We start from the raw sequence: 57,671 nt of genomic DNA, 5'->3' as shown, positions 1-57,671 counted from the left end.
CTTCAGAGAAATCCACCAAATCCATTTTGTTTATCGCCACAACAACGTGCTTAATGCCCAATAACGCAGCAATATAAGAATGACGGCGAGTTTGTGTTTGCACTCCGTAACGGGCATCGATCAAGATAATCGCCAGGTCACAAGTGGACGCGCCGGTTGCCATGTTACGTGTGTATTGCTCGTGCCCTGGTGTGTCCGCAATGATAAATTTGCGCTTCTCAGTAGAGAAATAACGGTACGCCACATCGATGGTAATACCCTGCTCGCGCTCCGCTTGCAGGCCATCAACCAAAAGCGCCAAATCTACGCCTTCGCCTTGAGTACCAGATTTTTTACTGTCACGTTTTACCGCTTCTAAATGATCTTCATAAATCAATTTAGAATCATGCAGCAAACGACCAATAAGGGTGCTTTTGCCATCGTCTACGTTGCCACAAGTAAGCAAACGCAGTAGATCTTTTTCTTCATGTTGTTTCAAATAGCCAAGTATGTCTTGGCTGATCAATTCTGACTGGTGAGACATTCGTTACTCCAAACTTTCTTTACTTCAAACTTAGAAGTAGCCCTGTTTCTTTTTCTCTTCCATTGACCCAGCGGAGTCATGGTCGATCATTCTGCCTTGGCGCTCTGAACTGGTGGTGAGCAACATTTCCTGGATGATTTCAGGCAATGTGTCTGCTTCAGATTCCACCGCACCGGTCAGCGGGTAACAGCCAAGCGTACGGAAACGAACAGACTTCATTTCAGGCGTTTCGCCATTTAACGGCATACGCTCATCATCAACCATGATCAAGGTGCCATCACGCTCAACAACAGGACGTTTAGCAGAGAAGTAAAGTGGAACAATTGGAATACTTTCCAAATAGATGTATTGCCAGATATCCAGCTCCGTCCAGTTAGATAATGGGAAAACACGAATGCTTTCGCCTTTATTTACTTTACCGTTATAGATATTCCATAACTCTGGACGCTGGTTTTTTGGGTCCCAACGGTGTTGCTTATCACGGAAGGAGTAGACGCGCTCTTTGGCACGGGATTTCTCTTCGTCACGACGAGCGCCACCAAAGGCCGCATCAAAACCGTATTTATCTAACGCTTGTTTTAGACCTTGGGTCTTCATTACGTCGGTGTGCGTCGCACTACCGTGAGTAAATGGTCCAATGCCTTGATCAATCCCTTCTTGGTTTTGATGAACAATCAGTTCTAGCCCTAATTTGGCAACCAATTCATCACGGAAAGAGATCATTTCTTTAAATTTCCAACCTGTGTCCACGTGCATCAATGGAAACGGTGGTTTACCAGGATAGAATGCTTTCATGGCAAGGTGCAGCATCACTGCTGAATCTTTACCAATGGAATAAAGCATTACTGGATTGTCAAATTCAGCAGCAACTTCACGAATAATGTGAATGCTTTCAGCTTCTAGCTGTTTTAGGTGAGTCAGTCTTGCCTCTGTCATAATTTCCCATCTCTGTTGTAAGGCTTGAGCATTTTTTTCACTATAACATGCCTTTACGTTATAAAAACCATTACAACTAGACGATGTTGATATATGGATATTAAAAAAGGCTCATAAGCTGAGCCTTTATAGAAAACCAACACACCAGAAAACCCAGACAGGCTAAGGGTTTGGCAAGTTTCTCATCACCAAACCATAATCAACACCCTCAGGTCTTACCGGCATAGGAATGCGCACCACGTACCCAGAACCCGGCGCCACATCCACTCGCACGCCCTTGTTATTCTCCATGTCTGTTAGCTCGATCACCTGACTGCCCGCTGGCGTCATTAGCTCTAAGCTGTCTCCTACCTTAAAACGATTTTTCACATCGATGGTTAACCAGCCGTTATGCCAATCCGACATTTCGCCAACAAATTGCTGCTGTGTAGAGATGGATTTTCCATGTTGATAATTCTGATATTTATCGTGTACATGACGGCGGTAAAAGCCTTCGGTGTAACCCCGATGCGCTAGCCCTTCTAATTTATCCATCAACCCCATATCAAACGCTTTGCCATAGGTTGCATCGTCAATGGCTTGGCGATAAAGCTGGGCGGTGCGAGCGGCATAAAAGTGTGATTTTGTACGCCCTTCAATCTTTAATGAATGCACTCCCATTTCGATCAATTTTTCTACATGCTGAATCGCCCGTAGGTCACGGCTGTTCATAATGTAGGTACCATGCTCGTCTTCAAAGGCGGGCAAAAACTCCCCTTCACGCCCCTGCTCTCGCAGTAGCACCACGTCATCAAAGGGTGTACCAAGACCTAAGGTTGTGTGCTCTTTCGGTTCAAAAATCTGTGCTCCTAAGTGACTATCATCCGCGGGTACTATGTCGCCACTGAGGTCTTCTTTGGCGGCTTTTACATCGTATTGCCAACGACAAGAATTGGTACAAGAGCCTTGGTTCGGGTCACGACGATTAAAATACCCAGACAACAAACAGCGTCCTGAATAGGCAATACACAAGGAGCCATGCACAAAGGTTTCAATTTCCATATCGGGCACCATGGTGCGGATCTCGCCGATTTCTTCAAGCGACAGTTCACGCGACAAAATCACTCGACTCAAACCATAATCACGCCAAAATTTCACCGTTGCCCAGTTCACGGCATTGGCTTGTACCGACAAATGGATTGGCATATGGGGAAACTTCTCTTTGACCAACATCATCATGCCAGGGTCGGACATTATTAACGCATCAGGCCCCATTTCAACAACCGGCTCAATGTCGTTCAGGTAGGTTTTTATTTTCGCATTGTGCGGCGCGATATTGCTGGCCACATAGAAGCGTTTACCTTGTTTGTGCGCTTCTTCGATACCAACGGCCAAGTTCTTCATATCGAAGTCATTATTGCGCACTCGTAAACTATAACGGGGTTGCCCTGCATAAACAGCATCGGACCCATAGGCAAACGCGTAACGCATATTTTTCAGGGTACCAGCAGGGGAAAGTAATTCGGTCATAACAGCACTAACTTTTGATGAAAAAGAATTGCCGCATTCTACCCAAACTCTTCTGTGACGCTATTTACAGGCACAAAAAAGGCCGAGCAAGTCGGCCTTTCCATGATTTACATCAAACTAATTTGCCCCTGAACTCAACTGTTGCTGAAGTAAGAGCTGGTTAATTTGTTTATTTAAACGCAACACTTGAGCGTTCATTTGTGAGCGGAATGCATCAATGGCGTTAATCGCATCCTGTTGCGTGGCTAAGGTGCGTTTTATTTCAGCCAATTCTTCTGCACTCGCCGCATTAGGCTTATTAGCCAATGTGTCGAGTTTTTTCTCCAGTGAGTCGATGTCTTGTGACGCTTGATCTAGGCTTAACGCTTGCGCTTCGCCCTGACCTTTTTGCGCAGCCACTTGCTTTTCTAAGCCGTTCAATTTGGTCGAAACAGACGACCAATCCCGGCTTATTGGCTTAACGGCTTTGTCCAATTCCGCTACCGAAACAATCAACTTGTTATAATTGGCTTCTAATTCGTTAAAAGCATCGCTTTGAATCGCCACTCGTTGGCTTTGCGTCGACACCGCTTCGTTCATAATAGAAAGCTTTTTCTGCATCGCAGCAATGGCATCTGTGTGTGCGGCCAAGGTTTTGCGATTAGTATCATAAGCAACGCCCCATAACTTACGAATTTCACTGTCATGGTTTTTTAAGGTTTGCTCAACCGTCTCACCCTGCTTATTTGCAGAAACATCGGCGGCCAAAAATTGGTGGTCGAGGTTTTCAATTTGACCTTTTGCACTCGACAACTCGGCACGCAACTGCATGTTTTGCTGCCACAACCAATAACCAGCACCACTGGCTGCGGCAAGGATAAGAATAAGTAAAATGTACACTCCCACCAAACTCGGTTTTTTGTAGGCGGTTGCCCCTGCTGGAGGAACGGCGGCCCGAGTAGGTGGCGGATTTAATCGGCGTTTTGGTGTACTGGCGGTCGCCCTTCTCTCACTGACCTCATCTTGGTCTAGCGTTAGGCTTGGAATTTCAACGTTTTCGTCTCTAGGCATAGAAATCTTTCGTCTTCGCTATCAATAAAAATTATGGAATTAATAACCATACAAACTTAATGAATATTATATTCGAAAGTTCAATGGTACTATATAAGCACCATTAACTGCTTGATAACAAGCATTTTTCGTTAATATAAAGCAAGGAGAATTGAAATGGCTTTTGAATTACCCGCTCTTCCTTATGCTAAAGATGCACTAGAGCCACATATGTCTGTAGAGACACTTGAGTATCACTACGGCAAGCACCACAACACGTACGTAGTAAAACTTAATGGCTTGGTTCCTGGTACTGAATACGAAAACAAATCTCTTGAAGAGATCATCACTTCCGCGCCAGCGGGCGGTGTTTTCAATAACGCAGCGCAAATCTGGAACCACACTTTCTTCTGGAACAGCCTAAGTCCAAATGGTGGCGGTGAGCCAACTGGCGCACTTGCTGATGCCATCAACGCAAAATGGGGCTCTTTCGCTCAGTTCCAAGAAGCGTTCAATGACAAAGCGGTTAACAACTTCGGTTCTAGCTGGACTTGGTTGGTTAAAACTGCTGACGGTTCTCTAGACATCGTCAACACAAGCAACGCTGGCACACCAATGACAGATGGCCTAACGGCTATTATCACTGTTGATTTGTGGGAACACGCTTACTACATTGACTACCGCAATGTACGTCCTGACTACCTTAAAGGTTTCTGGGCATTGGCTAACTGGGAATTTGCAGCAGCAAACTTCGCAGCTTAAGCTACTCGACACTGCAGTCAAAAAAACGCGGCTTAGTCCGCGTTTTTTATTGCCTATTAAATGCACATTAAGACTAGTCGCCTTCCAATTCAGCCTTAACCGCCAATTTAGCTTGAATAAACTCAGAGTGCGCAACAAACAGCAACTCACTAATACGACGAATCCGATGATCTTCATAAGCGTCAATCACGCCATCAGCAAACGCCACTCGCCATAAACCCTTAATCAACTCAATTTTTTGCTCGATACTCGCAGACTCATTAATGACTTTGGTAAATTGATAAAAGTCATTGGCATCAGCAATGCCAGCTTTGGCCTCTTCATAAAGCTCTTCGACACTGCTACCAAGGTCGGTTACTTCCCGTAAAAAACGCTTTACTTGCTGTACTTCGCTGTCATCAATCGTGTCGTCTGCCATCACAACTTCCATCATTAACGACGCGACCGCTCTTTGATAACTTATTTGCTCTTCAGGTTCTGCCGACACTTGAAACAAACTCTTTAGGACATGAAACATGCACTCTCCATATTCTGATTATGCATCGACAAACGAAGCTCATCGATCAATACATTAGGAAATTGACGGTAATCCAAATAGGGACACCAAATACGACGACCTGCCATAAACGCTCTATGGCGCTCACCTAAGACATTCGCCTCTGCAGGCACTGGCACTTGCTCACGAAACCCATTGCCAACAAAAAATACTCGAGCACTAAGCGATGCTATTGCGTCGCTCGAAAACACCACCGCCACCTTGGTGTTGAGCATTTCATCACGCCATTGACGCCAATGTGTTAACTCTACTGCGGTGAGCTTTGCCATAATGGTCATGATTTTTCGCCAATGATTGCCATTGGCTTCAATCAAGGCCGCTACGTAACCCTGCCTTTGCACAGCGCCTTCCTCTGGTGCAATCGGCTGGTTTGGTAACACAAACACATACTCAGCCCGCTCTAGCATCTTGCTCATGGATATACCGGACGCGTCAAGATGCGTCATTCTAGTCACCACTTTCTGTTCACCCATACTCGTTTATCAGTGTAATAGAAGCATTCTACCAGACTTAGGATATACAGGTGACTTTGGTCAAGAGTATGTAATAACAAGGCAGATGTTAGCCAATCAAGCCTCTAACAGGATATAATATTAGAATATTCTAATGTATATTAGATTGACACTTTTATAGACCCCCATGGAGCCCATGATGAACCACTTATATAACCCCTTACTGGGCGGACTGCTGATCGGCCTTGCCGCGGCCATTTACCTTATTACATCAGGCCGAGTTGTTGGCATTAGCGGCATGCTCGCCCAAAGCCTGTTCAACAAAAACAAACGACTACCATTGATCTTTTTACTTGGGCTCATCATTGGTGGCAGCGCATATGGAATATTAACCCAGCAGACAACCCCCTTCCCCGAGATAAGAAGCCCATGGCTAATGATTCTTTCAGGCTTACTCGTTGGCTACGGCACGCGCTTAGGTAACGGCTGCACCAGCGGTCACGGGGTATGTGGATTAGCCCGCCTGTCACCACGCTCGATAGTGGCAACCGCGACTTTTATTAGTTGCGCCATCATCACGGTCTTATTAACCCACTGAGGAAATCGTCATGCTTATGTTAATTACTTTAGTTTGTGGCCTCCTGTTTGGCTTTGGTCTCGCCCTGTCAGAAATGACCAACCCTGCGGTGGTGATTGGCTTTTTGGATATTTTTGGCCATTGGAACCCTTCTCTGATCATCGTCATGGCCGCTGCGGTTTCGGTGAGCATGTTGGGCTACAAAATCAGCAAAAAACAAAGCGTACCTTTACTTGCTGACTCCTGGTCGCTGCCTACTACTCGGCTGATCGACCGCAAGCTGCTGACTGGCAGCGCCCTCTTTGGTATCGGCTGGGGACTCAGTGGCTATTGCCCAGGACCTGGATTAACCGCCGTGATAAACAACCCGCAAGAAGGCATTTATTTTGTGCTTGCCTTAGTGGCTGGCAGCGCACTTTACCAATTTCAGAACAAGAAATAATCACCACCTAAGGGCAACCTATTGCGTTGCCCTAAATTTCTGTTTTTTCAGCGTAAAAAACAGAAAAAATACTTGACGCTAACGCCCTAGGGTTTTAAATTGCGCCCGCGTCATTTGCTGAACATAATCCGCACCGCTTCAACTGCTGCGCTAGTCGCTTAAGGCTCTCAAGCCGGATAAGTAACAGCCATAAGTAGGATGGGGGGAGGTAAAGACGTTCCATTACTTAAATCCGGTTTATGTTTAGCCAATAAGGAGCTTTATTCCATGTCTATTGACGTCCATTCTTTCTATACTCCAGAGCGTTTTGCTCGCTTCAAAGCCTTCGCAGAAACAAAAGAAACCCCTTTTGTTGTGATTGATACTGAGATCGTTGATGAAGCCTATACGGAACTGACCACAGGTTTTCCTGCAGCCGATATCTTTTACGCCATCAAAGCCAATCCAGCACCAGAAATTTTGACCTTATTACGCGATCGAGGCTCAAATTTTGACGTTGCCTCACGCTACGAGCTGGACAAATTATTGGCTATTGGTGATGTCGCTCCTGAACGTGTGAGCTATGGCAACACGATCAAAAAAGCACAAGACGTACGCTACTTTTATGAGAAAGGTGTGCGCATGTTCGCCACTGACTCCGAAGCGGATTTGCGCAACATTGCTAAGGCGGCACCAGGCTCTCGAGTTTACGTGCGCATCTTAACCGAAGGCACACAAACGGCTGACTGGCCGTTGTCGCGTAAATTTGGCTGTCGCCCTGATATGGCAATGGATTTATTGGTGCTAGCAAAAGAGCTTGGCTTGATTCCTTACGGTATCTCTTTTCATGTAGGCTCTCAGCAACGTGATATTGGTGCTTGGGATGCCGCCATTGCTAGCGTTAAAGTGATCTTCGAGCGACTAAAAGAAGAAGACAATATTGAGCTTCAGATGATCAACATGGGCGGTGGTTTTCCAGCCAACTACATCACCCGCACCAACGAACTGTCCACTTACGCTGAGGAAATTTCACGTTTCTTAGAGGAAGATTTTGGCACTGATTTACCACGTATCATACTTGAGCCTGGCCGCTCTTTGATTTCTAACGCCGGCGTATTAGTGAGCGAGGTTGTATTAATCGCACGCAAATCCAACACCGCGCTAAACCGTTGGATCTACACAGACGTAGGCAAATTCTCAGGCCTGATTGAAACCTTGGATGAGGCGATCAAGTACCCTATCCATGTGGATAAAAAAGGCGAGCTAGAAGAAGTGATTATTGCCGGACCAACCTGTGACAGTGCCGACATTTTGTACGAAAACTACAAATACGGCTTGCCTTTGAACTTGGCCATTGGCGATCGCATGTATTGGCTGTCCACAGGCGCCTACACGACCACTTACAGTGCGGTTGAGTTTAACGGCTTCCCTCCTCTGGCGTCTTATATTATTTAATCAAAGACTAGACTAGAAAACCTCGCCGGCAGCCACCGAGCGAGGTTTTTTTTATGCGCTATAACTAGCCATGGAAAAGCCCTTGGATACAGGCTTGCAGACACTCGTAAGTTAAGGATAATGAATAGGGTCTTTCATAAGGAGAACATCTTGTCCCACTCTGTTAGCGAGCTTCGCATATATCCAATAAAATCCATTAAAGGCATCTCTCTGCCCACCAGCCAAGTCCATTTAGATGGTTTATTAGGCGATCGACGCTACATGATCATTAAACCTAACGGCGACTTCTTAACCGGTAGAGAACACCCTACACTCACCTTGCTCGCGGCCTCGCCATTGCCTGATGCACGCTGGCAATTCAGCCACCCTAAGGCAGCCTCTCCTTTAGAACTGGATCCAAAAACCTTTTCTAAACAGTACCAAGAGGTGATCATTTGGGACAATCCTGTCAGCGGCCAACTCTGCTCCAGCGCCGCAGACCAGTGGTTAAGCAAGATACTAGAGGAAGAAGTAAAATTGGTGTATTTTGGCGATCAATCAGCACGCACCACCAGCCGTCGCCCAGATAAACCCGTCGCCTTTGCCGATGGCTATCCGTTTCTACTGACCACCAGCGCTTCCCTAGCAGAGCTGAACAAGCATTGCCCTGAAACAATACAAATGGCGCAGTTTCGCCCCAACATTGTTGTCGACGGCGGCCTTCCTTTTGCCGAAGACAGCTGGCAGCGGATCAAGATTGGTGAGGTTATCTTCGAAAATGTTAAACCTTGCGAACGCTGTATTTTTACCACAATTAACCCTGATACTGGCGAGCGCAGCAGGAAAGGCGAGCCGATGAAAACCCTAGGGAAATTTCGTCTAGTTAAGAAAGAAGGCGTGCTATTTGGCATCAATCTGATTGCCGAAAACACTGGCACAATCAGTCAAGGCGATTCGGTTGAGATTTTAAGCTACCAAGAAGCACCAATACTGGATGATAGACGAGTCTAAAACCACAAGTTTAAGTCCCACCCTCGTCTAACAACAGGAGCTGTAACCTTGCCCCATAAGCACAAAAAAAGGGAAGCCATTCGGCTTCCCTTTTTAATTTCGAACGAGAAATCGTTATTAGACTTCTTGTTTCGCCAAATACTCGTCGTAAGTACCGTGGAAATCCACAACACCTTCGCTGGTAACTTCCACAATGCGTGTCGCCAAAGAAGATACGAACTCACGGTCATGGGAAACGAAAATCAAGGTACCTGGGTAGTTTTCTAGCGCCAAGTTCAATGACTCGATAGATTCCATGTCCATGTGGTTTGTCGGCTCATCCATTACCAATACGTTGGGCTTTTGCAGCATCAACTTACCGAACAACATACGACCTTGCTCACCACCAGAAAGTACTTTAACGGACTTTTTAATGTCATTTTGTGAGAACAATAGACGTCCTAGGGTGCCGCGAATAACTTGCTCGTCATCGCCTTCTTGCCCCCATTGTCCCATCCACTCAACCAGATCAACGTCTTTTTCAAACTCGTGAGCATGGTCCTGAGCGTAATAACCGATGTTGGCATTTTCAGACCATTTTACTGTACCGCTGGTCAGCTCTGTGTCACCCACCAAACATTTCAATAGGGTCGTTTTACCAATGCCGTTTGGCCCAATAACCGCAATGCGCTCACCCACTTCAACCATCATATTCAAGCCGCTGAACAATTGCTCATCGTAAGACTTAGCCAGTTTTTCAACTTGAACCGCCATACGGTGCAATTTCTTCTCTTGTTCAAAGCGAATAAACGGGTTTTGACGACTAGACGGCTTAACGTCTTCCAACTGAATTTTATCAATTTGCTTAGCACGAGAAGTCGCTTGCTTGGATTTGGAAGCGTTGGCAGAGAAACGACTAACGAAGGATTTAAGTTCGTTAATTTGCGCTTTTTTCTTCGCGTTATCAGACAACAGACGCTCACGAGCTTGTGTCGCTGCCGTCATGTACTCATCGTAATTACCAGAGAACAGACGCAATTCACCGTAATCCAAGTCCGCCATGTTAGTACACACAGAGTTTAGGAAGTGACGGTCATGGGAAATGATGATCATGGTGCAGTTACGCTCAACCAAAACCCCTTCCAACCAACGAATAGTGTTGATATCCAAGTTGTTGGTAGGCTCGTCTAGTAGCAAGATTTCTGGATCAGAAAACAAGGCCTGCGCCAGCAATACACGCAATTTCAAACCTGGAGCCACTTCGCTCATCAAGCCGTAATGCTGCTCAGTAGGAATACCCACCCCTAGCAACAACTCTCCGGCACGAGCGTCTGCTGTGTAACCGTCCATTTCAGCAAATTCTGCTTCAAGATCACCAGCACGCAGACCATCTTCTTCGGTCATTTCTGGGTTAGCGTAAATCGCGTCTTTTTCAGATTTTACTGCCCACAATTCTGTGTGCCCCATGATCACAGTGTCGATCACAGAATATTCTTCGTAAGCAAATTGATCCTGCTTCAATTTACCTAGGCGCTCGTTCGGGTCTTTGGATACGTTACCTGAACTTGGCTCTAGATCGCCACCTAGGATTTTCATGAAAGTGGATTTACCACATCCATTTGCACCGATAAGGCCGTAGCGCTTGCCTTCAGCAAACTTAACGGAAACATTTTCAAACAAAGGTTTGGCACCAAATTGCATGGTGATATTGGCAGTTATTAACAAGGCAATCTTCCACTATTCATGAAGTAAATTTAGGCGCTTTCTCCAAGCCACCCTTGATGGCGCGTATTATCGCACAAATCCCTCTCACTCTTTAAGCCACAAAATCATTATTGCGCACAATAAAACGAACAAAGGGTTTTCGAGCAATAGGTTTAGAGACAAAATACTGGCTATTTTTGAACGCTTGGTTACAAATACACGCTGAGCGTAACCAGAGAACACAAAAAACGCCTTTTCTTTAATAGGCAAAAAGCTTCACACTATATGTAAAGATAACCGCTTAAGAATCTTTATCGGTAACCGATAATATAAGTAACTAACACCGGCGGGGGAACCAGATGCATACCGTCCAAGCAAATGAAACAGATTATGATATTTCGCCAAAGAAGCTTAAAGAAGGCTCTATTTTCGGCGCATTATCACCTGATGCCATTCAATACCTTCTAGATAACGGCATCATCCACGAAGCTCATCAAGGCGACGAAGTTTTCCATTACAACGACAAAGGAGAAAGCTTTTATGCGGTTCTCCATGGCAGCCTAGACTTCTTTAAGCAACATGACCATAAAGCACTTCATACCAGAGACATTGGCTTTGGTGAGGCTCTTGGCTTTGTCTCCATGATCGCATTACATGACAGAGTAGGCACCGCTTATGCCAAAGAAGACAGCTTGCTACTGGAGGTCTCAAGCACCCTATTTAGCGACTTTCACGACCAATACCCATTTGATTTTGGTATTTTATTGATGAATCTCGCCAGAGACATGGCGCGAAATATACGAGAACTTAGTAACGCATTAGTCTCACATGAGACTGAAAGCACGCTAGAACAAGACTCTTGATACTCTTTCAGTTAGCGAGCCTAAGCACGATCAAGAAAGACTAGATGTGTACTTACGAGGTGATGTTCGGCAGCAAAAAAAAGCAAGCGACAGCGCGCTTGCTTTTCAATATAACAAATGTCTTTACTACTTTTCAGCAGCAACAACAGAAATTTCGACCAGCAACTCAGCTCTTGCCATGCGCGCTTCAACACAAGCCCGAGCTGGTGCATGCCCTTCAGGTACCCAAGCATCCCAAACCGCATTCATTGCCGCAAAGTCTTTCATATCACGAATGTAAATCGTAGCAGACAAGATATGCTCTTTATCTGAGCCCGCTTGCTCTAGCAATTTTTCGACTTTGTCCAACATAGTCGCCGTTTGCTCTGTAATGTCTGCATTGGCATCCGCAGCCACTTGCCCACAAAGGTAAATAGTACCTTGATGTTTAACAATACGGCTCATACGTTGAGCGGTTTCCATACGTGTAATTGACATAAACACATTCCTCTAATGGTGATTTAATCTATGATTGCGCACCATATTAACAAATATAAAAAAGAGAATCTCACCAAAAAAACCAATGAAAACAAAATTTGCTATGCCTATATACTAGAATTCCAGACCTTTCTGAGCCTTTATGCCTCTTTTAAAGGCATGTTTCACTTCTTTTATTTCACTAACGGTATCGGCCAGCTCAATCAACGCCTCAGAAGCCCCTCTTCCAGTCACCACTAAATGCTGCGTATCAGGCCGCTGCATCAGCGCATCCAACACTTTCTCTTCATTAAGGTATTCGTAATGTAATAAATAGGTTAATTCGTCCAACACAACCAGATCAAAACTTGGGTCCGCTAACATGCTAGCGGCCTGTTGCCACGCCTCATTTGACGAAGCTATGTCAGCTTCACGGTTTTGGGTTTCCCAGGTAAAACCCGACGGCATTATTTCCCATTGGACATTTGGCTGAGCTTTAAAAAAGTCAATTTCTCCGGTATTCCATTCGCCTTTTAAAAACTGAACCACGCCGACTTTCATACCATGGCCTAACGCTCGGGCTACCATACCCAACGCCGAACTTGATTTCCCCTTACCATTACCGGTCAGTAATACAAAGGTGCCTTTATCCTCTTGAGCCTGCGCGATTCGCTTATCCACATGTTTTTTTATCGCTTGCATGCGCTTTTGATGCTGCTCTGGATCCTTAATCGTTTTTGCCACCCTACTCTCCTAGAATTTGTTCAAGACAATAAAAAACCTTATCTACCCCTAAGCATAGATAAGGTTTTGATACACCACACTTAGTTTATATACGATCGTCTTCTGGATCATAACCTAAGTTTGGTGCTAGCCAACGCTCGGCATCGTCTTTTGACATACCTTTACGCGCTGCGTAATCATCCACTTGATCTGGGCCTATTTTACCCACCCCAAAGTAACTGCTCTCAGGATGAGCAAAATACCAACCACTGACCGCGGCGGTCGGTAGCATTGCGAAGCTTTCCGTAATTTCCATATCAATTTTATCTTTCACATCCAATAAGGACCAGATCTTGGCTTTCTCCGTGTGATCTGGGCACGCCGGGTAACCTGGCGCAGGACGCATCCCTTGATATTTTTCTTTGATTAACTCTTGATTGGTTAACGCCTCTTCAGCCGCATATCCCCAAAACTCTTTGCGCACTCTTTCGTGTAGGTATTCAGCCGTTGCTTCTGCAAGACGATCCGCCACCGCTTTAATCATAATCGAGTTATAGTCATCATGGTCCACTTCATAAGCAGCCACCAAAGGATCAATACCAAAGCCTGCCGCACATGCAAAGGCACCGATGTAATCTGCCACGCCACTGTCTTTTGGTGCTACGAAATCCGCTAAGCTATGATTGTACTTGCCAGGCGCGGTCAGTTCATTTTGAATGCGCAAGAAAGACAGACGCTCAATAACTTCGCTGCGACTCTCGTCCGCGTAAATCTCCACATCATCATGATTGACCTGATTAGCCGGAAATAACCCCACTACGGCACGAGCTTGCAAGCTCTTAGTGGCGATGACTTTTTCCAGCATTTCCAGGGCATCGTGATAAACACGTGTGGCTTCCACACCAACTACTTCATCCGTCAAGATGCGCGGGTAAGCGCCGGCTAATTCCCAGGTTTGGAAAAACGGCGTCCAATCAATGTAGTTTTTCACCACATCCAGATCAATATCTTGCTCGGTGAGCACTGTCACGCCCAAATTGCGCGGTGTCGTTACATTGCCCTCAAACACCAGTGGTGCTTTATTCTGTCGCGCCTTATCAAGCGACACTCGACGACCCGCCTTAGCTCTGTCTTTATAACGTAAACGGGTTTTCTCGTAGTCAATTTTAATATCATCTACAAATGCCTGACGGCGGTCGATGTCTTTACTTAGTAATGCACTCGCGACACCCACACTACGTGACGCATTGGTCACATGCACCACTTGATTGCGTTTGTAGTTTTGCTCAATTTTCACTGCGGTATGCGCTTTCGATGTGGTGGCACCACCTATCATGACAGGTAAATCAAACCCTTGACGCTCCATTTCTTTCGCCACATGGACCATTTCATCCAATGATGGCGTGATCAAACCTGACAAGCCAATCATGTCCGCCCCTTCTTCTTTCGCCGTGCGAAGAATTTTTTCAGCGGGCACCATGACACCAAGATCGATGACTTCAAAGTTATTACATTGCAGTACCACACCGACAATATTTTTACCTATGTCATGCACATCGCCTTTCACCGTAGCCATGACTATTTTGCCATTACTGGAGGACGCAGTGTCCATATTACGCGCTTTCTCTTCCTCAATATAAGGCATCAAATACGCCACCGCTTTTTTCATCACTCGGGCCGATTTAACCACTTGTGGCAAAAACATCTTACCAGAGCCAAACAAGTCCCCCACAATGCCCATGCCATCCATCAATGGCCCTTCGATCACTTCCAGCGGTCGAGCGAAGGCCAACCGAGCCTCTTCAGTGTCTTCGTCAATAAATTCCGTGATGCCTTTTACCAAGGCATGACTTAAGCGGTCGGCCACAGGCAAACTACGCCATTCTTGGGTTTCTTTTTCTGCCACTTCACCGGTGCCGGCAAATTCCCCAGCAATGGCCAACAAATTGTCCGTCGCATCAGGCGTGCGGTTTAGCACGGCGTCTTCTACCGCGTCACGCAGTTTTACAGGGATATCTTCATACAGAGCTAATTGCCCTGCATTGACAATCCCCATGGTCATACCTTGCTTAATTGCATGGTACAAAAACACAGCGTGAATCGCTTCACGCACCGGGTTATTACCACGAAACGAGAAAGACACATTCGACACACCGCCCGACACTTTCGCATAAGGTAATTCACGAGTAATGTCGCCAGTGGCTTCAATAAAGTCCAATGCGTATCGGTTGTGCTCTTCTATGCCAGTGGCAATGGCGAAAATATTCGGGTCAAAGATGATGTCTTCTGGCGGGAAGCCTACTTCATCCACCAAAATTTTGTAGGATCGACGACAAATTTCAATTTTACGCTGGCGAGTGTCCGCTTGGCCGGTTTCATCAAAGGCCATCACAATCACCGCAGCACCGTATTTCATTAATTTACGCGCTTGCTCTCGAAACTTGTCTTCGCCTTCCTTCATGCTGATGGAGTTAACAACCCCCTTGCCTTGGATCCATTTTAGACCCGCTTCAAGAATTTCCCACTTAGAGGAGTCCAACATGATTGGCACTCGAGAAATATCCGGTTCAGAGGCAATCAGCTTTAGAAAGCGCTCCATAGCTGCTTGCGAGTCCAACATGCCTTCATCCATGTTGATGTCGATAATTTGCGCACCGTTTTCTACCTGCTGACGAGCAACGTCAAGCGCTGTATCAAAATCCCCTTCCTTGATAAGGCGCTTAAACATCGCCGAACCTGTGACATTGGTTCGTTCGCCCACGTTTACAAATAGGCTGTCACCATCAATATTAAAAGGCTCTAACCCAGACAAGCGGCAGGCTTTTTCAATCTCAGGAATAACTCGCGGCTGACTGTTCTGAAATGCCTCAGCAAAGGCCTTAATATGCTCTGGCGCCGTACCACAACAACCACCGATGATGTTAAGAAAGCCAGAATCAACCCAACCTTTTATTTCTTCAAGCATCTCTTCTGGGGTTTCATCGTATTCACCAAAGGCATTCGGCAAGCCTGCATTGGGGTGCGCGGACACGTGGGTATCGGCGATTCTTGATAACTCATCTATGTATTGACGCAAATCCTTAGGCCCTAAAGCACAGTTTAAACCAACTGAAATCGGCTTAGCGTGGGAAATAGAGTTCCAAAATGCCTCTGTGGTTTGACCGGATAAAGTACGTCCTGACGCATCGGTAATAGTGCCCGAGATCATAATCGGGTAACGCACACCAGTTTGCTCAAAATAATCCAGTACGGCGTATATTGCCGCTTTCGCATTTAACGTATCAAAGATGGTTTCAATCAAGATAAGGTCAACACCCCCCTTAATAAGACCGTCTACTGCGACCGAATAAGCTTCAACCAATTCATCAAAATGAATATTACGAAACCCTGGGTCATTAACGTCAGGAGAAATAGTACAAGTACGGCTGGTCGGCCCCACTGCCCCTGCAACAAAGCGTGGTTTATTCGGGTTTTGCTGCGTAAACTCATCCGCTGCTTCGCGCGCCAGTCGCGCAGACGCAAAGTTCAACTCATAGCTCAATGCCTCCATGTGGTAGTCGAGCATGGAAATAGAGTTGGCATTAAAGGTGTTGGTTTCGATGATGTCGGCGCCCGCCGAGAGATACGCAGAATAAATATCTTTAATGATTTTAGGTTGCGTTAATGACAGTAAATCATTGTTTCCTTTCACATCGCTTTGCCACTCTTTAAAGCGCTCGCCACGATAATCCGCTTCTTCCAATTGATAAGATTGGATCATGGTTCCCATCGCACCATCAAGGATCAATACATTTTCTGCTAAACGCTGTTCAATAATGGAATACGATTTGGACTTTACCACTGTCATTACCTCAATATAAATATGCCAAGTCACTATACTGAAATAGCAGACAATGGAAGTTGAAAAATAGTAATGTGAAGTTGAATGATCTAAGGATGGCGTAAACCACCAAGCTTATGGTGGCTTGCCGAGGAGAAAAAGATTAGCTGTTTTTGTCTTTACGATTAATGCGTCCGACTAAGAAGCCGCCCAACAAACCTACCAATATGGCCATACCCCAATAGCCATATTTGTCCAACAAATCGTCGTTGGTTAACGCCAGAGTGTCGCTGTCACGGTAAACTTGACGCATAATTCTCTGTCCTTGGTAGTTCATTTGCTGAGAAATAAACAAATTCAGCCTTGCTTTAGGGCGTTCATTTAAGCCATTAACACGCCAACGCCACTGCAATTGTCCATTTTGCAGCACCGCCTCGGCTTCGCTTGCACTGACCATCTGAATGGCGCTGTCAGTCACCAGCTCAGCCACATAAGTCTGCCCAGCCACGGGGTTATCAACCTTTGCCGTTACTAAAATCTCAAAGTTATTATGCAATGACATTGTTTTGGGAATTTGCCATCTCACATCAGTTAAACCGGAATCGATTTGTGACTGCAGTGCATTCACTTCCGCTTGAAAAGGAATTAAATCATTTACCTGAGACTCTAAGGTTGCACGTTGATTTTCACTGTTTTTGGCGCGCGCCTCGATATCTGCCAATTGTTTTTGCAGCACCACTTGTTGGCTTTTGACGCGCGACAAAGCATCCGCCAAGGCAGATTGCTGTTGTTGACTGGCTAACAATGCTGAGCGACTTTTTGCTAGCTGGCGCTGGGTGGACATATTCATCTTCTGCAGTTTGGCCAAACTCACTTCTAATGCTTGAATTTTATTCTCATTGTCCGCACCGGCCTGCAACGCCGCTTGCTGCTTATTAATCTCATCTTGGTAATCAGCGATTAACGTTTTTTGCGCTTCGATTACACCACTTAATTTAATAATATCAGTGTGCAATTCCCCGGTATTCAAGCCATCTAAATAGCCTTGATCCACCTGACCGAAGGTGCCTTTTTGAAGACCGTCGATGGTGTCACGCTGGGCACGTACCTTTTTCCACAAAATTTGATTTTGTGACCTCGCCGCGGCGATCTGCTCTGCCAAACGCTTATTTTCTTGCTCAAGGAAGGATAAAGATTGTTGGTTAGTTTGATTTTCTTTCGCTAATAGCGCGTATTTATCTTGCCAATCATGCTGCTTTTTCAATAACGCTTGATAGGATTGATTAAGGGCATAATGTGCCGAATCTAAACTCTGAAAGCTGTTGTTCAATGCCAGAAAGCTAGCCTCTGATGGCGCCACTGAAAGATCAGAAAGCAGCTGACTGTCTAACTCATCTAAGGAGGCTTGCCATTTGCTTATTTGATGAACGAGATGGTCATTTGCTACCTTGAGCTCTGCATACTGAGACTCTAAAGTTTCTCGCAAGCGGCGCTCTTTGGTAAGCGCCAAGAGCGCTTCTGGATCAGACTCAGAAGCGGCTAATGTTGCGATACTGGCGTCTTTTTGATCAAGCTTTGTATGCAGCTCTAATAATTGCTGATTGTTACTCACCAAGGCTTTTTTAAGGGCGCTGATTTCTTCGCGCATCTGGCTCATTTGCTGGGTAATCGCTGCACGCTGTGCAGACACATTGGTCTGCGTATCAGTCATGGCCTCCCCTCCAATTACGCCTTGATCCTGGGATTGAGAAGTCGTTGTGGTAGTGCATGCTGACGCCATTAACCCTAAAGCAACAGGAATTAAAATAGTCATGCGCTTAGTCATTATCCGCTCCTTAATAAACCCAAGGTCAACAATAAGTTAGATCACTTATGCCAGATTTCAAGGCGGAATGCAAAAAAGCCGTAAAGTTAGTGTTTTTATTTTGTAGGCAAAGACCTTATTACGCCCAGTCACAACGCATGCCTGAGACAACAAAACAGTTAGCATAAAAAAACCCAAGCCATGGCTTGGGTTTTGAGAAAAACGAGGCTATCGCCTAAATGCTAAACAAGGCTTTTAGAGATCACCTCATAAACATCTTTCGATAACTCTTGCGCCATAATGCGCTCAAGCTCCGCTTTCATTTTCTCGCTTAATGCAGGCTTAAGCTTTTTCCATCTTGTCAGTGGCGTACACAAGCGCGATGCCAATTGTGGGTTGCGCTTATCTAACACTATGATCTGGTCTGCAAGGAAGCGATAACCGGAGCCGTCTGCGTTATGGAAACCTGCCACATTTTGGCCAAAGCCGCCCAGCACTGCGCGTACTTTATTTGGGTTTTTCAGGTCAAATGAAGGATGAGCCATTAACCCCTCAACCACAGCCAGAGCATCGTCAGCATCCTGAGAAGCACTCAACATTAACCATTTATTAACCACTAAGGGCTCATTTTTCCACTGCTGATAAAAAGCGTCTAACATGGTTGCGGCATCTGGGTGACCAGAATGCACCGCAATCGATAGCGCTGCAAACTGATCCGTCATGTTATCGGCACTGGCAAATTGCTGAGCCACTGCCGCCTCACCCTTCTTATCCGCGGTTTCAGACCAGTAAGACAATGCCATGTTTTTCAACGAGCGACGGGCAATATGCTGGGCACTGGCCTGATACTCAGAACGAATAATATTGTTCTGGTAGGTTTGCACAAATTGCTCGGTCAACGCATTGGCTATCTTTTCTTTTAAGAATTGACGCGCTTGCTTAATAGCCAGAGGGTCAATGGTGGTGGCAAGCTCAGACAAATACGCTTGACTTGGTAAAGCCAGAATTAATGCCACCATCGCAGGGTCCAAAGACTCATCCGCCAGTAAAGCAGTAAGGCCGGTGAGCAACTGAGAATCCATTACCAAAGGCTGACCCGCACTAGCCTGTTCGATCAGCTGAGTCAGCTCGTTAACCGCTAATTGCTGAGCCGCACTCCAACGATTAAAACCATCTGTGTCGGCTGACATTAATAGCAATAACTGGTCTGCTGTGTAGTTATAATGAAGTTTTACCGGTGCAGAAAAAGAGCGCAACAAGGATGGCACTGGCTGGCTAGGCACTTCTGTAAATTCAAAAGTTTGCTCTGCTTGCGTCAGCAACAAGGTCACATCATTCGCCACCTCACCTTGATACTGTGCCGCAATCTCTTGCCCTTGTGCTGTTAACAAACCAACTCGAATAGGAATATGAAGCGGCAGTTTTGTTGGTTGCCCAGGCGTTGCCGGTGTTTCTTGCTTGATGGTTAACTGATAGCGTTTTTCTTCCGGAAAATACTGGTCTTCCACGGTAACAATCGGTGTACCTGCCTGTGAATACCAACGCTTAAACAAGGTTAAGTCAATGCCAGAAGCGTCTTGCATGGCAGCAACAAAATCATCACAGGTAACCGCTTGGCCATCATGACGCTCAAAATACAGATCCGACCCTTTGCGGAACAACTCCTCACCTAATAAAGTGTGGATCATACGCACAATTTCAGAGCCTTTTTCATACACAGTAAGGGTATAAAAATTTGAAATCTCAATAAACGAAGAAGGACGCACTGGGTGCGCCATCGGGCCAGCATCCTCAGCAAACTGAGCTGTTTTCAAAAAGGACACGTCTTCTACACGCTTTACTGTGGCAGAATGCATGTCAGCGGAAAAAGACTGATCACGGAACACAGTAAAACCTTCTTTCAGACTGAGCTGAAACCAATCACGGCAAGTAACGCGGTTGCCTGACCAATTATGGAAATACTCGTGCGCCACAACCGCTTCAACACGCAAAAAAGCATCGTCTGTGGTGGTTTTAGGGCTGGCCAACAAACATGAAGAATTAAAGATATTTAACCCTTTGTTTTCCATGGCCCCCATATTGAAATCATCGACGGCGACAATCATAAAAATATCGAGATCGTATTCACGGCCGTATTTTTCTTCATCCCAACGCATTGAGCGCTTTAGCGCTTCCATTGCGTAATCCACTTTGTCGATATTATGGGACTCAGTAAAAATTTGCAGCTTCACATCACGACCACTTTGGGTGGTAAAAAGATCATTTTTTACCGCTAGGTTCCCTGCCACTAGGGCAAACAAGTAGGCAGGTTTAGGGAAAGGGTCATGCCAGACAACCAGGGTTTTGCCTTCCTCAGTTTTGCCGCGTTCAATTTCATTGCCGTTGGACAACATCACAGGATAACGCGCTTCATCAGCAATGATGGTCGTGGTAAACACAGACATCACATCTGGGCGATCTAGGTAATAGGTGATGTGGCGAAAACCTTCTGCCTCACACTGTGTGCAAAACATAGATGAAGAGCGGTATAAACCTTCTAGACGGGTGTTATTTTGCGGTTCAATCAAGGTTTCACAGGTTAATACAAAGCTGTCTGCTGTGGCCGTAATAATCAGCTTATCATCCACCAGCTGATATTCTTCTTCTGGCAACGCGTAACCGTCCATCGCCACACCAATCAACTTAACGTCTTCTCCGCCATCTAGAATAAGCGGCGCATTGGATTTTCCATCTAACGGGTTGCGACGCATATGCAACCTTGAGGTAACTATGGTGGTTGCTTCGTCTAGATCAAACGTCAATTCTGTCTTATCAATCAGAAAAGGAGGAACCTTATAATCTTTTAAATAAATTGCTGAGGGTTGGCTCTCTTTCATTTGTTCTCTCCTAAAATGTCAGTGATGCTTGGTAACCTGTGTATTTACGGATATTAATCACGCCGGTATCGAGTATCCAGTACTGGCCTTTTATTCCCATCAACACCCCTTCTATTTCAGGTGTTTTTTCGGCATTTAGACTGGTGACCTTCGTTGGGTATTCTAAAACGGGATAGATAAATTCGTGGGTTTCGTTTTCATCAGAAAGATCAACAATAGACAGTAGGCCAAACTCGTTTTGTAGGGCATCTAAGCCGTCATAAAGCAAGCCAATCAGCCTTTCTTGTTCATTTTCTAAATTGAGCTCCACGGCCGTGCCCTTTAGCATATTGCGCCAATTGGTTTTGTCCGCCACTTCATTTTTAAACAAGGTTTCGACTAACCCAGACATACGTCGGTTGACGACTCGAAACAAAGCTCGACCTTGCGTCGCGCCTTGATCTAGCCAGCGAGTTGGCAATTGATCACCACGGGTAATGCCCACTTTAAGGCCGGAGGAGTTAGCCAGATACACGTAGTGATCCTGTAGACAGTATTTTTCTGCCCATTCTGGCTCACGACAGGTACCCAGATGGTAATGGCATTTTTCTGGACTCATAATGCAGGAATCACACGCGGCCAACTTCTTAAAACAAGGAAAACAGAAACCTTGGCTGAATGATTTTTTTGTGACTCGACCGCAATGCGTGCAGTTAATGGCACCTTTAAAATGCAGGGCAACTTTTTTGCCGATCAATTCATTCATATTAATGCTGTCATCACCCAAGGTTAAGCTGTATTGAACCTGCCCTTGAGGCGCTGTAGCGGCCATTTTCTTAAGATTGCCTGACAACATTATTGATTTCCCTCAGGGCCATCATCCACCCATTTAATGCTGTCTACTTTGTCTTGATTGTCTTCTTCAAATTTTGCCTGTTTACTGCCTCGATCAATATAACCGACACGGCTTTCTTCTGGCTTGTTATTGAAGTCATAGGTGATGATCGCCTGTAGACATAATTCACTTTGCTCTTGCGTTAAACGCACACCATTGGGCCATTTCCCCAGTTCAACCGCTTGTTTCAGGCTGACATAAACTTCAGGAGACATGTTGTCGATCATTTCTTTAAAATTCATTGGATACTCTCATTAACCGCCGCTTTGCGAAGCTCAGTAACGGTTTACATTTTCTTAAAGGAAGTTACTCGGATGATGAACCAATACACGATACCTAGTACCAAGCCTGCGCCTAGGCCAATCGTATGGGCCGTGTTTGCGATCTGTCCTAAGCCGATCATTTCAGGCAACTGGGTATAGCCTATCGCCAACCAAACCATAAAAAATATCATCAGCGGTTTACTAACAATTGTCGGCCAACGCGGGATAATCACAGGCATTAACCATGCAAAACCAATGATGCCGTATACCACGCCAGACAGACCGCCAAATAACGGGTTGCCAGTAAATTGGAATTGCACAACATTACTGACAATGGCAATAATAGCGACCCCAAACGACCACACCAAAGAGCCCAGCATTTTCTCCAGTCTGCGACCCACATCCCACACCCATAAAGTGTTGAAAACAATATGCATAACACTGAAATGCAAAAACGCAGGCGATAATAAACGCCAATATTCACCACGACTAAGCACTTCTGACAAAGGGTAAAAACGGATCTGATTGCCCACAATATCAAAGGGGCTAATGGTAAAATAACGGAGAGTGGAGAGCTCTGAACCCAATTGAGTTATAAACGCCACCAATAATGCGGCCAGAATCACAATCGCTGTGGCGGGCGCCTCTCGTAACTGACGCCCCCACCCCATTGAACGAGACACCGGCTTAGCCGCTTGATTGCGCTCTACTTTGGTTAACGCTTCTGGGTTATCTTGCCAGATTTGTATAAGTTGTAATGTCGGTGCTTGGTGGGAAGGATCTGCCAGCCACAATTCTTTGTGTGTTTTGCCCATCACGATCTGATGGGATATTTTTAACCGCCATAATGTCTGGCTCAACAAGGCCGGATCATCATTTTCATCAAACTGGTAAACTAACAACATAATACTTTACACCGCGCCTGTTCACTGCATCACAACCCAATAACGGTGGGTTATGCTCGGTAGCCACTTTGCCATCCTAACTTGTCACGACATACATTATAGAAATCATGATTTTTAGGGTGTATTAAGCGAATATTACCGGCCTTTTTCGTAATATGGATCTCATCACCTGGGGCCGCTGTAATGTTAAGCTGACCATCACAGCTGACACTTGGGTAGGTTAGATTTGATTCACAAACGACAATACGAATTCGCGCATTGGCATCAATCACAATCGGACGGTTACTCAATGTATGCGGGTGCATTGGCACTAATACAAGTGCATCCAACTTAGGCAACATAATAGGGCCTCCTGCCGACAAGGCATAGGCAGTGGAGCCGGTTGGTGTCGCCACGATTAAACCATCGGATTTTTGGTTCATGACAAATTGATCATCAATAAATAGATCAAATCGAATCATTCGCGCCGACTTTCCTGGGTGCAACACCAGATCATTCAAGGCAATGCCTTCACCACTCGGACGGTTCTGACGCTTGATCTTAGCTTCGATCATAAAACGCTGCTCTTCATGATATTCACCACGAAAAATAGGCTCTAGCTCTTCTTGAAAAGAGTGAGGAGAGATGTCCGTTAAAAACCCCAAGGTACCACGGTTTATCCCAATCACAGGCACATCATAATGACTGATCGCTCTTGCTGCACCGAGAAAACTGCCATCACCACCAACAACCATGACCAAGTCACAATGATTACCGAGTTCTTTTAATGGCGACGAATCGACCTTGATACCGGGCAACATAGTGGCCAAGTCATTTTCTAATACGGGCTCCGAGCCTTTTTCCTGCAGGTATTCCATCAGTTTCTTTACGGTATCAAGAATCTGAGGTTTATCTAATCGAGCTATTATTCCAACACGCCTAAAAAGACTCATGTGTCATTCTCTTTCTGTCTGTCTATGTAATGGTAAGCAGCTTGAGAGACGATTTAAGATCGCTTTTATTATAAAAAACATTCAAGCAAGCGCCGCGCAACTTTAACATGAAGGCCTTACTTTTCGCTATCCGGTGGGCTCGCTATATATGGATTCAACGTATCACGATACCCTCTCCAACCTTGCAGACCACCAGTATGAATGAATAAGGTACGTCGATGGGGCCATTCCCCCGCATGGATTTTTTTCACCACATGGAACACTGTTTTGCAGCCATATACTGGGTCAAGCGGCAGCTCTGGATTGGCGCTGGCAAAAAACCTCATAAACGCCTCTAAAGCTTGACTCTGCTTGGCGTAGCCGCCCTCATGGGCGTCACTATGAAAGGTCATTTTGTGCCTTAACGAGGCAGAATCTAAGACTGGATCAGACACAAGTGATGCCAAAGACAAGATGTCTTCTGCTTGTGCCTCAGCCCCTTTTAAAGCACTCACCACATGAAGATGCGGTGTTTTATCCGCTGCCAGCAAACCCGCCGCCGTGGTTCCTGTACCTGAAGAGACCAGCCAAGCATCACATTCATGATCTAAATAGTCTATATCGGCCGCCCAGTCGCGGCAGCCCTTAGCCCCTAAAATACCACCGCCCCCCTCGGGCAACCAATAAACGCCTTGATAAAGCGCATTAATATACGCAACCAGCTCAGAACGCTGCGCTAATCGGTAGTCTTTTCGAGTGCAAGGCCAAAGCTCTATTCCTGCATCCGCCACATCTCTTAACGTGGCGGTTAATCTTGGCTGCAGCTCACCTCGAACCACAGCGATGCCTGGCAGTGAAGTATTTGCCAAAGTATTAGCAAAAGCATGAAGGTGATTAGAATAAGGTCCTCCAAACGTTGCCAAGTAGTGTGCTTTAGCCTGTTTAGCCGCATGCAAATGATATTTTAATTTATGCCACTTATTACCAGGGGCATGGGGATGCTCAAGATCACCACGATACACAAAGAGCGCACAGTCATGGTCTGCATTCTGCCACGCTGTGGGAATATTAACTGCTTGAATAATTGACAAAAATAGACCTCACATAAAGACTAAAGGGCATAATATCATAAGCAACACAAAGTAGAATAAAGTCCCTAGGCTCAGCCATAAAAGGCGTCCACAAGGATCAATTATCTTGCTAAGAAAAGATCAATAACGCCTCACTTTCCGGTACACTCTCTGCTGCGGGCCATTGCTGTTGCAAGTAACGGTAATTCGCCCTAAATAATGCAACCTATTACTGTCAACTCAACGCAAACAAGGATAGCTTGCAGGTCGCTGGCACAGCCTAATAACAGCAAGTTAGACGATTTTTAGACCGGTAAGGCTGCGGACGACTCAACAAAGGAACAAGATGAACCATTTAAACCTACTGCACGACAGCGCAGATGAATACGGCCCAATAAGAGTATTCGATGACGGCAAATTTCGTATTCTTTCATTTGCCGATGGTGACGAACAAAGCCGCATACAGCTGTCCACACCTCATGTATTGCAGCATGAATATACGCAAGCAATGACTCTGTCCTTGTTGTTCAGCCAACCTAAGCGTATTGGCATTTTAGGCTTAGGTGGTGGCACCCTACTCAACGCCCTTTATCATGCTATCCCGAGCGTGCAAATCACCGCCGTGGAGCTGCGCCAGGAAGTAATTGATGCCGCGCAGATGTATTTTAAATTACCTAATGGCAAGCGCATTCAAATAGAAAATGACGACGCGCAAAACTACCTAGTTTCTGGCTTCGCCAAGAAAGTCGATATTCTAATGACTGACCTGTACAACACAGAAGGCATGGAGCGTGGCGTTTTGCAAACCAGCTTTCTTGAAAATTGCGCTAAAAACATCAAAGAAAATGGTTTGCTGGTTCTTAACTGCTGGATGGACCATAAAAATGACTTGGAATTGGTGGCAAACTTAAAGCGTATTTTTGTCGACGTGAGAGCAATCGATACTGGCAGTGGCAACTGGGTTGTTTTGGCCGGTAAACAGAAAAACGAATTAAACGGTAAAGAGCTGAAAGCCAGCGCACAAAAAATCAGTGCTCAGTTGGGTTTTCCACTTTCACGCTGGTTATCTAAAATGTATTCCCTTTAATACGCCAACCATTAATGTGAAAAAGCTTACCTTAACGGTAAGCTTTTTCGGTATGGCTTTAGCCACTCATTCGCACTAAAACCTAAAGTGTTAAGCCGACAAAACACTGTCTACTAAAGCTTTGGCTTCTTCTTCTAGCTTGTCCAGATGGGCCTCAGAAACAAAGCTCTCAAGGTAAATCTTGTAAACATTTTCTGTGCCAGATGGTCGTGCAGCAAACCAGCCATTTTGTGTCGCCACTTTTAAACCGCCAATGGCAGCATTATTACCTGGTGCATGAGTTAGCACATCGGTAATCTTCTCGCCAGCCAATTCCGTCTGGGTGACATTATTCACATCCAGCGCGGCTAAAATGGCTTTTTGTTCTAAGGTTGCAGGCACATCAATACGCTTATATAAAGGAGTGCCGTATTTTTCCGTCATGGCTTCATAATGCTTTTGTGGGTCTTTGCCAGTAACCGCTAGAATTTCTGCCGCCAACAAGGCCATGATAAAACCGTCTTTATCAGTACTCCACACCGAGCCATCTTTACGTAAGAAAGAAGCCCCTGCGCTTTCTTCACCGCCAAATGCCATAGTGCCGTTATAAAGACCTTCCACATACCATTTAAAGCCAACTGGCACTTCACATAAAGTACGACCTAAACCTGCAACCACACGGTCGATCATGCCACTGGACACCAGTGTTTTCCCCCACTGCGCCGTTTGCGGCCAATTAGGACGATGGGACGCTAAATACTCTATTGCAACCGCCAAAAAGGCATTCGGGTTCATTAAACCATAGCCTGCACAGACAATCCCATGACGATCGTAGTCTGGGTCATTACCCACTGCAATATCAAAATCATCCTTCAATTTCAGGAGGTTTTGCATTGAATAAGGAGAAGAACAGTCCATGCGAATACGCCCATCTTTATCTAGTGGCATAAAACGAAAAGTAGGGTCCACATCTTGATTAACTAGGGTGATATTCAGGCCGTATTTTTCTGCCATAGGTTGCCAAAAGTGAATGCCAGAGCCTCCCATTGGATCAACCCCAATATTGATGCCCGCTTTGGCAATTGCCTGCATATCCACCACACTGTCTAAATCATCAATGTAATGGCTAAGATAATCAAAAGATTCCACAAGACCACTGGCTGCCACAGCTTGCTGATCAAAATACACGACTTCAGATAAGCCTTGGGACAATAGTTCGTTGGCTCGTTGCGCCACCCAATCCGTAATCTCTTTATCCGCAGGACCACCTTGCAAAGAATTGTATTTAATACCACCGTCTTCAGGTGGGTTATGAGAAGGCGTAATGACAATACCATCACTTAGATCCGTCTTATCGGCGCTGGCATTGTGTGTCAATATCGCATGGGAAATCACTGGGGTTGGTGTAAAGCCACCAGACTCTTGCACTCGCACTCGCACGCCATTCGCAGTTAGCACACCAAGCGCCGTTTGATACGCAGCTTCAGACAAGGCGTGAGTGTCTTTCCCTAGGTATAAAGGACCATTAATGTGTTGCGCTTTACGGTACTCGGCAAGCGCTTGGCAAATAGCCAAAATATGCTGCTCATTAAAGCTGGTTTTTAACGCACTGCCACGATGCCCAGAGGTACCAAAGCTCACTTTCTGAGTCGCTTCTGTTACGTCGGGTTTGTTGAGGAAATACGCAGTCATTAATTCAGGAATGTTTACTAAAGACTGGTGAGACGCAAGCTGTCCAGCTTGGGGATGAATTGCCATATGAAAAGCCTCATTGAGCAGTAAAAAAAGGATGGTTTAAGTCTCCCTTATATTCACAAGCGTTTCAACGAGTTATCAGGACTTGTTGAAGAATTGATAAGATTTAATAGAGATAGAATCTACCAATAAAGCCTCTCGATAAAACTACACCTCAATGTCAATTAATAACACATTATGATTGTTAAGCTGCACCGACAATGTTTTACAGGGCAGGTTTGTCTCGATATCCAAATATTCTTGTGACAAAACCATCTTCTCACCAGCCAAAAGCTGATAAAAATACGAACGCCACGACCAATTATAACCTTGGTAAGTGTCGTCTTTATGCCACTCCTCACCGGCTTTTGGTCGGGCATAATTAGCAGTGAATTGCTCTCCAGAAGAATACGCAGCGTAGAAACGCACAACGCCATCTACAGTCAATAACTGGCGAGCAATAAATTCTACATCCAAGCTCTTGTCGAGACCATGGTGGGAATCGATCAAAGCCACCGCCTGTTGCAGACCTTGAGAGCGGCTGCGCGCCTGTTGTGCTTTCGCCTTTTGCATTTCAAAAAAGCGCTGCCTTAGATCCGCCACTTGCGTACGAAAGGCGTTACAGTCGACGAAGTTTTCAGTAGCTTGAGAAAACAAATAACCTTGCATATGTCGAGCACCACAACGCAACCCAAAGAAGAACTCTTCTTCTGTTTCAACCCCTTCACAAACGATGACGGCTCCGGTGTTTGCACATAAGCGAACCAGTGATTCGACTACGGATTCAGCCACACCACCTTGAGCCCCTTGCTGAAACAGCCGCATGTCTAATTTGATAATGTCAGGTTCTAGGGCAATCACCCGGTCAAACTGAGAAAAACCCGCACCAAAATCATCGATAGCGACACGCGCCCCCGCTTCTCTATACTGTTCTACAGCGCTGCATAAGTTTTCTAATTCGCCATTCAATTCTGTCAGCTCAATCACAATGCGACTCGGGTCAACACCATGCTGACGCAACATATCCAGAGTCGGTAATGGCTCGGACGCCCTTGCGTTTATCCACTGAGGAGAAATATTCAATGTTAATCGGGTTTGCTCAGGCAAGCTATGAGCCTGTTTGATCGCTTTATCTCGAACAACACGGTCGATACGCCTTTTTTCTGTGACGCCAAGACGCTCATCACTGAATAAATAGCCAGCTGAGATAGCTTCTCCGGTTGTTTTTATGTAGCGAGCCAGTGCTTCATAGCCAGTCACCTTACCACTTGATACCTCAATAATTGGCTGAAAATAAGGTACTAAATTTACCTCTTCCTTCTGCAGCCATTTAGCGTGACTGAGCATTGCATCTAACACACTTCTCTCCTACCTAAATGCCCGCTCCCTGGGTAGTCGTTATTGTTAAATTACCGGATCACTTGTTAAGCACGCCTAAAGAAAGCATTATCAGCCCCAAATTCACCAGTGAAAATCTCCACTAAACCATAGGGCTGTTAATCGAAAAAATAAAATAGACACGGCCACCTCCACCCTGTACAAACTCACTAGGAGGGGCTATAAAGATCCACAAAGCACTACACAAATAAACACAAAAGTGATTATATTGAGCTAATCTACAATATAAAACAACCACTTAGAAGAGTGCTTCATATATGAGCAATCACAGTGCGTTAATTTTATCAGGCGGCGGCGCTCGTGCAGCCTACCAAGTCGGGGTGCTTTCAGCGCTAGGCAAGATGGTCGCCAAAGGCAGTCCTCTCCCCTTCCCTATTCTTTGCGGCACTTCTGCTGGCGCACTCAATGCAACCATGCTTGCAACCCATGCCGACAACTTCACCAAGGCGGTTTCAACACTGGCTTTTGTCTGGCGCCATCTCACACCGGATCAAGTATACAAAATGGGGCGCTGGCCAATTGCCAGCTCAGTAACAAAAACCTTGATGGCTCTTTTTCATCTGCATAATCGCCACAACCCCATTGCCCTTATGGACAATACCCCACTAAAACAACTTCTGGAAAGCTTTATTGAGTTTTCAAGCATAAATAAAGCGCTTAACGCAGGCCATTTAAGCGCCCTTGCCGTAACTGCAATGAGCTATAGCACAGGGGAATCGACGACCTTTTTTGAAGCACAAGAGCACCTAAAGGGTTGGCAAGGGAATAGGCGCAAAGGCATAGTCGATAAGATTAGCGTTGATCATTTATTGGCTTCTAGTGCCATTCCAACTATTTTCCCCGCCCACAAAGTAGCGACACATTATTACGGTGATGGCGCTATTCGCCAGAAGTCCGCCATTTACCCTGCTCTGCAACTGGGAGCAAAAAAGCTCTTTATCATAGGTGTGAGTGGTAACCGAAGCCCTAAAAAATGGCCTAGTAAAGACACTGAGGCAGCATCTAGCGCACCAAGCATGGCACAAATTCTGGGACAACTGCTTAATAGTGCCTTCATCGATAATCTAGAAGATGATATTCGCCAGCTAGAAATTATGAATAACCTCATTCGCGATCTGCCAGAAGAAAAAAGACAACATCATGCTCTGCCTACAGAAACCCTGATCATCTCCCCCTCCGAAGAGCTGAACGCCATTTCTGAGCACTACATACATACCCTACCAAAAAACATTCGCATCCTGCTGAAGGCCACTGGTGGCTCCATTTCACAAAATGCCAGCTCCGCGGCCAGTTATTTATTGTTTACTCCAGAATATTGCCGAGCGCTGATTGAGCTTGGCTACAAAGATGCCATGTGGGAAAAAGATCGAATCCAGGCATTTTTACAAGATGACTGCGAATAAACAAAACAACAGACTAAAAAAGCGAATCCGGTTAGTAAACGCAAAAATTGCAGGGAAGGCCAGAAACAAAAAAACCGCTATAAAGCGGTTTTTGTTCAATTCTTAATATGGGTCATTTAACTGAATGAATGACCCACTCTCTTGATTAAAGAGTAAGACGACGCAGATCACTCAACGCAGAATTTAAGAAGGTCATAAAGCGACCAGCATCACCACCATTAACCGCTCTGTGGTCATAAGACAGACATAGAGGCAACATAGTACGAGGCTCGAATTCTTTACCGTTCCAACGCGGTTCAACATCCGCTTTAGAAACACCAAGAATACCCACTTCAGGACAGTTCACGATAGGCGTGAATCCTGTACCACCAATGGCACCAAGACTAGAGATAGTGAAACAACCACCTTGCATATCTGCAGGTTTAAGCTGTTTATCCAAGGCTTTCTTGATTAGAACACTGGCCTCTTTAGCGATTTCGACAATCGATTTCTTGTCTGCATCACGTAACACAGGAACAACAAGTCCTGCTGGAGAATCCACTGCAATACCAATGTGAACGTATTTCTTCTGCACATAACTTTCGCCATCTGCCATCAAAGAAACGTTAAACGTTGGATTAGCAACCATAGCTTGAGCAACCGCTTTGATCAGGAATGGAAGTGGTGTCAATTTCACACCTTGTTTTTCCATTTCGCCTTTCAAGCCTTTACGGAAAGATTCTAGATCCGTAATGTCTGCTTTATCAAACTGTGTTACTTGAGGAACAACCAAAGCATTACGCACCATATTTTGGGCGGTTAGCTTTTGGATTTTACTCATTTTAACAAGCTCGACCTCACCAAACTTACTAAAGTCTTGATCAGGAACGGTCGGTAGACCAGCACCTGGTGCAACATTAGAAGCCGCTGGGGCAGATACCGCTTTTTGAACCGCCGCTTTAACATAAGCGTGTAAGTCTTCTTTCGTAATACGACCACGAGGGCCAGTAGCACGAACAAGAGACAATTCAACACCCAATTCGCGAGCTAGCATACGTACTGCAGGACCTGCATGTACATTTTTAGATGGCGTCGCTAATACTGCAGCTTGATCAACACTCGCTGGTGCTGGAGCCGCCGCTTTTGGTGCCGCTGCTGGTTGAGCAGTTTCTTGCTTAGGCGCCGCTGCTGGAGCTGGTGCAGAAGTGGCTTCAAATTCTAATTCAAGAATCGCATCCCCTTCAGAAACCTTATCCCCTTCTTTAACCGCTATGGATTTCACCACACCTGTTTTAGGAGAAGGAATTTCCATAGAGGCTTTATCCGTTTCCAAGACGATAATAGAATCGCCTTCGTTAACCGAATCGCCTACGGCAACCGCTACTTCAATGATGTCTACGCCTTCTGCACCACCAATATCTGGAACAGTGACTGCTTCAACGCCACCAGCAATGGTTTCTTGAGCTGCTTCAACAACAGGCTGCGCCGCACTTGATTCTGCAGCAGGTGCCGCTGCAACTGGCTCTGCCGCCGCTGCTGTCTCAGTCGCCATAACCAAGATATCTGAACCTTCTGATACCGTGTCACCGACACTTAGAAGGATTTTGCTGACTTTACCTGCAAATGGCGCAGGAATGTCCATCGACGCTTTATCCGTTTCTAGCACGATTAAAGAATCGCCCTCTGCAACGGTATCGCCTTCTGCAACACAGATTTCAATCACTTCGACGTCTGTTGCACCACCAATATCTGGCACAGTGACATTTTCTTCACTGCTAGATGTTGCTGCTGGCGCTTGTGGCGCAGCCTGTGGCGCTGGCTCAGATTTCGCTTCTGGAGCCGCTACATCTTCTTTCGCTGGCGCGGCTTCAGCACCTTCCACTTCAAGAACCAAAACCTCAGAACCTTCTGAAACTTGATCACCTTCTTGAACAGAAATGCTGACAACTTTACCCGCAATTGGAGAAGGAACGTCCATCGACGCTTTGTCCGTCTCCAATACAATAATAGATTGGTCAACTTCGATGATGTCACCAACTTTTACGCTGATTTCAATAACATCAACATCAGCTGCACCACCAATATCCGGTACTCGAATGATTTCAGTACTCACGGAAATCTCCTTTGTCATATAGACGCATCAAACTGATTAACTAACCAGACTTGAGTCACACTCAAGCCTGGTACCGAGCTTGTTTATAATTAGCAAATAACTGGGTTTGGTTTTTCTGGATCAAGACCAAATTTAGCAATTGCTTCGCTAACTACAGATGCATCAATTACACCGTCTTTCGCCAATGCGCTCAAAGCAGATACAACGACCCAATAGCGGTTGATTTCGAAGAAATGACGCAATTTAGCGCGCGTATCACTTCGACCAAATCCATCAGTACCTAGTACGTTATAGGTGCCTTTCATAAACGGACGAATTTGATCAGCAAACAATTTAACATGGTCTGTAGAGGCAATTACAGGACCTTTATCTGCTAAGCAAGTTTCTACGTATGACTGACGTGGCTCGCTTTCTGGGTGAAGCATATTCCAACGACTTGCATCCAAACCTTCACGGCGCAATTCGTTAAAAGAAGTCACACTCCAGATATCAGAGTTAACACCATAATCATTAAAGAGAATTTCTGCAGCCGCTTCAACTTCACGAAGAATCACACCAGAACCAAGCAGTTGCACTTGCTTCTTATTGGTTTTTTTCTCATGAGTTTTTAGCTTGTACATACCTTTCAGAATGCCTTCTTCAACACCTTCTGGCATATCTTCATGGGCATAGTTTTCATTCATTACGGTTAGGTAATAGAAAACACTCTCTTTCTCTTTGTACATACGACGCAAGCCATCTTGAACAATAACAGCAACTTCGTACGAGTACGTTGGATCATAAGAGATACAGTTAGGAATCAAACCAGCTTGAATATGAGAATGACCATCTTCATGCTGCAAGCCTTCACCGTTTAGCGTAGTACGACCCGCTGTAGCACCAATCAAGAAACCACGTGCTTGTGAATCACCTGCTGCCCACGCCAAGTCACCAACACGTTGGAAACCAAACATCGAGTAGTAAATGTACACAGGAATCATAGGTAGATTGCTGTTACTGTAAGACGTCGCTAACGCCAACCATGCAGAGAATGCGCCTGGCTCGTTAATCCCTTCTTGAAGGATTTGACCTTGTGCAGACTCTTTGTAGTACATAACCTGAGTATGGTCATGTGGTGTGTAACGCTGACCTTCAGAAGAGTAAATACCCAACTGACGGAACATGCCTTCCATACCAAAAGTACGCGCTTCATCGGCAACGATCGGTACCACACGCTCACCAATGGCTTTGTCTTTCACCATCACATTCAAAGCACGAACAAACGCCATAGTCGTAGAAATTTCACGACCTTTAGTACCAGCAATTTGAGACTTGAAAGCTTCTAAAGAAGGAACTTCAAGCGCTTCGCACTCACGACGGCGAACAGGGAAATCCCCATGCAGCTCTTTACGACGAGCACGCAAGTATTTCATTTCAGGGCTGTCTTCCGCTGGGCGGTAGTAAGGCAGATCCTTCAATTCTTCGTCGCTGATCGGAATACCAAACTTATCACGGAACTGAGCCAAAGACTCTTCGTCCAGTTTCTTAGTTTGGTGCGCTGTGTTTTGTGCTTCGGCTGCTTTAAACATGCCGTAGCCTTTTACTGTTTGCGCCAAGACAACTGTTGGTTGACCTTTATGAGAAGTCGCTTCAGCGTAGGCTGCGTAAACTTTATAAGGGTCATGTCCACCACGGTTAAGGTTCATAATGTCATCGTCTGACATGTCCTTAACCATTTCTAGCAATTCTGGGTACTTGCCGAAGAAATGTTCACGTGTGTATGCACCACCATTGGCTTTGTAGTTCTGAAGTTCACCATCGCAAACCTCGTCCATACGTTTCGCCAATAAGCCTTTGTCGTCTTTTTCAAACAGAGCATCCCAATGGCGGCCCCATAGACATTTAACAACATTCCAGCCAGCGCCACGGAACACGCCTTCCAATTCTTGAACAACTTTGCCATTACCACGAACAGGACCATCAAGGCGCTGTAAGTTACAGTTAATAACGAAAATCAAGTTGTCTAGTTTTTCACGACCGGCCAATGCAATAGCACCCAAAGATTCTGGCTCATCACACTCACCATCACCTAAGAACGCCCATACTTTACGGTCGCCTTGATCAATCAAGCCACGGCTATGTTGGTATTTCATAACGTGCGCTTGGTAAATCGCTTGCAGTGGTCCTAACCCCATAGATACGGTCGGGAACTGCCAATAATCCGGCATTAGCCAAGGATGTGGGTAAGAAGAAAGTCCTTTCCCATCTACTTCTCGGCGGAAGTTATCAAGTTGCTCCTCAGTCAAACGCCCTTCGATGTAAGATCGAGCGTAGATACCAGGAGAAATATGACCTTGGAAGAAAACCATGTCAGCTTCTTGTTTACCGTCTGAACCACGGAAAAAGTGGTTGAAACCGATATCATAAAGCGTTGCGGCAGAAGAGAAACTGGTAATGTGACCACCAAGAGTGGAATCTACACGGTTTGCTTTCATTACCATTGCCAGTGCATTCCAACGGATTATGGAACGAATGCGACGCTCCATAAACAAATCTCCCGGTAACGGCTTCTCATTTTGAGGAGCGATAGTGTTACGGTAAGACGTTGTAATGGAGGCTGGCATTGCTGTGCCTGCTTTCGCAGCCTCTTTTGTCAAACGATCCAAAATGTATCGTGCGCGATCAGGACCTTCTTCTCGAAGGACAGACTCGATTGCATCAACCCACTCTTTTGTTTCGATCGGATCGATATCTTCGAGGATATGCTGCTCCGTCATAGTGTTAATAACCCCCGCTATTAGGACAGATCTCAAACCTACCAAGGACTTTAATGGTTTACCTTGGAGGCGACTTAAACGAACCAGCGGCATTTATATTAATAACACTATAAAAACCAGCCGAAATAAGAAAAAGCGATACCAGATCTTTCGTTTACCGGTATCGTTTTTTCTCTTTAGTTAGACAGCGTTGTTATTATTTTGGAATTTGCTATCTACTCGACTACCAAAAAGAATTGGTAGGTTCGTTTCCATATGGGCCTATATCTACTAAGCCCGTCATTCACTTACTACGATAAAAAACACCCCGTTTTGCAGGGTGCTCATAGAAAGCTCAATAAACTGTTCACCACATTGTTTGCTCTTGCCAAAACGGTTATTTGCAAACGCATTCCCTATTTCGATTTACCAGATAGAGGGTAAATCGGTGGTTCACTCTTCCTTTATAGGTATTCAAAACAGGCGTAAGGTTAACACCTAATCGTGAAATCGCCTAGACACCTACCTCAAGATTGAATGACTTCCTCCTAATAAAAAGGTACAGAAGACAACAACTCTGGTCTTTTTTTGACATAGGGCTCTGCTCTACCCCTTTAAAATACTGGGCAGCCTGCACCTCATTCACCAAACGCATCCCAGTCATAAACAAAATCTATTTTGCCTTGAGTCGCTCATTTATTGAGCAATCCCGTCTTTTTTATAACAAACTCCCAGCACTGAATTATGTTTTTCATCGCTTGAGTGGCTATTTTATAAACAAGGTTCAGCCACCCAAAAGACAAATAAAGACACCACCTACCTTATTAAACTCACTTGTTATTTGAATATCTGTGAAATTTTTAGCACAGAGGCTTGCACACACTGACGAAGCCACATATTCCCGCTACAATGGCGTTTTCTCTACATAACAATAGGAAACACCATGACACTGTTGAATGCAGATTCAATCGAGCATATGAGATCAAACGTCACATTCGCGTTACAAGAAGATGTTGGCACAGGCGACATAACGGCTCAGCTCATCCCTGATGACCATGAAATTACCGCGTCTGTTATCTCTAGAGAATCTGCTGTTTTATGTGGCCAAGATTGGGCTAACGAAGTGTTCAAACAACTGGGCAATAATGTCACTTTGGAATGGCATGCAAAAGATGGCGATTTGCTCACAGCTAATCAACCGTTTTTAACCCTAAAAGGTCATGCCCGCACTATTTTGACTGGCGAACGCACCGCACTCAATTTTATTCAAGCTTTATCCTATACTGCAACTATTGCCCGTCAATACGCTGAAGACGTTGCAGCCACAAATTTGACCATACTCGACACGCGCAAAACCCTACCAGGCTTACGCAGCGCACAAAAGTACGCGGTCTCAGTAGGAGGCGCGCAGAATCATAGAATTGGTTTGTTTGATGCCTTCTTAATCAAGGAAAATCACATTATGGCTGCCGGTTCCATTAGCAAAGCGGTTGCTATGGCCAAACAAATCGCCCCGGGTAAAACCATAGAAGTGGAAACAGAAAGCTTAGCAGAAGTCGCCATGGCGGTAGAGGCTGGCGCGGACATTATCATGCTTGATAACTTTTCCTATGAAGACATGGAAACCGCCGTTAACCGCTTTAAAGGTCGCGTAAAATTTGAAGCTTCTGGCAACATGGATCAAGAAAAACTTAAACGTGTTGCCCAAACAGGGGTTGATTATGTTTCCATTGGAGCCCTAACAAAACATGTTCAAGCCATCGACCTCTCGTTACGAGTTCATAACTAAGGAAACATAATGAGCGACAGCATACTAGTCATTAATTGTGGTAGTTCTTCTCTAAAATTTGCCGTTCTTACTGATGAAGGACAAACCGTTCTTCTAGAAGGTATTGCCGAAAGGCTTGGTGAATCGAATAGCACACTAACATTTAAGAAAGAAGGGCTTAAAGAGTCTATCTCGCTTCCTGAAGGCACTCATAAAAGTGCCGTTGCCGAAATCAAGAAGTGGCTTGATAACAGACCAACGATCTTAAACAGTTTGACTGGTATTGGACATCGAGTAGTACATGGGGGGGAAACATTTAGCCAGTCCGTTTTGATCGACCAAAATGTCATCGACGGCATTGCTGAATGTGCTAATTTCGCCCCTCTGCATAGCCCTGCCCACATTATTGGTATGTATGCTGCCATTGAACTGTTTCCCGGCGTGCCACAAGTGGCGGTCTTTGATACTGCCTTTCACCAAACATTGGCCGCCGAACAATACTTATACCCGATTCCAATGGCACTTTATCGCCAGCACCACTTCCGCAAATACGGCTTTCATGGCACCAGTTATCGCTATATTAGTCGCCGTTTGGCTGAGATCGAGCCAAACAGCTTACAACAAGGGGTATTGGTCGCCCACTTAGGCAATGGCGCCAGCACATGCGCCATCAATAAAGGCAAATCGACCGATACCAGCATGGGGATTACTCCCCTAGAAGGCCTGATGATGGGCACTCGCTGTGGCAGTTTAGACCCCAGCTTATTATCTTTTATTGCCGATGCGGAAGGAATCTCTTCCGCTCAAGCCCTCGATGTATTAAACAAAAAAAGTGGTTTATTAGGCATTTCAGAGCTTTCTAATGATTGTCGAACCTTAGAAGATGCAATGGCTTCTGGTAATGAAAGCGCTAAATTGGCGCTGGATATGTTTGCTATTCGAACCGCAAAGTATCTAGTCAGCACGGCCACCACTCTCGACCGAATTGATCATTTGGTCTTTACTGGAGGTATTGGCGAAAATTCTTCTTACATTCGTGCTGCCATATGCCAACAATTAAAAGCCTTTAATATCCATATTGATAGCGATAAGAACGCCTTGCGTGGAGCCACAATGAACATTGAGTCAGCCCAAAGTCAAACAAAGGTATGGATCATTCCAACCAATGAAGAGCTGATGATTGCATTAGATACGATCAACTTAATTCGCCAATGATTTTTAACCGATACTCGCTCAAGTAGGAACTCTTAATTATGTCGACAAATGTGTTAATGACAGTACCGACCGGACCCGGTGTTGGTTTAACATCTGTCTCTGTGGGTCTTGTTCGCGCCTTAGAACAGCAAGGATTAAAGGCCAGTTTCTTTAAACCCATCGCCCAACCTCACCCTGGCGATACTGGCCCAGATAAATCTACTGCGATGGTCGCTCAAGGCTCAACGCTTTCTCCCGCTGAGCCCATCCCCTTACATGAAGCAGAACGCTACCTGTACAATGACAACATTGAAGAGCTAATGGAAGAAATCGTTGGTCGTTTCCAAGCCAGCGTAGAACCAGACTCCACCGTAATAGTGGAAGGCCTTGCGCTTATCCCAGGCCACCCCTATGCCACACGCCTTAACAAAGCCATTGCCCGCACTCTTGATGCCGGCTTGGTGCTCGTCACTGCCCCAAACAACATGCGTGTCAACGAACTAGAACACCATGTTGAAATTGCCGCTGGATCCTACGGTGGCATTAAAGCCAGCGATGTGATTGGCTGTATTCTTAATAAAACCACCCCAGGCTCCCTAGGGGTGAAATCTTACGGCGATCTATTTGCGCAACGTGGTATTTTCAAACGCAACTTCAGCCTATTAGGGCAAATCCCAGTTTCAGAGGAGTTGACCTACCCTCGGGTGAAAGATGTGGCTGACTTCTTGCAAGCCAAAGTGGTGAATGCCGGAGAGATGGAAACCCGTCGCGTACAGTCCTATACATTATGCGCCCGTGGTGTCGAAAACATGCTAGAAGCGCTGCGCCCAGGCGTGCTTGTTTTCACCCCAGGAGACCGTACTGACATCATCATGGCAACCGCCATTGCTGCGCTTAATGATACTAAAATTGCAGCATTGGTGCTCACTGGAGGCTACCAACCTAGCGCCGCTTTAATGGAGCTTTGTGGCAAAGCCATGGCCAAAGGGTTACCGGTACTTTCCGTAAGCTCAAATAGCTGGGAAACCGCCATCACCATGCAATCTTTTAACCAGGAAATCCCTTTAGATGACAAAGAGCGGATTTTAACAGTAAAAGAGCACATTGCACGTTGCATCGATCATGACTGGGTTAACTCCTTCGCTATGAACCAAGAAGAAAGGAAACTTTCCCCACCTGCATTCCGCTATCGTTTAATCGAACAAGCGCGCTCACTGAACAAACGTATTATTCTGCCTGAAGGCGAAGAAATCCGTACTATCCAGGCGGCATCAATTTGTGCCGAGCGCGGAATTGCTCGCTGTACTTTATTAGGCAAAGAAGCTGAAATACTGCGCATTGCACAAAACAACGGCATTGAGCTTAGCCACGGTGTAGAAATACTCGACCCTGAAAGCATTCGTGAACGTTATGTCGCCCCTATGGTTGACCTGCGCAAACACCGAGGCTTGACCGATATTATTGCCAGAGAGCAACTTGAAGATAATGTCGTACTGGGCACCATGATGCTGCAAACTAACGATGTTGATGGTTTGGTTTCCGGAGCCATTCATACCACGGCCAACACCATCCGCCCGGCACTTCAATTGATAAAGACATCTGAAAATGCGTCCTTGGTTTCCTCCGTCTTCTTTATGTGCTTACCTGATCAGGTATTAGTCTATGGGGATTGTGCCATCAACCCAGATCCGACAGCTGAGCAACTCGCTGAAATTGCTATTCAAAGCGCGGATTCTGCAACCGCGTTTGGCATTGCTCCTAAAGTGGCCATGATCAGTTACAGCACTGGTGGATCAGGCAGCGGTAACGACGTCGATAAGGTGCGAGAAGCCACTGCTATTGCCCAACAACGCCGCCCTGATCTGCTGATTGACGGCCCACTGCAATACGATGCCGCCATCATGGAGAAGGTCGCCAAGCAAAAGGCGCCTACCAGCAAGGTCGCGGGTAAAGCAACGGTGTTTATTTTCCCTGACCTTAACACGGGTAACACCACTTATAAGGCAGTACAACGTAGTGCCGATGTGGTGAGCATTGGGCCTATGCTGCAAGGCATCCGCAAACCAGTCAACGACTTGTCACGCGGAGCGCTAGTGGATGATATTGTCTATACAATCGCCATTACAGCTATTCAAGCTGGCCAAGCAGCACAAAAAAACCATTAATCCTGCCTTAAGGCCTAATGTCACAAGACATTAGGCCTGGTAACAAGCCCCCCGTTATTTCTGAGTTCATCAGCATGACGGGGATTGCTTTGCGTTATTCAATGCCCCCTTCTTAGCCCCAACCTGAGTTATTCGTTTCTCATTTTTCGCTGCCCTGCAGTAAACAAAAATCACCAAAGTGAGGTGGTTTTATTTCACAAATAGACTAGTGTTTTAATAACGATTAGCAGGACGCTAACGCCCCCACCTCTTCAAGGAGTGAAGAAATGAATCACAGTCGTGTCCACCAAGGTGGTTTTACGCTATTAGAACTAATGGTCGTGATTGCTATTATTTCTATTTTAGCAGCCATTACTGCCCCCACCTTTACTCGCCAAATAACCAAAGCAAAGCTGGTTGAAGCACAAAACATCGCCACTCAAAGCCAGTCTTTTATTGAAGAATACATACTGCTCAATGGAGGTTTTCCAAGCAGCACAGAATTTGCCGAAATATCCCCCATTGTTGCCAGTGACTCGATCGTCAAAAGCATCGCGGTAAGTGACCAAGAAGCCAGCTCCGGCAGTGTTACCGTATCGCTCAATAGCGACACAGGTATTAGCGAAGGCAATTATTTGAAATACCATCGCGATGCAAACAACAACTGGCAGTGTGAATCTGATCTGGCCAGCAAGCTCCTACCACAGCAATGCACAACAGTGGAGGAAGCCCAATGACATTAGAAGAAATTCTTGCTCATGCGATTAAACTAGGGGCGAGTGATATCCATATCGAACAAGCTCGCCACCGACTCATCATTAGCACGCGACAATATGGGGCGCTGATTTTGTTAGCGCAACTAGAAGAAGACAACCCTCTTATTAACCGGATTAAAATGCGCGCTAATTTAGATCTATCAGAAACCAGGCGCACTCAAGAAGGCCAGTTTTCTTTTGCCTATCAAGGTCAAACCACCTTCGTTCGGGTCAGCTTAATAGCCACAGTAAAAGGCGAAAAAGCGGCCCTGAGGTTACTGCCAGAGAAACACCGATTTACTCTGGAGAGTATTGGCTTACCCACACCATTACTGTCACAGCTAATCCGCCAACTCGAGAAGCCCAGCGGGCTGATTTTAGTTTGTGGTGCGACGGGGGCTGGAAAAAGCACCACTCTTTACTCTTGCTTGGATTACCTTAACAATGGGAAACGCACCATTTTCACCATTGAAGATCCTGTAGAGCATGAGATCGCAGGTTTATTTCAGTGTGAACCTAAACCTGACATCGGCTTAACCTCATTTAACTTACTGAAAGCCTTTTTAAGGCAAGACCCTGATATTATTATGGTCGGTGAGATTCGGGACGCAGATACCGCGAATCTTGCGATCAACGCGTCTCTAACGGGACATTTGGTGCTGGCCACGCTCCATACAAACTCAACCTTAGATGCCATTCACCGCTGCCGAAGTTGGCAAGTGGATTTTTTCTCCTTGGTCAGCTCGCTCAAATTAATTATCCATCAGGCTATGACTTACCGATCCAGTAGTCAGCAAGCTATTTTCAGTGGCTTGTTACCATTGTGGCAAGCGACTTTACCCATAGACTACGAACAACTCATTGCCACGCCCTCTCTGTGGCAAGCTTACAGCCAACGAAATAGCGAGCCTCCCCATGCCTTGGTTTAGCATTCAACAAGACCACTGCCAATATTATCGATACGCTGAATCAGAGCAAAGCCTGTTACTGCATTATGTGTCCTTAGGCATCTGGGATATCGACTGTCGTCCTTATCACCCCCATTACTTTAATTATAAAACACTCTTGTTGTTTTTTACCGAAATCAAAAATGCATTGCACAATGGTTTGCAATTAAATGAAGCGATAGCAAGCCTTTCAGAGTCATCAAGCAATGCTATTTTAAGTCGAAATTGTTCGGCCATTCATCACGAACTAACCGCCGGCAAATCATTTAACGTGACCTTATCTAGGTTATCCCAAGCTCGCTGTTCGCCGTATTGCCAACTTATTATCAACAATGGCTCCAGAGAAGACTGCGCACAAAGTATTGATACATCCATAGAACAATTAACCTCACTACTAAGTTGGTCTTCGAAATTACTCAAAGGAATGACTTACCCTTTCTTTATTATGCAAGTCGCACTTATCATAAACCTACTTTATGGTGTATTTAGTAACGATGGCGCCACTTCGAGTCTCCTTATTAATGGCGCCAGCTATTTATTGACCAGCGTACTGCAAGTCATTGTGATGATTAATTTCATTAATGGAAATGCCAGTAATTGGTTTGAAAAGGTGAACGCCAGTTTTCGGTTAAGCAAGCTATTAAGGCTTTTAAGTGCTAGCCGAAAAACAGGAAAAACACTGCAACAGGCTTTATACGGCCTGCCATTGCACTTTAAACATGCCCAATTAAAGGAAGACATTCTTTTCAGCTACTACTCACTGCAGCTTGGTAAGAGTTATCAAGCCAGCTTTCCTCAATACTGGTTTCCTAAAGAATCCGCTTTGGCGCTTGAAGCCGCCAGTCACAATGGCAATATTGATAGGGCATTGACACTGGCAGCCCAAGAACATGAGCGGCACTGCCAACAGGTGATCTATTGGTTTGAAAAAATCATACCTGCTGTCTGCCTTTTTATTGCCGGTGCATTTGTCGTCTCTTCCTTACTGTCTATATATCAACCTTTGCTTGAGCTTCCTTAGTGATGACCACTTTGCTGTGCTGGCTAGCTTACGCCGCTGTGTTGCTCTGTTTGGGTAGTTTTGCTGCACTATATTCCATCCGCTGGCCCGCTTTGAATTTATATTTAGCAAGACAAGAAGCCCACGAACTCTTGTCTTTATCGTTTAAAGAACACAGCCCTAAAAGCTATATCTATGGACGCTCCAATTGCCCACATTGTGGCCATATTTTAAGCTGGAAAGAGACAATTCCATTGTTCAGTTATGCCTATTTAAAAGGCAAGTGCCGTTTTTGCCAAACCAACATTTCACCCTATTATTGGCAAATCGAAGTATTATTTTTGCTGGCCGGCTTGCCATTACTTTGCTTACCCTTGTCGCTTTATGAACTGGCACTTAACACCATAATATTAACTTCCCTGCTTTGCGCTGCGATCATAGATTACCAACATAAAATCATCCCAAATGAATGCAGCGCCCTGGTGATTGCGGCAAGTTTGGCCCTGAATATGGGCAGTCCCTTGTTAGACGCTTCGGTTTTAGGGTTGTTATCTGGCTATGCAATTGTCGCTACGCTAAGAGGGTGCTATCTTTATTATTATAAAAAAGAAGGCATTGGGCTTGGTGATGCGAAGTTGCTTGCAGCACTCGGTGCTTGGCTGTACTTAGAGTCACTGTTTAGCATCTTACTCTACGCCAGTTTACTGGGCATTTTCTGCTCTCTTCTTTTCTCCTCGAAAGGCCAGCAAACGATACCGTTCGGTCCTTTTTTAGTCTTTTCAAGCATTGTTTATTTTTATTGTAGTTACTTATGAATCAAAAATATGCTCCTCCGATTATCGGCCTCGCCGGTGGCATCGGTTCTGGTAAAAGCACCATTACCAAGTATTTTAATAACCTTGGTATTCAAAGCGTGGATGCTGACGACGTAGCACGGGAAGTGGTACAACCCGGCTCTTCCTGTCTGACCAAAATCGTTGAACGTTTTGGCGCCAATATTTTATTGACTGACGGCACTCTAGACCGCAAGGCGCTGCGTGACATTGTCTTCAAACACCCAGATGAAAGACGTTGGCTCGAGTCCATTACTCACCCAGAAATCCGGGCTTCCATCGCCACTCAACTGGCCAATGCCCACTCTCCTTACGTGTTGTTAGTACACCCGCTGTTATTCGAAACTGAGCAAAACAAATTGTGTAAATTTGTCGTTGTCATTGATACGCCTAAAGAAATTCAAATAGAGCGTATTATTCGTCGCGACCAAAGTACTGAAGAGCAAGCATTACGTATTATTAACACCCAATTAAATAATGAAGAACGGCTCAAACAGGCAGACTTTATCCTTAAAAACAATAGCAATTTGATTGACTTAGATGATAAAGTCGTGACATTAAACCAGTGTATTTTAGCAAGACTAGATGTAAGAGAGTTAAACCAATGACCTTGATTGCCTGCCCAACCTGCCAAAAGAAAACCCCTTGGTCTACAGAAAACAAAGACCGACCTTTTTGCAGCGCAAAGTGCAAGTTAATCGATCTCGGCGAATGGGCAAATGAAAGCTACGCCATCCCTCAACAAAGCTCTGAAGAAGATGATGTTTTTTCAGAACAACTAACCATGGACCCTAACAAGTCATTTCTCTAACTTAACGATATGGATCATCTACATGGGACAGACTGATTTCTCTAGCCATAAGGCCCTGCTCATAGAAGACATGGCAGAAGCCAGAATAATGCAAAAAAAAATGCTAACCGATTTCGGCTTCCAGTCCGTTGACATCGCTATGAAAGCAGAGACAGCAATAGATCTACTTAAGACTCAATCTTTTGATCTTATTCTGTCAGACTATAATCTAGGTAATGGCAAAGACGGCCAACAGCTACTTGAAGAAGTCCGCCACTCTGAACTCATTCCAAACACAGCAACCTATTTGATGGTCACAGCAGAAACATCTATTGAAATGGTGATGGGGGCCATCGAATTCCAACCGGATGGCTATATCACCAAACCTTTCTCACAAGCATTGTTACAACGTAGATTATCCAAGTTGTTAGAAATGAAAGCGAAGTTGAAACAAGTTAACTTAGCACTTGATGAAAAAGACTTTGCCAAAGCCATAGAAGAAGCATATTTGGTAATGGAAGCCCACCCTTCGTTAGAAGGTAAGTGCCTACGAACCATTGGCGAATGCTACCTAGAAATGCAGGAATATGCACAAGCCAAAGCGATATTCTCTAATGTTTTGAAAAATAGAAAAATGCCATGGGCGGTATTTGGTGAAGCGCGAGCCTGTTTTTATCTTAATCAATTAGAACAATCAGAAAGTAAGTTCCGACAATTAATGATAGATAATCGCTTTTTTGTTAGCGCTTATGATTGGCTCGCCAAAATTAAAATAGCACAACAAGATCATGTAGCTGCTCAAGCTATTTTGGTCGAGGCAATTGAACGCTCACCAAAAAATCTATTACGCCAAATGGAGCTAGGGAAACTGAGCTCAACTATCGAAGACTATGAAACTTCTGAGCTGGCTTTTCGTCGCGCGGTGTCACTTGCCAAACACTCATGCTACAACAATGCGGAGATTTACCTTAAGCACCTCTCTACATTCGTTAAATTATCAGAGCAGAACCCTCTTTCGTCTCGCCAAAAAGAAACCTTCCAGTCCACCCTGAAAAAAATCCATCAATTATTCTTTGACGATCCAGCGGTAAGAGCACAAACCTATTCTTACGAAACAGACATTTACCTGAACATAGAAGATACAAATAATGCTAAAAACACACTTGCATTATGGGTTCGTGACGTTGAGTCTGGCATTGCATTAGCGCCAACCAATCAACAAAACAAACAATATAAACTCGCGCTTGAGAACTAATCATGAAAAAAATGGACATCAGTACGATTCTTGCCAGCGCCATCCATGAAAGCAAGAATCAAGTCGGCACCCTTTTGTATCAGTTACAAGGCGTAAAGGAAACCCTGCCTAAAAACAATCTTAACGAAGCAAAAATAACCGTCATTGAAGAATCCCTCAAAAAACTCAACGACGAATGGGTAGAATACCTTTATTTATATCGCTTGGCGTCAAATGGTTATGAGCTTCATGTTGATACGTTTTTACTCGATGAATTTTTAGACGACCAAGTATTTGCACTGCTAACCTCTGCTAATGCGAAAAAACTAGAGCTAAGCTACCATTGCGATAGCCAATTAACTGGCACATTTGATGAGCGCCTTATGACCGCCGTGGTGGGCACCGCAGTCTATAATGCGTTACGCTTTGCAAGATCTAAAATTCAAATTCATGCAACCAAAGAAGAGAACTTTTTGGTCATCAGCATTGAAGATGATGGCCAAGGCTTTAACACCGCACAAGAAGAAGACAGCCCAGAGTCCAATACAGGATTAGGTTTGTACTTTGCTCAACTGTCCGCAAATGCTCATGTGTGCCATGATGAGGAAGGTTATATAGAAAAACAAGAATCCACTGTCTTAGGTGGTGCTAAGCTTGCTATTTACCTACCGCAATAACAGTCAGAAAAACACAAGTGAAGCCCTCTCGTTAGCGCTTCACTTGTGATTCAAGGGCAAGCACTTAATCAGGGTAAGAAGATTTCAAACCGACTGCCACCTAAGGCAGATTCATTACTCAAACGAACCCAACCTTGTTGTTCACGGCTTTTATGCATACTGGCCACTAAATAACAGTAATACCAAGCCAACATCTGATTGGTTAAGCCAGAAAAACCTTGGCCCTTGATGATCTCAGAGAAATGTTCTAACCGTTCTTCTGGATACCCCCTGCCATTGTCATCAATAATAATTGAGGTGCCCTGTTGCGTTTTCTGTAGGTCAATTTGCACCGTATCTTTGCTATAGCGAATGGCATTCACAATCGCAATGTCTAACACATGGCTGAGCAAGTTCACATCCAAATAACTGCTTATATCATGCTTCGCAACCAAGTTAATGGTGACACCCACTCGACGGCATAAAACGTCATGAGCGATTACCTGCTCTTCTATTAACTCCAGTAAATATGCATCAGTCAGCTGAAAAGATAATTGGTTTTTTTCCAATAGATACAAATTATGAAGTTGCCCAATGCTGTTCTGCATGCGACTTACTTCATAATGAATCGAAGTTAAATCACTCTCTTCCTCACTTTTCTCGGTGTCGCCGAGCGGAATTTTCTCTAAAGTATGCTGTAATAAATTCACCGATTGTTTCATATCATTCATAGAGGCGATCATTACATGATGAAAGTCGTTTTTCATAAAACTGCTCATACTGAATCCTGATGGTATTTAGCGACATAGTTTTTAAGGGCCTGCAGTCGTGAAAATTGTTTATGATTTTCTTTAACATGACTGATTCTTGCAAAAGCCTCTTGGCATTTCGCTAACATGGCGCGTTTATTGGGTGAAGTTGCCATCTTTTTAATGGCAGTTTGGGCAAGATTCAAATTCAATCCTGGTTGATTAGGCGAGATCTCTAATGCAGCTTCAAACACTCTAATTGCTTCGTCGTAATCTTTTTTCGCATAAAAATTGAGCCCTTGAGAATTAAGTGACTTCGCTCTCGCCCGAGCCCCCATTGGAATTGGCTCATCAATAAAGTCAAAAATGGCCTGCTCTTGTTCAGCGCTCATATCTGAGAGAAGATTGTCGGACTGCCACAGCTGAATAGCTTCCCCTTTTTGACCCGCTAAAAACAACGTTTTACCTAACTCAATGACGATATCTGGGGTCTTAAGCTCTGGCGACTCTTTTAATAAAGCCTGCGCGGTTGAGAGACTCGCTTGAGCATGCTTGTTATGCCCTTGTGCACTGTATAAGCGGCTCTCAGAAAGTGCTTTTTTCACTCGTACTTCATGCAGATCAGAATATTTTTTAGACACTTTACTTAAGGCAAGCAAGGCATCATCCGTCATTTTTTTGCGATCTCGCCCCTCCAAATCAACCGCAGCGTCAGCCAATAAATCGACCACTTGAAAGTATTCCTCAGGGGATTCATTGATCGTATTCATCGTCAACTTTAACGCTTGCTGACCGGCTTTAACCGCACTTTGAATGTCGCCGTTTTCACGACTTAGGTTAACCATATTTTGCTGTCTAGAAGCCACCAAAGGAGACAGTTTTATCCCCTCCTCAAGCACTTGCTGCGCCTTATGGTAGCGCCCTTTTTTTTGCAAACAAGACGCTAGCAAATCATAACTTTCAACGCTTTGCGGGAAACTTTTCAATATTGACTCTAAACTTTGAATAGCCAGGTCCCACTCTTCCTGTAAGAGATGCATTTTTGCCATGCCTAACATGGCCCATTCAATGTCTCGCTCTTGTAGCTCTTGTTCACATAAGCGAGTCAATTCCGACCAAGACTGAGTGGCTAGAAAAGTGTCAACCAACGCTTTTTTACACCAAACCGAATAGCGCCCTTGACTAGCTATGTGGTGCTCACATAACCCCTGCAAACGGCTAAAATCTTGCTTGGCTTGTGCCTCTTTCATGTCCACCAAGGCATTATTTTGTGCAAATAGGCGTTCTAGCCTTTTACTCAATACGCCCTGTGTAAAAGGCTTACTTAGGTAATCGTCGGGATGGGATTCCATAATACCAAATACCACATCACGACTTGTCTCGGCTGAAACCACAATAAAAATCGCATCACTTTTTAAAAGCTTTAACTGACGTAATTCTTCCAATACTTGCTGGCCATTTTTTCCATGTCCAAGTCTAAAATCACACAGTACTAAATCGTATTTTCTGGCATAACAGGCTTCAACTACCCCTTTCCCGGTGGAGGTTTGATCGACTAATGAAAAGCCCAGTGCAACGAGCATTTGCCGAATCGACTGGCGAGAATTTTCAAATTCATCGGCAACCAGCGCCGAATACTCTGCGTAAGAATGAGAACTTTTCGTTGGACCTGATCGTATTCGCGTATTGATGTCTACCATATACTCACATTCAATTTGTTGATTTAAGGTGAGCCACTAACAACTGACCCGCGTCTTTAATATGTTGACTAAGCAATAATAATGCCGTCGATTTTTCTCCCGACTCTATCAGATTCAGCAACTCAAAATGCTCCTGTTGGCTGTGATCTTGATAGTTCATCGGACCATACTGAAAACCCAAATAGCGGCTTGCTTGCTGATTCAGCGAACGCACCACTTTATATAAAGTTGGCCTATTAGCTGGAAAATACAACACTTTATGGAAGGCCCAATTTAACTCCCCCTTCTCCAGCAAGCTTAGACCCGACTTATCTAACAACGCTAGCGCTGCTCGCGCCTGCTTCACGTCTTCTGCCGTTATCGAGTCAAAGGCATAAGATAACAGCCGCGGCTCCAAATCTGCTCGCATTAGACAAAGGTCCTCTGCCTCTTGCCAATTCAAATCAGGAATAATATGCCCTGCTTTGCCATGAGATACCAGCCAGCCTTCTGCTTTTAACTTCTGCAGGGCGTCGCGAACAGGGATACGGCTTACCTGATATCGTTCAGATAATTCTACTTGCCTCAAAGGACGGCCAACAGGCAAACGGTTATTCAATATGTCATCTTTTATCTTTTGATAGAGCTGCATCCGTTTCGCCTCACGTCACTTTTTTGCCACTTTAGCTGCCAGTAAAAAAGCACTGCCTATGACAATTCCCCAAAAAGCAGATGCAATACCGGCAAAAGAAACGCCTGAAACAGTAACTAAAAAAGTCACCAAAGCGGCTTCTCGGTATTGATCATCGGACACCGCACTCTTTAGATTTACCCCGATGGTCGCCAATAAGGCGATGCCGGCTAAAGCCGCTATCATGGTGTGCGGAAAAACAGAGAACAATGCTACCACCGAGGTGCCTGCCAAGCCTGCTAATAAGTAAAAAACGCCTGCTGATAATCCTGCTATATAGCGGCGTTTAGGATCCCGATGACATTCATTCCCCGAACAAATAGCCGCTGTAATGGCAGCCAGATTAAATGCAAAACCACCTAATGGCGCTAAAATGACCGATGCTATTCCAGTCCAGCTGATCAAAGGTGATACGGGGACCTGGTATTGACTACTGCGCATTACGGCAACGCCAGGAATATTTTGCGCTGTCATGGTGACAATAAACAACGGAATACCTATGCCAATCAAGGCGCTAATATTCCATTCAGGCGAAACCCAAACAAAATGCCCAATAGACAAGGGAATTTGACTTAACATAGCATCATCTGAACGCATCACTGATAGCAGGATTCCCACCAACAAAACAATTAAGATCACGTAACGCGGTAAGAAATACTTCACCACCAGATAAGTAACGAGCATAGCCGCCACTAAAAACGTATCCGTTTTTAACGACTCAAAAATACCCAAGCCGAATTTAAACAGCACTCCAGCTAACATGGCACAAGCGATAGGTAACGGCACTAAGCGCATTAATTTATCAAACAGGCCAGTCACTCCGGTTAATAGCGCCAAAGCCCCTGCAAAAATAAACACACCAATTGATTCTGCATAAGAAATTTGCCCTAGGCTGGTAGCCAAAAGTGCAGCGCCTGGCGTTGACCAAGCCGTAATGACTGGGGCTTTATACCATAAGGAAAGAAAGAAACAGCTTGCCCCCATGCCAAGCCCTAACGCCATAATCCAAGAGACAATCACATTAGAATCCGCCCCTGAGGCTTGAGCTGCTTGAAACACAATGGCCACAGAACTGGCAAAGCCAATCAGCACCGCCACAAAGCCTGCGACCACGGCACTAAGACTAAAATCTTTTAATATAGACAACACCTTTCTCTCCATAATAGGCTTAAAGAAAGCTAACTATAATTGTAAATTATATTTTTTGTATACATTTTTCATTATTACTTCGATATAAACAAAAAAAAACCGCTTCCATGCCCCCATGAAAGCGGTTTTTTTTGTGTAATGCCGTTCTTTTAGATCGGTTATTGCCCTAGATAAGCATTCAAGAACGCTTGCGTTCGTTCTTCTCGCGGGGCACTAAAGATATCTTCAGGGACACCTTCTTCAACAATTTTACCCTTATCAAAGAAACATACTCGGTCACTAATCTCACGAGCAAAATACATCTCATGGGTCACCAGCAACATAGTAAAACTCTGCTCTTTTGCTAGATTTCTAATGACGTCCAGCACTTCATCCACCAACTCAGGATCCAACGCCGACGTAATTTCGTCTAATAATAAAATAGCAGGACGCATGGCTAAGGCTCTTGCAATCCCAACACGCTGCTTTTGACCGCCAGATAAGTCATTAGGATAACTCTCAGCCTTATCTGCCAAGCCAACCAATTCTAATAACGCTTCTGCTGACTCTTCTGCATCCTGTCGAGATAACCCCTTAACACGCATCGGCGCTTCCGTGATATTTCGCTTCACTGTCATATGGGGAAACAGATTAAAATGCTGGAATACCATTCCTAGCTGCTCGCGCATTTTATGCAAATGTTTATTAGACGCAGGCACATACCTATCATTCCACAGCATATGCCAGAGGGATTCACCTGCCACATTAATATAGCCGCCATCGATGCCCTCTAAGGTCATCAATATTCTTAACAAGGTACTCTTCCCTGAACCACTCGGCCCAATAATAGAAACGATCTCGTTTTCTTCTACTTTAAAACTAAAGTCATCAAAAATAGTAGTATCACCAAATCGCTTCTGTACATTCTTAAACTCAATAATTGGCTGACTCATTTCAAACTAAATCCTTCTTTTGGAAAACGTTTTTCTATCTGATGAATACCGTAAGCTGCCAATACACTGAAAACGAGATACAGAATTCCAACTAACGTAAAAGGCTCTAAGTAACGGAAATTTTCTGAACCGATGATTTTTGCCACTTGTAACATTTCTAGCAAAGTAATCGCGGATAACTGAGGGGTTTCTTTGAACATGGCAATAATGTAATTGCCCGTCGCAGGTATCATTGGACGTATTGCTTGCGGCAAAATGATGTCTTTGTAAGTATCAAATGAGGTTAAATTCAGAGCTCTAGAAGCTTCCCATTGCCCCTTATCAACCCCTTCTATACCACTGCGAAACACTTCAGATAAATACGCACCATAATGAACACCAAGGGCAATAACACCTGTCATAAGAGGTGACATGCTTAAACCAAACTCTGGCATGACGTAATATAAGAAAAAGATCTGCACTAACAGTGGTGTACTGCGAATAAACTCCATCAACCAATACACAGTCACTCGTACTGTCTTACTCGAACCACGCCTTAATAACGCAAAAATCAAGCCCACACAAATTGCCAACAAACTGCCTAAGAAGGTTGCTAAAAGTGTGACCTTGGCCGCTGATAGAATCATTGGCAAGACTTGCCAAACAAAAGTCCAATCCCAGTTAAGTTCAATCATCAGTTCATCCCTCCGCGACCTAAACCTCGGCTTAGACGCTTTTCAAGGTAACGAAAAAATAAGGATAGACACTGGGCCATAGCGAAATATAGCACCAACACAACAACAAAAATCTCACCCACTTGCAATGTCATGTCAGCTAATGATTTGGCCTTAAAAGTTAAATCTGCGATTGTAATCAGAGAGACGAGCGAAGTGGCCTTAACCAACTCAATGGCCAGATTGCCAAAGGGAGGGATCATATTAACCAAAGCTTGCGGCAGAATAATGCGCAATAAACGCTGGCTAGACGTAAAGTTCAGTGCCACCGATGCTTCATACTGCCCTTTGGGAACCGCTTGAATAGCGCCACGCACTACTTCCGTTCCATAGGCTCCTATATTAAGACCTAAAGCGATAACACCGGCTGTCATGGCATCGATTGATAAACCAAAAAAAGGCAGCACAAAGTAGATCCAATAAAGCTGGATTAACGCAGAAGTACCGCGAAAAAACTCAATATATAGAATAGACAGCTGCTTAAAAGGGGCCGGAGCGTATAGGCGAACCAGCCCAAAGGTAAAGGCCATAAAAGCGGCAAGCGGTAAAGCCATTGCTACGATCTTAATCGTAACAATAGCACCTTGGAGTAATACGGAGACAATTTCTCCAAATTCCATTATCTGACTCCCTACTGGCAAAGCGCAGCAGTGGTAACTTCACCTGGCAAGGTGTGCTTACCAAATCCGTAGGGTTTTACTAAGGCTAAGTGCTCCTCGCTGCCAATAAAAGATGACAGCTCATTATTGAAGGCATCACGCAATGGCTCATCACCAGGACGGAAACCAAAAGCGCCATAGCCCTTAACAGAATTTCCCTTTATCACTAGGTCATCAAAAGGCTGAGCTAATTCAACTTTTTGGTCTTTATTGGCCAAAGTCGCCATGGTTAAACTCGTACCTGCTAGCGCATCAATACGGCCAGCTTTTAATGCTGCCACACCGGATGGGTAATCTGGCAAGGTGACAATTTTACCCATCTCAATACCAAAGTCTCTTGCATAGCCATACTCAACTGCGCCAGACATAACGCCTAACTTCACTGACTTAGTTTTTATATCCTCGTAACCATGAAGCTTTTTTGGATTGCCATTTTTGACAATGAACCCTTCGCCGATACTATAAGTAGGATTAGAAAACAGGACTTGCTTGCAACGCTTCGGCGTCACATACATGCCTGCTGCAATCACATCAAATCGGCCTGCACGCAGCCCAGGAATCAAAGAACCAAATTCAGTAACAACAACCTTTATATTTTTGACATCCAACTGATGAAGCACATGAACCGCAATACTTGGTGCCTCGCCTGCTGGCTTTCCATCGGACGTGGTATAGCCATAAGGCACCTCATTCGCTACACCTATCGTCACACTATTATTACTTTTGATCTCATCTAAAGTGCTCGCTGACACAGAAAAAGACAGTAAAACACCAACAAAACTAATTAGAGATATAACATATCTCCTCGCTAAAAAATGCATAAAAAGACCTCATCCATTGTGGTTATTAATATTTATAAGTAGATCAACCCTTACTACACTAAATAAATTTCAAGAAGTATTCAAGAATTGTTTAGTCTTGTAATGTTTTTAGCTGTTAACTTTTCCGTTAAAGGATTTCTTCTCCGCTTATGTCCAATCTTAATTGCCACGGTATAATGAAGGCCTAACAGCACTATAAGATAAGATTGTGTAAACTCATGGTTAGATTTGCATATCGAGATATTTCGATATACTTTAACATCATCTGCTTAGGTTAAAGAAATGACTCAGAACGATTTAGATAGCATCATTAAAGCGCTTTCCAACCCAGCGCGTCGTGATATTTTAGCGTGGCTTAAATCTCCGGAAATAGAATTTCCAGAGCAATGCAGCAATTATCAATATGGCGTTTGTGTTGGGCAAATTTTCGAAAAAGCAGGACTATCTCAATCGACGGTTTCTTCTCATTTAGCCAATCTTCAACGTGCTGGGCTGGTGACTTCTAAACGCCAAGGACAATGGGTTTACTATCAACGCAATGAACAGTGCATTGAAGCGTTTGCAGACTATTTGAAACAAACTTTATAATTTTGGAGTAAACATGTCTCAGCTATTCGAAACCATGACGGTAGGTGAAATAGAGCTCAAAAATCGCATCATAATGTCCCCTCTGACACGCTGTCGGGCGAGCGAGGGCCGAGTTCCCAATGATTTAATGGTTGAGTACTATACTCAACGTGCTTCTGCTGGCTTAATCATAACCGAAGCCACTTCAATTGAACCTATGGGAGTAGGCTATCCAAATACACCAGGTATTTGGTCTGATGAGCAAGTTGAAGGCTGGAAGAAAATCACTCATGCGGTCCACAGTAAAGGCGGAAAAATCGTTTTACAACTATGGCATGTAGGCCGAATTTCCGACCCAACCTATTTGAATGGGGCGAAACCTGTTGCTCCCAGCGCTATCGCCGCCGAAGGACACGTTAGCTTAATTCGCCCTATAAAAGCATTTGAACAGCCTAGAGCGCTCGCAAACGAAGAGATCAAAGAAATCATTAAAGCCTATCGAGTTGCTGCTGAAAACGCTAAAAAAGCAGGCTTTGATGGCGTGGAAATCCATGGCGCAAATGGCTATTTACCTGACCAATTTCTGCAATCATCCACCAATCAACGTGATGATGAGTATGGCGGAAACATTGAAAATAGAGCTAGATTTCTACTTGAAGCCACTGATGCGGCCATAGATATATGGGGCGCGGGTCGTGTTGGGGTTCACTTATCACCTCGTTGTGATGCTCATGATATGGGCGATAACAACCCAAGAGAAACATTTGGCTATGTTGCCAAAGCTCTAGCCCAAAGAAATATCGCTTTCATTTTCACCAGAGAGCATTTTAATGAGCCTGGTTTGACAGCCCAAATCAAAGAACAATTTGGCGGCGTTGTCATAGGTAATGAAGCGTTAACAAAAGCACAAGCAGAAGGACTAATCAAAAGTAACACCATTGATGCGGTTGCCTTTGGTAAAGCCTACATAGCTAATCCTGACCTTGTCACACGACTTGAACAAGATACTGAACTCAATGAGCTAGACACCAACACCATGTATGGTTCGGGCCCAGTTGGCTACACTGATTATCCGTTTTTAGAAACAGAAACGGCTTAATACAGATACATAGCAAGTTGAATAGAAATACCAGAGCATTAAGGCACCTAGCCACATAAGGTGTCTTATTGATCTGGTGTTATTGCCTTTCTCTTGTACTAACATACCCCATAGAACACAGGCTAACGCCCCCATTATCATTGTCATACAAAGCATCAAACTAGCTCTACTTTAAAAGATAACTGGGTTAAGCTGTTGCATAAAATTAAAAGGAAGAGGTTTACTTTAGTAGAGCTAATCTAGGTTGGCTTCTTTGCATGAAAGAAGTTAACACGCTCATCTTTAGTCACTCATGATGGTTAGATAACAACCTATTAACAAGAACACCGAGATGTTCTTTTTAAAGATAATTTTACAGTTTAAACATTCCTTTTAAGAGAATAATTGTTTACAGAAAATAGCCAGTGAAGCGAATAGCGTTGCTGAGTGATAGTAGGTGTTATGACGCTCTAAATGACAACGGGTGATTGGGCTTTAATTGAAGTAAATCCCATAAGTTACCGTAGAGGTCTTCAAACACAGCTACTGTGCCGTAATCCTGTTCTTTAGGCTCTCTAATAAACTTTATACCCTCAGATACCATACGTTTATAATCACGCCAAAAATCATCAGTATTTAAAAATAAGAATACTCGACCGCCAGTTTGATTTCCCACAAAGTCATTCTGCTCAGGCTTAGATGCACGAGCCAATAAAAGTGTTACGCCATTAGAGCCAGGTGGCGAAACGACAACCCAACGTTTATCTTGTTCTGATTGGTATGTATCCTCAACAAGCTCAAATTTAAGTTTGTTTACATAAAAATCAATTGCCTCATCATAATCTTTAACGACTATGGCAATATGTACTATCGATTGTTTCAACTCATCTACCCTCGAAATAAATGCTAGTGTAAGTCGGCGCTATAACGCCCAATTTAACCATGAAGCACACAACCACAAAACCCAATTTGAATCAGTCAACACCGCCCCCCACCTAATAGCACCTAAAGCACCTAATAGGACAGGCACCTCTTTTTAAATGGACAGGCACATATCTCCTCTATAACCACACTCTTTAAATAGACAGGCATATATCCCCTCTTTAACTAGACAGGCACTAGCTGATAGCTCTATAGAAACTCAGCTTTTTTTGTTCATACAGCAGGAAGTTAAAACACAATATGGGCGTTTTAAGGCGTAATGAGAGGCGTCTGTGGTTCTGGCTTCTTCAAAAGGAATTTTTACACGTAAGAAATTCTCAGCTTAATGCTGATAGATGACATTCAGATTGCTATTGGATTCAGCCGAGCCGCTGATTACGATTGCTGTGCCGCTTTCGTTGGTGAGCGTCATAATACTGATCAAGGGAGGCTATTTGCCCAATTACCCTGCCCGTTCTGGCTTCAAATTCCGTGGCCATGCACA

Annotated in this window: 51 protein-coding genes (1 of these 51 running past the window's edge); 21 read left to right on the top strand and 30 right to left on the bottom strand. The window is 44.7% G+C overall.

The features are described 5' to 3' along the window. The 4 genes from cysN to DFP81_RS03145 form a co-directional block, all read right to left on the bottom strand. Positions 1 to 523 carry the beginning of a sulfate adenylyltransferase subunit CysN gene (gene cysN / locus DFP81_RS03160; protein WP_115896328.1) on the bottom strand. It extends 1,091 nt beyond the left edge of the window, so the window shows 523 of its 1,614 coding nt (coding positions 1–523); its start codon is at positions 521 to 523; the stop codon falls past the left edge of the window. A 30-nt stretch (positions 524 to 553) separates the two neighbouring features. Continuing rightward, positions 554 to 1,459, bottom strand: coding sequence for a sulfate adenylyltransferase subunit CysD (gene cysD / locus DFP81_RS03155; RefSeq protein WP_115896327.1), 906 nt, complete (start codon positions 1,457 to 1,459; stop codon positions 554 to 556). A 162-nt stretch (positions 1,460 to 1,621) separates the two neighbouring features. Next, entirely contained in the window at positions 1,622 to 2,968 is a 1,347-nt protein-coding gene (gene trhP, locus DFP81_RS03150) for a prephenate-dependent tRNA uridine(34) hydroxylase TrhP (RefSeq protein WP_115896326.1), read from the bottom strand. Between the two features lie 117 nt (positions 2,969 to 3,085). After that, positions 3,086 to 4,018, bottom strand: coding sequence for a hypothetical protein (locus tag DFP81_RS03145; RefSeq protein ID WP_115896325.1), 933 nt, complete (start codon positions 4,016 to 4,018; stop codon positions 3,086 to 3,088). A 156-nt stretch (positions 4,019 to 4,174) separates the two neighbouring features. On the opposite strand from DFP81_RS03145, the gene DFP81_RS03140 reads away from it, so the two are divergent. Beyond that, entirely contained in the window at positions 4,175 to 4,759 is a 585-nt protein-coding gene (locus DFP81_RS03140) for a superoxide dismutase (protein ID WP_115896324.1), read from the top strand. A 73-nt stretch (positions 4,760 to 4,832) separates the two neighbouring features. Here the strand turns inward: DFP81_RS03140 and DFP81_RS03135 are convergent, their stop codons facing one another. Together DFP81_RS03135 and DFP81_RS03130 are read right to left on the bottom strand one after the other, a co-directional pair. Continuing rightward, entirely contained in the window at positions 4,833 to 5,276 is a 444-nt protein-coding gene (locus tag DFP81_RS03135; protein ID WP_115896323.1) for a tellurite resistance TerB family protein, read from the bottom strand. Beyond that, on the bottom strand, positions 5,261 to 5,761 hold the full coding sequence (locus tag DFP81_RS03130; RefSeq protein WP_115896322.1) for a DUF6942 family protein: 501 nt from the start codon (positions 5,759 to 5,761) through the stop codon (positions 5,261 to 5,263). The genes DFP81_RS03135 and DFP81_RS03130 overlap by 16 nt, the downstream gene beginning before the upstream one ends. 202 nt (positions 5,762 to 5,963) lie before the next feature. On the opposite strand from DFP81_RS03130, the gene DFP81_RS03125 reads away from it, so the two are divergent. From DFP81_RS03125 to DFP81_RS03110, 4 genes are all read left to right on the top strand, one after another. Further along, entirely contained in the window at positions 5,964 to 6,365 is a 402-nt protein-coding gene (locus tag DFP81_RS03125; RefSeq protein WP_425453660.1) for a YeeE/YedE family protein, read from the top strand. A gap of 10 nt (positions 6,366 to 6,375) precedes the next feature. Then, positions 6,376 to 6,786 (top strand): DUF6691 family protein, encoded by a 411-nt coding sequence (locus tag DFP81_RS03120; protein WP_115896320.1) that lies wholly within the window; start codon positions 6,376 to 6,378, stop codon positions 6,784 to 6,786. Positions 6,787 to 7,053: 267 nt separating this feature from the next. Next, positions 7,054 to 8,220: a type III PLP-dependent enzyme gene (locus DFP81_RS03115; RefSeq protein ID WP_115896319.1), complete on the top strand. Its 1,167-nt coding sequence runs from the start codon at positions 7,054 to 7,056 to the stop codon at positions 8,218 to 8,220. Between the two features lie 150 nt (positions 8,221 to 8,370). Beyond that, the gene (locus tag DFP81_RS03110; RefSeq protein ID WP_115896318.1) at positions 8,371 to 9,210 is read left to right on the top strand and encodes an MOSC domain-containing protein; all 840 of its coding nucleotides are present in this window, start codon (positions 8,371 to 8,373) and stop codon (positions 9,208 to 9,210) included. A gap of 117 nt (positions 9,211 to 9,327) precedes the next feature. On the opposite strand, the gene DFP81_RS03105 is transcribed toward DFP81_RS03110, so the two are convergent. Then, positions 9,328 to 10,914, bottom strand: a complete 1,587-nt coding sequence (locus tag DFP81_RS03105) for an ABC-F family ATPase (RefSeq protein WP_115896317.1) — start codon at positions 10,912 to 10,914, stop codon at positions 9,328 to 9,330. A 338-nt stretch (positions 10,915 to 11,252) separates the two neighbouring features. On the opposite strand from DFP81_RS03105, the gene DFP81_RS03100 reads away from it, so the two are divergent. Further along, complete coding sequence (locus DFP81_RS03100) at positions 11,253 to 11,756, top strand: Crp/Fnr family transcriptional regulator (RefSeq protein ID WP_115896316.1); 504 nt, start codon at positions 11,253 to 11,255, stop codon at positions 11,754 to 11,756. Between the two features lie 126 nt (positions 11,757 to 11,882). Here DFP81_RS03100 and DFP81_RS03095 read toward each other — a convergent pair whose 3' ends face one another. The 10 genes from DFP81_RS03095 to DFP81_RS03050 all read right to left on the bottom strand — a co-directional run bounded on the left by DFP81_RS03095 (position 11,883) and on the right by DFP81_RS03050 (position 25,479). Continuing rightward, positions 11,883 to 12,233: a RidA family protein gene (locus DFP81_RS03095; protein WP_115896315.1), complete on the bottom strand. Its 351-nt coding sequence runs from the start codon at positions 12,231 to 12,233 to the stop codon at positions 11,883 to 11,885. A gap of 114 nt (positions 12,234 to 12,347) precedes the next feature. Further along, positions 12,348 to 12,956, bottom strand: coding sequence for a cob(I)yrinic acid a,c-diamide adenosyltransferase (gene cobO, locus DFP81_RS03090; RefSeq protein WP_115896314.1), 609 nt, complete (start codon positions 12,954 to 12,956; stop codon positions 12,348 to 12,350). A gap of 85 nt (positions 12,957 to 13,041) precedes the next feature. After that, positions 13,042 to 16,782: a methionine synthase gene (gene metH / locus DFP81_RS03085; protein WP_181903030.1), complete on the bottom strand. Its 3,741-nt coding sequence runs from the start codon at positions 16,780 to 16,782 to the stop codon at positions 13,042 to 13,044. Positions 16,783 to 16,918: 136 nt separating this feature from the next. Continuing rightward, a complete protein-coding gene (locus DFP81_RS03080) occupies positions 16,919 to 18,580 on the bottom strand; it encodes a coiled-coil domain-containing protein (protein WP_115896313.1) in 1,662 nt (553 codons plus the stop codon). 221 nt (positions 18,581 to 18,801) lie between these two features. Then, positions 18,802 to 21,435, bottom strand: a complete 2,634-nt coding sequence (gene pepN / locus DFP81_RS03075; protein WP_115896312.1) for an aminopeptidase N — start codon at positions 21,433 to 21,435, stop codon at positions 18,802 to 18,804. 10 nt (positions 21,436 to 21,445) lie between these two features. Next, positions 21,446 to 22,270, bottom strand: coding sequence for a DUF2797 domain-containing protein (locus DFP81_RS03070; protein WP_115896311.1), 825 nt, complete (start codon positions 22,268 to 22,270; stop codon positions 21,446 to 21,448). After that, positions 22,270 to 22,551 carry a YeaC family protein gene (locus DFP81_RS03065; RefSeq protein WP_115896310.1) on the bottom strand — a complete coding sequence of 94 codons (282 nt, stop codon included), beginning with the start codon at positions 22,549 to 22,551 and terminating at the stop codon, positions 22,270 to 22,272. The genes DFP81_RS03070 and DFP81_RS03065 overlap by 1 nt, the downstream gene beginning before the upstream one ends. A 44-nt stretch (positions 22,552 to 22,595) precedes the next feature. Next, entirely contained in the window at positions 22,596 to 23,477 is an 882-nt protein-coding gene (locus tag DFP81_RS03060) for a rhomboid family intramembrane serine protease (RefSeq protein ID WP_115896309.1), read from the bottom strand. Positions 23,478 to 23,527: 50 nt separating this feature from the next. Continuing rightward, positions 23,528 to 24,409, bottom strand: coding sequence for an NAD(+) kinase (locus DFP81_RS03055; protein WP_115896308.1), 882 nt, complete (start codon positions 24,407 to 24,409; stop codon positions 23,528 to 23,530). Between the two features lie 116 nt (positions 24,410 to 24,525). After that, on the bottom strand, positions 24,526 to 25,479 hold the full coding sequence (locus DFP81_RS03050; RefSeq protein ID WP_115896307.1) for a 1-aminocyclopropane-1-carboxylate deaminase/D-cysteine desulfhydrase: 954 nt from the start codon (positions 25,477 to 25,479) through the stop codon (positions 24,526 to 24,528). A gap of 325 nt (positions 25,480 to 25,804) precedes the next feature. Between DFP81_RS03050 and DFP81_RS03045 the strand changes: the two genes are divergently transcribed. Then, positions 25,805 to 26,545, top strand: a complete 741-nt coding sequence (locus DFP81_RS03045) for a spermidine synthase (protein WP_115896306.1) — start codon at positions 25,805 to 25,807, stop codon at positions 26,543 to 26,545. 90 nt (positions 26,546 to 26,635) lie between these two features. Here DFP81_RS03045 and pgm read toward each other — a convergent pair whose 3' ends face one another. Both pgm and DFP81_RS03035 read right to left on the bottom strand, forming a co-directional pair. Then, positions 26,636 to 28,282, bottom strand: a complete 1,647-nt coding sequence (gene pgm / locus DFP81_RS03040) for a phosphoglucomutase (alpha-D-glucose-1,6-bisphosphate-dependent) (RefSeq protein WP_115896305.1) — start codon at positions 28,280 to 28,282, stop codon at positions 26,636 to 26,638. 144 nt (positions 28,283 to 28,426) lie between these two features. After that, positions 28,427 to 29,617 carry an EAL domain-containing protein gene (locus DFP81_RS03035; protein ID WP_115896304.1) on the bottom strand — a complete coding sequence of 397 codons (1,191 nt, stop codon included), beginning with the start codon at positions 29,615 to 29,617 and terminating at the stop codon, positions 28,427 to 28,429. Between the two features lie 296 nt (positions 29,618 to 29,913). Between DFP81_RS03035 and DFP81_RS03030 the strand changes: the two genes are divergently transcribed. Next, positions 29,914 to 31,059, top strand: a complete 1,146-nt coding sequence (locus tag DFP81_RS03030) for a patatin-like phospholipase family protein (protein WP_115896303.1) — start codon at positions 29,914 to 29,916, stop codon at positions 31,057 to 31,059. Positions 31,060 to 31,204: 145 nt separating this feature from the next. On the opposite strand, the gene aceF is transcribed toward DFP81_RS03030, so the two are convergent. Both aceF and aceE read right to left on the bottom strand, forming a co-directional pair. Beyond that, positions 31,205 to 33,151: a pyruvate dehydrogenase complex dihydrolipoyllysine-residue acetyltransferase gene (gene aceF / locus DFP81_RS03025; RefSeq protein WP_115896302.1), complete on the bottom strand. Its 1,947-nt coding sequence runs from the start codon at positions 33,149 to 33,151 to the stop codon at positions 31,205 to 31,207. Positions 33,152 to 33,240: 89 nt separating this feature from the next. Next, positions 33,241 to 35,907, bottom strand: a complete 2,667-nt coding sequence (gene aceE, locus DFP81_RS03020) for a pyruvate dehydrogenase (acetyl-transferring), homodimeric type (protein WP_115896672.1) — start codon at positions 35,905 to 35,907, stop codon at positions 33,241 to 33,243. A 922-nt stretch (positions 35,908 to 36,829) separates the two neighbouring features. On the opposite strand from aceE, the gene nadC reads away from it, so the two are divergent. The 11 genes from nadC (at position 36,830) to DFP81_RS02965 (ending at position 47,228) form a co-directional block, all read left to right on the top strand. Then, positions 36,830 to 37,675, top strand: coding sequence for a carboxylating nicotinate-nucleotide diphosphorylase (gene nadC / locus DFP81_RS03015; protein ID WP_115896301.1), 846 nt, complete (start codon positions 36,830 to 36,832; stop codon positions 37,673 to 37,675). 9 nt (positions 37,676 to 37,684) lie between these two features. Then, complete coding sequence (locus tag DFP81_RS03010) at positions 37,685 to 38,869, top strand: acetate/propionate family kinase (protein ID WP_115896300.1); 1,185 nt, start codon at positions 37,685 to 37,687, stop codon at positions 38,867 to 38,869. 38 nt (positions 38,870 to 38,907) lie between these two features. After that, entirely contained in the window at positions 38,908 to 41,013 is a 2,106-nt protein-coding gene (gene pta / locus DFP81_RS03005; protein ID WP_115896299.1) for a phosphate acetyltransferase, read from the top strand. A gap of 266 nt (positions 41,014 to 41,279) precedes the next feature. Further along, positions 41,280 to 41,729 (top strand): pilin, encoded by a 450-nt coding sequence (locus tag DFP81_RS03000; protein WP_115896298.1) that lies wholly within the window; start codon positions 41,280 to 41,282, stop codon positions 41,727 to 41,729. Continuing rightward, a complete protein-coding gene (locus tag DFP81_RS02995) occupies positions 41,726 to 42,676 on the top strand; it encodes a GspE/PulE family protein (RefSeq protein ID WP_115896297.1) in 951 nt (316 codons plus the stop codon). The genes DFP81_RS03000 and DFP81_RS02995 overlap by 4 nt, the downstream gene beginning before the upstream one ends. Next, positions 42,663 to 43,715 carry a type II secretion system F family protein gene (locus tag DFP81_RS02990; RefSeq protein ID WP_115896296.1) on the top strand — a complete coding sequence of 351 codons (1,053 nt, stop codon included), beginning with the start codon at positions 42,663 to 42,665 and terminating at the stop codon, positions 43,713 to 43,715. The genes DFP81_RS02995 and DFP81_RS02990 overlap by 14 nt, the downstream gene beginning before the upstream one ends. A 2-nt stretch (positions 43,716 to 43,717) precedes the next feature. Continuing rightward, positions 43,718 to 44,509 carry a prepilin peptidase gene (locus DFP81_RS02985; protein ID WP_115896295.1) on the top strand — a complete coding sequence of 264 codons (792 nt, stop codon included), beginning with the start codon at positions 43,718 to 43,720 and terminating at the stop codon, positions 44,507 to 44,509. Next, on the top strand, positions 44,506 to 45,135 hold the full coding sequence (gene coaE / locus DFP81_RS02980; RefSeq protein WP_115896294.1) for a dephospho-CoA kinase: 630 nt from the start codon (positions 44,506 to 44,508) through the stop codon (positions 45,133 to 45,135). Before DFP81_RS02985 ends, coaE begins: the two co-directional genes overlap by 4 nt. Further along, positions 45,132 to 45,338 carry a DNA gyrase inhibitor YacG gene (locus DFP81_RS02975; RefSeq protein ID WP_115896293.1) on the top strand — a complete coding sequence of 69 codons (207 nt, stop codon included), beginning with the start codon at positions 45,132 to 45,134 and terminating at the stop codon, positions 45,336 to 45,338. The genes coaE and DFP81_RS02975 overlap by 4 nt, the downstream gene beginning before the upstream one ends. Before the next feature lie 22 nt (positions 45,339 to 45,360). Then, positions 45,361 to 46,572, top strand: a complete 1,212-nt coding sequence (locus DFP81_RS02970) for a response regulator (RefSeq protein ID WP_115896292.1) — start codon at positions 45,361 to 45,363, stop codon at positions 46,570 to 46,572. A gap of 2 nt (positions 46,573 to 46,574) precedes the next feature. Beyond that, positions 46,575 to 47,228 (top strand): sensor histidine kinase, encoded by a 654-nt coding sequence (locus tag DFP81_RS02965; protein WP_115896291.1) that lies wholly within the window; start codon positions 46,575 to 46,577, stop codon positions 47,226 to 47,228. 68 nt (positions 47,229 to 47,296) lie between these two features. Here the strand turns inward: DFP81_RS02965 and DFP81_RS02960 are convergent, their stop codons facing one another. The 8 genes from DFP81_RS02960 to ehuB all read right to left on the bottom strand — a co-directional run bounded on the left by DFP81_RS02960 (position 47,297) and on the right by ehuB (position 54,600). Continuing rightward, positions 47,297 to 47,986 (bottom strand): sensor histidine kinase, encoded by a 690-nt coding sequence (locus tag DFP81_RS02960; RefSeq protein WP_115896290.1) that lies wholly within the window; start codon positions 47,984 to 47,986, stop codon positions 47,297 to 47,299. After that, positions 47,983 to 49,656, bottom strand: coding sequence for a tetratricopeptide repeat-containing response regulator (locus DFP81_RS02955; protein ID WP_115896289.1), 1,674 nt, complete (start codon positions 49,654 to 49,656; stop codon positions 47,983 to 47,985). The genes DFP81_RS02960 and DFP81_RS02955 overlap by 4 nt, the downstream gene beginning before the upstream one ends. A 10-nt stretch (positions 49,657 to 49,666) precedes the next feature. After that, a complete protein-coding gene (locus tag DFP81_RS02950) occupies positions 49,667 to 50,287 on the bottom strand; it encodes a GntR family transcriptional regulator (RefSeq protein WP_115896288.1) in 621 nt (206 codons plus the stop codon). Between the two features lie 15 nt (positions 50,288 to 50,302). Further along, on the bottom strand, positions 50,303 to 51,475 hold the full coding sequence (locus tag DFP81_RS02945) for a benzoate/H(+) symporter BenE family transporter (protein ID WP_115896287.1): 1,173 nt from the start codon (positions 51,473 to 51,475) through the stop codon (positions 50,303 to 50,305). A 158-nt stretch (positions 51,476 to 51,633) separates the two neighbouring features. After that, entirely contained in the window at positions 51,634 to 52,407 is a 774-nt protein-coding gene (ehuA, locus tag DFP81_RS02940; RefSeq protein ID WP_115896286.1) for an ectoine/hydroxyectoine ABC transporter ATP-binding protein EhuA, read from the bottom strand. Then, positions 52,404 to 53,081 carry an ectoine/hydroxyectoine ABC transporter permease subunit EhuD gene (ehuD, locus tag DFP81_RS02935; protein ID WP_115896285.1) on the bottom strand — a complete coding sequence of 226 codons (678 nt, stop codon included), beginning with the start codon at positions 53,079 to 53,081 and terminating at the stop codon, positions 52,404 to 52,406. The genes ehuA and ehuD overlap by 4 nt, the downstream gene beginning before the upstream one ends. Next, entirely contained in the window at positions 53,081 to 53,740 is a 660-nt protein-coding gene (gene ehuC, locus DFP81_RS02930; protein ID WP_115896284.1) for an ectoine/hydroxyectoine ABC transporter permease subunit EhuC, read from the bottom strand. The genes ehuD and ehuC overlap by 1 nt, the downstream gene beginning before the upstream one ends. Before the next feature lie 11 nt (positions 53,741 to 53,751). Then, positions 53,752 to 54,600 carry an ectoine/hydroxyectoine ABC transporter substrate-binding protein EhuB gene (gene ehuB, locus DFP81_RS02925; protein WP_115896283.1) on the bottom strand — a complete coding sequence of 283 codons (849 nt, stop codon included), beginning with the start codon at positions 54,598 to 54,600 and terminating at the stop codon, positions 53,752 to 53,754. Between the two features lie 282 nt (positions 54,601 to 54,882). On the opposite strand from ehuB, the gene DFP81_RS02920 reads away from it, so the two are divergent. Then, positions 54,883 to 55,188 (top strand): ArsR/SmtB family transcription factor, encoded by a 306-nt coding sequence (locus DFP81_RS02920; RefSeq protein WP_115896282.1) that lies wholly within the window; start codon positions 54,883 to 54,885, stop codon positions 55,186 to 55,188. Positions 55,189 to 55,201: 13 nt separating this feature from the next. Next, positions 55,202 to 56,266, top strand: coding sequence for an alkene reductase (locus tag DFP81_RS02915; RefSeq protein WP_115896281.1), 1,065 nt, complete (start codon positions 55,202 to 55,204; stop codon positions 56,264 to 56,266). A 439-nt stretch (positions 56,267 to 56,705) separates the two neighbouring features. Here the strand turns inward: DFP81_RS02915 and DFP81_RS02910 are convergent, their stop codons facing one another. Further along, positions 56,706 to 57,128 carry a VOC family protein gene (locus tag DFP81_RS02910; protein WP_115896280.1) on the bottom strand — a complete coding sequence of 141 codons (423 nt, stop codon included), beginning with the start codon at positions 57,126 to 57,128 and terminating at the stop codon, positions 56,706 to 56,708. Positions 57,129 to 57,671: the final 543 nt, after the last annotated feature.

This window comes from Marinomonas pollencensis, assembly GCF_003387375.1.
GTDB lineage: Bacteria > Pseudomonadota > Gammaproteobacteria > Pseudomonadales > Marinomonadaceae > Marinomonas > Marinomonas pollencensis.
This window is presented reverse-complemented; position numbering and strand designations above follow the sequence as displayed.

Coding starts and splice junctions, on each gene's coding strand:
- DFP81_RS03030 (WP_115896303.1), top strand. CDS start 29,914: ATGAGCAATCACAGTGCGTTAATTTTATCAGGCGGCGGCGCTCGTGCA.
- DFP81_RS03045 (WP_115896306.1), top strand. CDS start 25,805: ATGAACCATTTAAACCTACTGCACGACAGCGCAGATGAATACGGCCCA.
- DFP81_RS03140 (WP_115896324.1), top strand. CDS start 4,175: ATGGCTTTTGAATTACCCGCTCTTCCTTATGCTAAAGATGCACTAGAG.
- DFP81_RS03125 (WP_425453660.1), top strand. CDS start 5,964: ATGATGAACCACTTATATAACCCCTTACTGGGCGGACTGCTGATCGGC.
- trhP (WP_115896326.1), bottom strand. CDS start 2,968: ATGACCGAATTACTTTCCCCTGCTGGTACCCTGAAAAATATGCGTTAC.
- pta (WP_115896299.1), top strand. CDS start 38,908: ATGTCGACAAATGTGTTAATGACAGTACCGACCGGACCCGGTGTTGGT.
- DFP81_RS03000 (WP_115896298.1), top strand. CDS start 41,280: ATGAATCACAGTCGTGTCCACCAAGGTGGTTTTACGCTATTAGAACTA.
- DFP81_RS03095 (WP_115896315.1), bottom strand. CDS start 12,233: ATGTCAATTACACGTATGGAAACCGCTCAACGTATGAGCCGTATTGTT.
- DFP81_RS03010 (WP_115896300.1), top strand. CDS start 37,685: ATGAGCGACAGCATACTAGTCATTAATTGTGGTAGTTCTTCTCTAAAA.
- DFP81_RS02970 (WP_115896292.1), top strand. CDS start 45,361: ATGGGACAGACTGATTTCTCTAGCCATAAGGCCCTGCTCATAGAAGAC.
- ehuD (WP_115896285.1), bottom strand. CDS start 53,081: ATGATTGAACTTAACTGGGATTGGACTTTTGTTTGGCAAGTCTTGCCA.
- ehuC (WP_115896284.1), bottom strand. CDS start 53,740: ATGGAATTTGGAGAAATTGTCTCCGTATTACTCCAAGGTGCTATTGTT.
- pgm (WP_115896305.1), bottom strand. CDS start 28,282: ATGGCAATTCATCCCCAAGCTGGACAGCTTGCGTCTCACCAGTCTTTA.
- DFP81_RS03060 (WP_115896309.1), bottom strand. CDS start 23,477: ATGTTGTTAGTTTACCAGTTTGATGAAAATGATGATCCGGCCTTGTTG.
- DFP81_RS03100 (WP_115896316.1), top strand. CDS start 11,253: ATGCATACCGTCCAAGCAAATGAAACAGATTATGATATTTCGCCAAAG.
- DFP81_RS03115 (WP_115896319.1), top strand. CDS start 7,054: ATGTCTATTGACGTCCATTCTTTCTATACTCCAGAGCGTTTTGCTCGC.
- metH (WP_181903030.1), bottom strand. CDS start 16,782: ATGACAGTGGTAAAGTCCAAATCGTATTCCATTATTGAACAGCGTTTA.
- DFP81_RS02960 (WP_115896290.1), bottom strand. CDS start 47,986: ATGAGCAGTTTTATGAAAAACGACTTTCATCATGTAATGATCGCCTCT.
- DFP81_RS02985 (WP_115896295.1), top strand. CDS start 43,718: ATGACCACTTTGCTGTGCTGGCTAGCTTACGCCGCTGTGTTGCTCTGT.
- DFP81_RS03120 (WP_115896320.1), top strand. CDS start 6,376: ATGCTTATGTTAATTACTTTAGTTTGTGGCCTCCTGTTTGGCTTTGGT.
- nadC (WP_115896301.1), top strand. CDS start 36,830: ATGACACTGTTGAATGCAGATTCAATCGAGCATATGAGATCAAACGTC.
- aceE (WP_115896672.1), bottom strand. CDS start 35,907: ATGACGGAGCAGCATATCCTCGAAGATATCGATCCGATCGAAACAAAA.
- DFP81_RS03145 (WP_115896325.1), bottom strand. CDS start 4,018: ATGCCTAGAGACGAAAACGTTGAAATTCCAAGCCTAACGCTAGACCAA.
- DFP81_RS03065 (WP_115896310.1), bottom strand. CDS start 22,551: ATGAATTTTAAAGAAATGATCGACAACATGTCTCCTGAAGTTTATGTC.
- coaE (WP_115896294.1), top strand. CDS start 44,506: ATGAATCAAAAATATGCTCCTCCGATTATCGGCCTCGCCGGTGGCATC.
- DFP81_RS02950 (WP_115896288.1), bottom strand. CDS start 50,287: ATGCAGCTCTATCAAAAGATAAAAGATGACATATTGAATAACCGTTTG.
- DFP81_RS02995 (WP_115896297.1), top strand. CDS start 41,726: ATGACATTAGAAGAAATTCTTGCTCATGCGATTAAACTAGGGGCGAGT.
- DFP81_RS03055 (WP_115896308.1), bottom strand. CDS start 24,409: ATGAGTCTTTTTAGGCGTGTTGGAATAATAGCTCGATTAGATAAACCT.
- DFP81_RS03135 (WP_115896323.1), bottom strand. CDS start 5,276: ATGTTTCATGTCCTAAAGAGTTTGTTTCAAGTGTCGGCAGAACCTGAA.
- DFP81_RS03080 (WP_115896313.1), bottom strand. CDS start 18,580: ATGACTAAGCGCATGACTATTTTAATTCCTGTTGCTTTAGGGTTAATG.
- pepN (WP_115896312.1), bottom strand. CDS start 21,435: ATGAAAGAGAGCCAACCCTCAGCAATTTATTTAAAAGATTATAAGGTT.
- DFP81_RS02965 (WP_115896291.1), top strand. CDS start 46,575: ATGAAAAAAATGGACATCAGTACGATTCTTGCCAGCGCCATCCATGAA.
- cysD (WP_115896327.1), bottom strand. CDS start 1,459: ATGACAGAGGCAAGACTGACTCACCTAAAACAGCTAGAAGCTGAAAGC.
- ehuB (WP_115896283.1), bottom strand. CDS start 54,600: ATGCATTTTTTAGCGAGGAGATATGTTATATCTCTAATTAGTTTTGTT.
- DFP81_RS03130 (WP_115896322.1), bottom strand. CDS start 5,761: ATGACGCATCTTGACGCGTCCGGTATATCCATGAGCAAGATGCTAGAG.
- DFP81_RS02920 (WP_115896282.1), top strand. CDS start 54,883: ATGACTCAGAACGATTTAGATAGCATCATTAAAGCGCTTTCCAACCCA.
- DFP81_RS02955 (WP_115896289.1), bottom strand. CDS start 49,656: ATGGTAGACATCAATACGCGAATACGATCAGGTCCAACGAAAAGTTCT.
- DFP81_RS03070 (WP_115896311.1), bottom strand. CDS start 22,270: ATGTTGTCAGGCAATCTTAAGAAAATGGCCGCTACAGCGCCTCAAGGG.
- DFP81_RS02975 (WP_115896293.1), top strand. CDS start 45,132: ATGACCTTGATTGCCTGCCCAACCTGCCAAAAGAAAACCCCTTGGTCT.
- DFP81_RS02915 (WP_115896281.1), top strand. CDS start 55,202: ATGTCTCAGCTATTCGAAACCATGACGGTAGGTGAAATAGAGCTCAAA.
- ehuA (WP_115896286.1), bottom strand. CDS start 52,407: ATGAGTCAGCCAATTATTGAGTTTAAGAATGTACAGAAGCGATTTGGT.
- DFP81_RS02990 (WP_115896296.1), top strand. CDS start 42,663: ATGCCTTGGTTTAGCATTCAACAAGACCACTGCCAATATTATCGATAC.